The sequence below is a fragment of the Undibacterium sp. Tian12W genome (assembly GCF_049339405.1).
Taxonomy (GTDB): Bacteria; Pseudomonadota; Gammaproteobacteria; order Burkholderiales; family Burkholderiaceae_D; genus Undibacterium.
The window spans coordinates 57672-115342 of the sequence record NZ_JBMPPK010000018.1; the positions used below are offsets into that span (position 1 = coordinate 57672).

Annotated in this window: 47 protein-coding genes and 2 riboswitches (2 of these 49 cut by a window edge); of the genes, 18 read left to right on the forward strand and 29 right to left on the reverse strand. The window is 50.9% G+C overall.

The genetic code is table 11. The annotated features are described in order from the left end of the window. From ACO0LI_RS21825 to ACO0LI_RS21835, 3 genes are all read left to right on the forward strand, one after another. A protein-coding gene (locus ACO0LI_RS21825; RefSeq protein ID WP_423035209.1) for a TonB-dependent receptor crosses the window boundary here: on the forward strand, nucleotides 1-277 show its final stretch. The gene continues 2438 nt to the left of window position 1, outside the view; only the last 277 of its 2715 coding nucleotides appear in the window; its start codon lies beyond the left edge, outside the window; the stop codon is at nucleotides 275-277. Between the two features lie 137 nt (nucleotides 278-414). Next, nucleotides 415-1665 carry a cyanophycinase gene (locus ACO0LI_RS21830; RefSeq protein WP_423035211.1) on the forward strand — a complete coding sequence of 417 codons (1251 nt, stop codon included), beginning with the start codon at nucleotides 415-417 and terminating at the stop codon, nucleotides 1663-1665. Nucleotides 1666-1976: 311 nt separating this feature from the next. Further along, nucleotides 1977-3590, forward strand: coding sequence for a methyl-accepting chemotaxis protein (locus tag ACO0LI_RS21835; RefSeq protein ID WP_423035213.1), 1614 nt, complete (start codon nucleotides 1977-1979; stop codon nucleotides 3588-3590). An 11-nt stretch (nucleotides 3591-3601) separates the two neighbouring features. Here the strand turns inward: ACO0LI_RS21835 and ACO0LI_RS21840 are convergent, their stop codons facing one another. Together ACO0LI_RS21840 and ACO0LI_RS21845 are read right to left on the reverse strand one after the other, a co-directional pair. Next, a complete protein-coding gene (locus ACO0LI_RS21840; RefSeq protein WP_423035215.1) occupies nucleotides 3602-5188 on the reverse strand; it encodes a hypothetical protein in 1587 nt (528 codons plus the stop codon). 184 nt (nucleotides 5189-5372) lie between these two features. Further along, the gene (locus ACO0LI_RS21845) at nucleotides 5373-5708 is read right to left on the reverse strand and encodes an energy transducer TonB (RefSeq protein ID WP_422950557.1); all 336 of its coding nucleotides are present in this window, start codon (nucleotides 5706-5708) and stop codon (nucleotides 5373-5375) included. 309 nt (nucleotides 5709-6017) lie between these two features. On the opposite strand from ACO0LI_RS21845, the gene ACO0LI_RS21850 reads away from it, so the two are divergent. From ACO0LI_RS21850 to ACO0LI_RS21860, 3 genes are all read left to right on the forward strand, one after another. Continuing rightward, nucleotides 6018-6470 (forward strand): cache domain-containing protein, encoded by a 453-nt coding sequence (locus ACO0LI_RS21850; protein WP_423035217.1) that lies wholly within the window; start codon nucleotides 6018-6020, stop codon nucleotides 6468-6470. A gap of 305 nt (nucleotides 6471-6775) precedes the next feature. Continuing rightward, nucleotides 6776-8899, forward strand: a complete 2124-nt coding sequence (locus ACO0LI_RS21855; protein ID WP_423035219.1) for an EAL domain-containing protein — start codon at nucleotides 6776-6778, stop codon at nucleotides 8897-8899. A 62-nt stretch (nucleotides 8900-8961) separates the two neighbouring features. Further along, on the forward strand, nucleotides 8962-9207 hold the full coding sequence (locus ACO0LI_RS21860; protein ID WP_423035221.1) for an Imm32 family immunity protein: 246 nt from the start codon (nucleotides 8962-8964) through the stop codon (nucleotides 9205-9207). Between the two features lie 68 nt (nucleotides 9208-9275). Here the strand turns inward: ACO0LI_RS21860 and gcvP are convergent, their stop codons facing one another. From gcvP to gcvT, 3 genes are all read right to left on the reverse strand, one after another. After that, nucleotides 9276-12164 (reverse strand): aminomethyl-transferring glycine dehydrogenase, encoded by a 2889-nt coding sequence (gene gcvP / locus ACO0LI_RS21865; protein ID WP_423035223.1) that lies wholly within the window; start codon nucleotides 12162-12164, stop codon nucleotides 9276-9278. A 119-nt stretch (nucleotides 12165-12283) separates the two neighbouring features. Beyond that, entirely contained in the window at nucleotides 12284-12661 is a 378-nt protein-coding gene (gcvH, locus tag ACO0LI_RS21870) for a glycine cleavage system protein GcvH (RefSeq protein WP_211324161.1), read from the reverse strand. A gap of 93 nt (nucleotides 12662-12754) precedes the next feature. Beyond that, complete coding sequence (gene gcvT, locus ACO0LI_RS21875) at nucleotides 12755-13885, reverse strand: glycine cleavage system aminomethyltransferase GcvT (RefSeq protein WP_423035225.1); 1131 nt, start codon at nucleotides 13883-13885, stop codon at nucleotides 12755-12757. A 72-nt stretch (nucleotides 13886-13957) separates the two neighbouring features. Continuing rightward, nucleotides 13958-14096: riboswitch (glycine riboswitch) on the reverse strand. A 10-nt stretch (nucleotides 14097-14106) separates the two neighbouring features. Next, a riboswitch (glycine riboswitch) is annotated at nucleotides 14107-14195 on the reverse strand. A gap of 448 nt (nucleotides 14196-14643) precedes the next feature. Here gcvT and ACO0LI_RS21880 point away from each other — a divergent pair. Continuing rightward, the gene (locus tag ACO0LI_RS21880) at nucleotides 14644-16014 is read left to right on the forward strand and encodes a pectate lyase family protein (RefSeq protein ID WP_423035227.1); all 1371 of its coding nucleotides are present in this window, start codon (nucleotides 14644-14646) and stop codon (nucleotides 16012-16014) included. A 17-nt stretch (nucleotides 16015-16031) separates the two neighbouring features. Here the strand turns inward: ACO0LI_RS21880 and ACO0LI_RS21885 are convergent, their stop codons facing one another. After that, nucleotides 16032-16370, reverse strand: coding sequence for a hypothetical protein (locus ACO0LI_RS21885; RefSeq protein ID WP_423035229.1), 339 nt, complete (start codon nucleotides 16368-16370; stop codon nucleotides 16032-16034). A 63-nt stretch (nucleotides 16371-16433) separates the two neighbouring features. After that, nucleotides 16434-18839, reverse strand: coding sequence for a penicillin acylase family protein (locus ACO0LI_RS21890; protein ID WP_423035231.1), 2406 nt, complete (start codon nucleotides 18837-18839; stop codon nucleotides 16434-16436). Between the two features lie 201 nt (nucleotides 18840-19040). Here ACO0LI_RS21890 and ACO0LI_RS21895 point away from each other — a divergent pair, with 201 nt between their 5' ends. Continuing rightward, nucleotides 19041-20864, forward strand: a complete 1824-nt coding sequence (locus ACO0LI_RS21895; RefSeq protein WP_423035233.1) for an ABC transporter transmembrane domain-containing protein — start codon at nucleotides 19041-19043, stop codon at nucleotides 20862-20864. A gap of 58 nt (nucleotides 20865-20922) precedes the next feature. On the opposite strand, the gene ACO0LI_RS21900 is transcribed toward ACO0LI_RS21895, so the two are convergent. Then, complete coding sequence (locus ACO0LI_RS21900; RefSeq protein ID WP_423035235.1) at nucleotides 20923-21498, reverse strand: TetR/AcrR family transcriptional regulator; 576 nt, start codon at nucleotides 21496-21498, stop codon at nucleotides 20923-20925. Nucleotides 21499-21610: 112 nt separating this feature from the next. Between ACO0LI_RS21900 and ACO0LI_RS21905 the strand changes: the two genes are divergently transcribed. Beyond that, a complete protein-coding gene (locus ACO0LI_RS21905; protein WP_423035237.1) occupies nucleotides 21611-22831 on the forward strand; it encodes an MFS transporter in 1221 nt (406 codons plus the stop codon). A gap of 48 nt (nucleotides 22832-22879) precedes the next feature. Here ACO0LI_RS21905 and ACO0LI_RS21910 read toward each other — a convergent pair whose 3' ends face one another. Then, nucleotides 22880-24544, reverse strand: coding sequence for an amidohydrolase (locus ACO0LI_RS21910; RefSeq protein ID WP_423035239.1), 1665 nt, complete (start codon nucleotides 24542-24544; stop codon nucleotides 22880-22882). Between the two features lie 367 nt (nucleotides 24545-24911). Here ACO0LI_RS21910 and ACO0LI_RS21915 point away from each other — a divergent pair, with 367 nt between their 5' ends. Next, nucleotides 24912-26468: a transglycosylase SLT domain-containing protein gene (locus ACO0LI_RS21915; protein ID WP_423035241.1), complete on the forward strand. Its 1557-nt coding sequence runs from the start codon at nucleotides 24912-24914 to the stop codon at nucleotides 26466-26468. A gap of 222 nt (nucleotides 26469-26690) precedes the next feature. Here ACO0LI_RS21915 and ACO0LI_RS21920 read toward each other — a convergent pair whose 3' ends face one another. The 11 genes from ACO0LI_RS21920 to ACO0LI_RS21970 all read right to left on the reverse strand — a co-directional run bounded on the left by ACO0LI_RS21920 (nucleotide 26691) and on the right by ACO0LI_RS21970 (nucleotide 39287). Next, entirely contained in the window at nucleotides 26691-27692 is a 1002-nt protein-coding gene (locus tag ACO0LI_RS21920) for an NADP-dependent oxidoreductase (protein ID WP_423035329.1), read from the reverse strand. A gap of 120 nt (nucleotides 27693-27812) precedes the next feature. After that, a complete protein-coding gene (locus ACO0LI_RS21925; RefSeq protein WP_423035243.1) occupies nucleotides 27813-28622 on the reverse strand; it encodes an oxidoreductase in 810 nt (269 codons plus the stop codon). A 119-nt stretch (nucleotides 28623-28741) separates the two neighbouring features. Continuing rightward, the gene (locus ACO0LI_RS21930) at nucleotides 28742-29350 is read right to left on the reverse strand and encodes a TetR/AcrR family transcriptional regulator (RefSeq protein ID WP_423035245.1); all 609 of its coding nucleotides are present in this window, start codon (nucleotides 29348-29350) and stop codon (nucleotides 28742-28744) included. Between the two features lie 253 nt (nucleotides 29351-29603). Beyond that, nucleotides 29604-30278, reverse strand: a complete 675-nt coding sequence (locus tag ACO0LI_RS21935) for an OmpW/AlkL family protein (protein ID WP_422950573.1) — start codon at nucleotides 30276-30278, stop codon at nucleotides 29604-29606. 14 nt (nucleotides 30279-30292) lie between these two features. After that, the gene (locus ACO0LI_RS21940) at nucleotides 30293-31819 is read right to left on the reverse strand and encodes an alpha/beta hydrolase (protein ID WP_423035247.1); all 1527 of its coding nucleotides are present in this window, start codon (nucleotides 31817-31819) and stop codon (nucleotides 30293-30295) included. Nucleotides 31820-32132: 313 nt separating this feature from the next. Beyond that, nucleotides 32133-35285, reverse strand: a complete 3153-nt coding sequence (locus tag ACO0LI_RS21945; RefSeq protein ID WP_423035249.1) for an efflux RND transporter permease subunit — start codon at nucleotides 35283-35285, stop codon at nucleotides 32133-32135. Between the two features lie 3 nt (nucleotides 35286-35288). After that, on the reverse strand, nucleotides 35289-36470 hold the full coding sequence (locus ACO0LI_RS21950) for an efflux RND transporter periplasmic adaptor subunit (protein ID WP_423035251.1): 1182 nt from the start codon (nucleotides 36468-36470) through the stop codon (nucleotides 35289-35291). Between the two features lie 209 nt (nucleotides 36471-36679). Next, nucleotides 36680-37159, reverse strand: a complete 480-nt coding sequence (locus ACO0LI_RS21955) for a DoxX family protein (RefSeq protein WP_423035253.1) — start codon at nucleotides 37157-37159, stop codon at nucleotides 36680-36682. A gap of 52 nt (nucleotides 37160-37211) precedes the next feature. Further along, entirely contained in the window at nucleotides 37212-38033 is an 822-nt protein-coding gene (locus ACO0LI_RS21960) for a putative DNA-binding domain-containing protein (protein WP_423035255.1), read from the reverse strand. Beyond that, nucleotides 38033-38956: a DUF692 domain-containing protein gene (locus ACO0LI_RS21965; protein WP_422950579.1), complete on the reverse strand. Its 924-nt coding sequence runs from the start codon at nucleotides 38954-38956 to the stop codon at nucleotides 38033-38035. Before ACO0LI_RS21965 ends, ACO0LI_RS21960 begins: the two co-directional genes overlap by 1 nt. Nucleotides 38957-39032: 76 nt before the next feature. Continuing rightward, the gene (locus ACO0LI_RS21970) at nucleotides 39033-39287 is read right to left on the reverse strand and encodes a DUF2282 domain-containing protein (protein WP_422950580.1); all 255 of its coding nucleotides are present in this window, start codon (nucleotides 39285-39287) and stop codon (nucleotides 39033-39035) included. Between the two features lie 234 nt (nucleotides 39288-39521). On the opposite strand from ACO0LI_RS21970, the gene ACO0LI_RS21975 reads away from it, so the two are divergent. Beyond that, entirely contained in the window at nucleotides 39522-39803 is a 282-nt protein-coding gene (locus tag ACO0LI_RS21975) for a hypothetical protein (protein ID WP_422950581.1), read from the forward strand. A gap of 36 nt (nucleotides 39804-39839) precedes the next feature. Next, complete coding sequence (locus ACO0LI_RS21980) at nucleotides 39840-40058, forward strand: RNA-binding S4 domain-containing protein (RefSeq protein ID WP_422950582.1); 219 nt, start codon at nucleotides 39840-39842, stop codon at nucleotides 40056-40058. Here the strand turns inward: ACO0LI_RS21980 and ACO0LI_RS21985 are convergent. The 3 genes from ACO0LI_RS21985 to mobB all read right to left on the reverse strand — a co-directional run bounded on the left by ACO0LI_RS21985 (nucleotide 40046) and on the right by mobB (nucleotide 41559). Further along, nucleotides 40046-40492: a hemerythrin domain-containing protein gene (locus tag ACO0LI_RS21985; protein ID WP_422950583.1), complete on the reverse strand. Its 447-nt coding sequence runs from the start codon at nucleotides 40490-40492 to the stop codon at nucleotides 40046-40048. The genes ACO0LI_RS21980 and ACO0LI_RS21985 overlap by 13 nt on opposite strands. A gap of 209 nt (nucleotides 40493-40701) precedes the next feature. Next, nucleotides 40702-40902: a YjfB family protein gene (locus tag ACO0LI_RS21990; RefSeq protein WP_422950584.1), complete on the reverse strand. Its 201-nt coding sequence runs from the start codon at nucleotides 40900-40902 to the stop codon at nucleotides 40702-40704. Nucleotides 40903-40965: 63 nt separating this feature from the next. Next, entirely contained in the window at nucleotides 40966-41559 is a 594-nt protein-coding gene (mobB, locus tag ACO0LI_RS21995; RefSeq protein ID WP_423035257.1) for a molybdopterin-guanine dinucleotide biosynthesis protein B, read from the reverse strand. Nucleotides 41560-41693: 134 nt separating this feature from the next. On the opposite strand from mobB, the gene ACO0LI_RS22000 reads away from it, so the two are divergent. Next, the gene (locus ACO0LI_RS22000; RefSeq protein WP_423035259.1) at nucleotides 41694-42818 is read left to right on the forward strand and encodes an ABC transporter substrate-binding protein; all 1125 of its coding nucleotides are present in this window, start codon (nucleotides 41694-41696) and stop codon (nucleotides 42816-42818) included. 193 nt (nucleotides 42819-43011) lie between these two features. After that, complete coding sequence (locus ACO0LI_RS22005; protein WP_422950587.1) at nucleotides 43012-43572, forward strand: porin family protein; 561 nt, start codon at nucleotides 43012-43014, stop codon at nucleotides 43570-43572. 130 nt (nucleotides 43573-43702) lie between these two features. Here ACO0LI_RS22005 and ppc read toward each other — a convergent pair whose 3' ends face one another. From ppc to edd, 4 genes are all read right to left on the reverse strand, one after another. Continuing rightward, nucleotides 43703-46459, reverse strand: coding sequence for a phosphoenolpyruvate carboxylase (gene ppc / locus ACO0LI_RS22010; protein WP_423035261.1), 2757 nt, complete (start codon nucleotides 46457-46459; stop codon nucleotides 43703-43705). Between the two features lie 251 nt (nucleotides 46460-46710). Further along, nucleotides 46711-48345, reverse strand: a complete 1635-nt coding sequence (pgi, locus tag ACO0LI_RS22015) for a glucose-6-phosphate isomerase (RefSeq protein ID WP_422950589.1) — start codon at nucleotides 48343-48345, stop codon at nucleotides 46711-46713. A 61-nt stretch (nucleotides 48346-48406) separates the two neighbouring features. Next, the gene (eda, locus tag ACO0LI_RS22020; protein WP_423035263.1) at nucleotides 48407-49048 is read right to left on the reverse strand and encodes a bifunctional 4-hydroxy-2-oxoglutarate aldolase/2-dehydro-3-deoxy-phosphogluconate aldolase; all 642 of its coding nucleotides are present in this window, start codon (nucleotides 49046-49048) and stop codon (nucleotides 48407-48409) included. Between the two features lie 22 nt (nucleotides 49049-49070). After that, a complete protein-coding gene (edd, locus tag ACO0LI_RS22025; RefSeq protein ID WP_423035265.1) occupies nucleotides 49071-50912 on the reverse strand; it encodes a phosphogluconate dehydratase in 1842 nt (613 codons plus the stop codon). Nucleotides 50913-51274: 362 nt separating this feature from the next. Here edd and zwf point away from each other — a divergent pair, with 362 nt between their 5' ends. Genes zwf through ACO0LI_RS22040 form a run of 3 tightly spaced genes read left to right on the forward strand, consistent with a single transcriptional unit; the run spans nucleotide 51275 to nucleotide 54326 of the window. Then, nucleotides 51275-52735 carry a glucose-6-phosphate dehydrogenase gene (zwf, locus tag ACO0LI_RS22030; protein ID WP_423035267.1) on the forward strand — a complete coding sequence of 487 codons (1461 nt, stop codon included), beginning with the start codon at nucleotides 51275-51277 and terminating at the stop codon, nucleotides 52733-52735. Nucleotides 52736-52749: 14 nt separating this feature from the next. Next, a complete protein-coding gene (gene pgl / locus ACO0LI_RS22035; RefSeq protein ID WP_423035269.1) occupies nucleotides 52750-53418 on the forward strand; it encodes a 6-phosphogluconolactonase in 669 nt (222 codons plus the stop codon). A gap of 5 nt (nucleotides 53419-53423) precedes the next feature. Next, on the forward strand, nucleotides 53424-54326 hold the full coding sequence (locus ACO0LI_RS22040) for an SIS domain-containing protein (RefSeq protein WP_423035271.1): 903 nt from the start codon (nucleotides 53424-53426) through the stop codon (nucleotides 54324-54326). Between the two features lie 17 nt (nucleotides 54327-54343). Here the strand turns inward: ACO0LI_RS22040 and ACO0LI_RS22045 are convergent, their stop codons facing one another. Together ACO0LI_RS22045 and ACO0LI_RS22050 are read right to left on the reverse strand one after the other, a co-directional pair. Next, nucleotides 54344-55564 carry a PepSY-associated TM helix domain-containing protein gene (locus ACO0LI_RS22045; RefSeq protein WP_423035331.1) on the reverse strand — a complete coding sequence of 407 codons (1221 nt, stop codon included), beginning with the start codon at nucleotides 55562-55564 and terminating at the stop codon, nucleotides 54344-54346. A 21-nt stretch (nucleotides 55565-55585) separates the two neighbouring features. After that, the gene (locus ACO0LI_RS22050; protein ID WP_423035272.1) at nucleotides 55586-57499 is read right to left on the reverse strand and encodes a TonB-dependent siderophore receptor; all 1914 of its coding nucleotides are present in this window, start codon (nucleotides 57497-57499) and stop codon (nucleotides 55586-55588) included. Here ACO0LI_RS22050 and ACO0LI_RS22055 point away from each other — a divergent pair. Next, nucleotides 57477-57671, forward strand: the 5' portion of a protein-coding gene (locus ACO0LI_RS22055) for a hypothetical protein (RefSeq protein ID WP_423035273.1). Its footprint extends 156 nt past the window's final position; only the first 195 of its 351 coding nucleotides appear in the window; it begins with the start codon at nucleotides 57477-57479; the stop codon falls past the right edge of the window. The two genes, ACO0LI_RS22050 and ACO0LI_RS22055, sit on opposite strands and share 23 nt — an antisense overlap.

Genomic DNA, 57671 nt, shown 5'->3' on the forward strand with positions numbered 1-57671 from the left:
CGCGACACTGCAACAGACTTACTACCAGGGCTATCACGACCAGAATGCCCTGGCTGATGGCAGTACCCGTGACGTGCCCGCCTATGTCTTGTGGGATTTGAGTGGCAGCTATAAATTCAGCAAGGCATTCAGCTTGCGTGCAGGCATCAAAAACCTGCTGGATACCAACCCACCACGTTCCAACCAGGTATATAGCTTCATCGCTGGTTATGACCCCAGCTATACCGACCCACGTGGCCGCTTCATCTACATATCTGGCAACTACTCTTTTAAATAAGCTGTATCAATCATCAATTCCAAAGCAGCGCGTTCGGGGATATTAGGGACAACACTTGGTGTTGTCCCTTTTTTTAAACGCATACGCATAGCGATGAATTGAATCACTTACAATATCAAAAAATCAGGATGAAAATAATGACAATTTCTCTGAAAAACTCCAGTTGGCTATTGCGTAGCTTGCTAAGCTGGCTAACTCTTTTAATCTGGCAATTGCCCATGAATGCTCACGCAGAAGACAACACCCAGCAACAATCAAAAGGCTCACTCGTCATCATAGGGGGTGCCTTGCGGATTGATAATTCTGTAGTCTGGCAGCGTATCGTGCAACAGGCTGGTGGCAAGGGTGCCAGGATTGCCGTCATCCCAGCGGCGGCAGGCAGCCCGGAAAAGTCCGGGGGCTTTGCGGTTGAATCCCTGAACCAGCATGGCGCCCAGGCTTTTTTGGTTCCACTGTCGGTCAAGCACGCGCAATTCAAGCCGCAAGACATCGTCAACGACCCGGCCTGGCTGGGCAAGCTCAACAATGCCAGTGGCGTATTTTTCACCGGCGGCGACCAGGGTCGCATTGTGCAGGCGCTGGTCAAGCCAGATGGCGACAAGACAGCGATGCTGGAAGCAATCTGGGCACTATATCAACGCGGCGGTGTCATCGCTGGCAGCAGTGCTGGTGCCGCCATCATGAGTACCACGATGTTTTATGATGCCAAGCCTGTGCTGCCTACGCTCAAGCTTGGTGTCGCTGATGGCAAGGAGATTGCGGCTGGCCTGGGCTTCATCGGCCCTGATGTATTCATAGACCAGCACCTGATCATCCGTGGCCGCTTTGCCCGCATGCTGCCTGTCATGCTGAAAAAGAATTACAAGCTGGGCCTGGGTGTAGATGAAAATACGGCGATGGTGGTCAGCAATCAGGGTGAAGTTGAGGTCATAGGCTATAAAGGCGCGATCCTGTTTGACCTTAGCCAGGCGACGACCGATGGCGCCCAAAAGAATTTTAATGTCAGCAATGCCCGCATCAGTTATCTGGACCGGGGCGACCGCTTTAATTTGCACACCAGGACACTGACGCCTTCAGTTGACAAGCTGCAAAACAAGCTCAATCCCGCACAGGCCTACAATACCGACCAGCGTTTTTATCCTGATATCCTGGCCAATACCGTAGTCACCGACCTCATGTTTCATTTGATTGACAGCAAGCAGGAACGCGCGATTGGCCTGGCTTTTGGCATGGATACACAGCCTGAGCTGGGTTTTGAATTCAGCTTCAGCAAAGTGGCGGACAGTCAGGGCTATTATTCCAATGCCTCTGGTGCGGAAAGTTATACCTTGCACAATTTGCGTCTGGACATAAGACCAGTCAGCATGAACCTGCCACTTTACAAATAAACAAGCCTGACAGCAGGCTCCAGCAAGCAGGGTGGGTGGCTTTGACGCCCCCCCTGTTTCCCTCCCATAGCACAAGATCCATGCTCTGATTTGTCGTTTGTTTGCAAATTCTTCCTCTCAGGCATCTTGGCTTCACTTACAATCCAGATAACGCTTACCCTGCACCTTGCGGGCCACATTGCGTGATCGCCAATTAATAAACTATGCAGACCTGCCTCAGATGCAGGCGGGAGCCCGAGGTGATATCCGTTTTTCTCTCTTGCTTCCGTCCGGCATCGCGGCATACTGCAGCAAACCAGTGAGACCACACCATGAAACTCAGCACCCGCATCATCTTGCTGTGCGCCATCACCCTGTTTGGCATCTCCGTTATTTCTGCCATTTCGCTATATTCCCTGCGCCAGACCATGACCAAGGAGCGCACTGAACAGATTTCCAACATGGTGGAAATGGCCCATGCTGCCATAGCAAAGGCCTATGCACTGGAACAATCAGGCAAGCTCTCACGTGAAGATGCGCAAAAGCAGGCCAAGCTGGCGATTTCCAGTTTTCATAAAGATGAAATGTATTTCTTCGTACGCGGCTACAACGATGATTTGTTGCTCGTGCACCCCAAGGCAGACCGCATAGGCGTGCCGCAAAAGGATATGAAGGAATCCGGAGACCGCTATCGTGCCGCCCTTGAAAAAAATAAAATAGGGGTAGTGCAGGCCCTGGGCACTCGACCTGGCGTACAAGGCCAGGTTGAAAAAATCTATGCCGTCATGCGCTTTGCCCCTTGGGAATGGCTGGTGGGTACCGGTACTTATCTGGACGATATTAACGAAGCCTTCTGGCAGCAGGCTGGCATCCTGCTCGGCCTGGGCTCTCTCATGATGGCCATGGTCGGTGCCCTTGCCTGGCACATGACACGCACGATTCTCGGTCAACTGGGCGGCGAACCCGCTTATGCGGCCGAGGTAGTGGGCCATATAGCCGAAGGTGACCTGACTGCGGATATACAAGTCAAGGATAATGACCAGTCCAGCCTGCTGTTTGCGATCAAGAGCATGCGCGACAAGCTGGCTTCTGTCGTCAGTGAAGTGCGTACAGGCTCAGAATCCATCGCCACGGCATCTGGTGAAATTGCCTCAGGCAACCTGGATTTGTCTAACCGTACCGAGCAACAGGCAGGTGCACTGGAAGAAACTTCATCCACCATGGAAGAACTGACTTCCACCGTCAAGCAAAATGCCGACAATGCCAGACAGGCAAATCAATTGGCGATCTCGGCATCTGAAGTAGCAACCCAGGGCGGCAGCGTCGTAGGCAAAGTGGTGGCTACCATGGGTTCTATCAATGAGTCATCGAAAAAAATCGTCGATATCATCAGCGTGATTGACGGCATTGCCTTCCAGACCAATATTCTCGCCTTGAATGCTGCTGTAGAAGCTGCGCGTGCCGGTGAACAGGGTCGTGGTTTTGCCGTGGTTGCCAGCGAAGTGCGTAACCTGGCCCAGCGTTCAGCCTCTGCCGCCAAAGAGATCAAGACCTTGATAGACAGCTCAGCAGAAAAAGTCGAGGAAGGCGGCAAGCTGGTTGCTATCGCCGGCTCCACCATGGATGAGGTGGTGGCCAGCGTCAGGCGCGTGACCGACATCGTCGCCGAGATTGCATCAGCCAGCCAGGAGCAAAGCTCAGGCATCGAACAGGTCAATCATGCGATTGTGGATATGGATAATATGACGCAGCAAAATGCCGCACTGGTAGAACAGGCATCTGCGGCTGCCCAGGCGATGAATGAACAGGCTGCAGCACTGGCCCAGGTGGTCAATATTTTCAAGGTGCAGCAACAAGCTGGTGCTGCGCCTCAGCCTCAAATCAACCGTGCCAGCGTGCGTCCAGCGCCAACTAGCCAGGCGAATCAGCCACGCCGCTTGCGCTAGGGAACTATCACTTAGAGAAAGATTTTCCCGCTCAATCCGGTAATGATGCGCTGACGCTGCAAAGCCTGCTCAGTTGCCGTATTGTCGCGGGTCGCATTGGCTGAGAAATCAATCACGGTTGTCTGTTTATCCGGCACAGTTGTGCTATCAATGAGCTTACCGAATTCATAACTGGAGATGCTCAGATTGCGGTCATGGCTTTTTTCCAGCCGCGCACTATTCAATTGATTTTTTTCAAATCCTAATTCGAGCTTGCTGCTCTCATGATCATCTACTTTGAAGTAGCGATAATTCTGCGAGTTCTTGCTCTCGCCTAACTCCGGTTTTTTGCCAGACTTTAACTCAAGGTGGAAAGCTGCACTGAGGCTGGATTCCAGCTTCTGGCTGATTTTTCCACTCGATAACTGACCTTCCTGTGTCGTCTTCTGGCTGGTCTGGAAATTGAAATAATCGTTTTCCTGCAAACGCAAAGGATTTGGCGTCGTTGTCTCACCTGTAATCTTTGCGTCAAAATCTGCCAGTCCAGTGAGCAGGGAACCGGCGCCGGCATCCCAGAACGATGGAGCTTTGGCAGGTGTCAGCGCTGAAAGATTGTCAGCATCATCTGTGGTATTGATTTTTTGTACGGCAGAAAAAGCTTCCTTGTACTGCGCTATCAAGCCTTCATCTGCATGACCACGCTTGGCAGCACTATCGATTTGCCCCAGGAATTGCTGGATAGCCTGCTCCCTTTGAGTCGCATTTCCCCTGAGACCAGCATTGTCGTGCTTGACATCAATATCGATCACGCCACTGGGTGAGGTCAGTTTGAGCTGATGATGTGACTGATCTATCCTGAAATCGACTTGCCTGTCACCTGACTTGATATTCAATTCCAGCGAACTGACGACGGAAGTATCAAAGCCAGACAATGCATTGAGATTGATCTTCTGCTCGCCAAAATAACTTTGCGCTGCCGCCTCCAGACCAGCCGCAAGCTTCTCAAGCGCCTTGCTGTCAGTCTCGCTCAACTCTGTATCACTGCTGGCCTCTACACTGAGGCCACCGGCATTGCTCTTGATAGACAAGCTGACCTTCTGTCCTGAAGCGAGTTTGACACTCAGCCCCAGGCTTTGGTCGGGACGGTCACGCAGGTCACTCAAACTGACCTGCCCTGCTTCAACCACAGCCTTGCTGCCTGCATCGGCATCCACGGAGGTGGTGATATATGCCTGCTTGACGTTAGCACCTGTCACATGCAGGCGTTCTATAAGCCCGCTAGCAAGACCATTGAAACGCCCTGCTGTGGTCGTCGCCGACACGGCATTTTGTTCAAGCAGATAACTGAAATGATCATCGCCCTTGTTTTCCCACCATGCCGTAGGAGCCACGGTTGCGGATGCAGATACAACACCCGCCTGATTATAAGTCTGCCCTACCGTGCCACTAGCAGAGGAGCGTAGATTGACTTGATAAGAACTTGCAGGCGGGATCACCGACGTTGATGCAAGGGTTGATGTGGCAGGCGCAAGCTGAGGGTTCACATTCTGCGTCTGAATCTGTGCCTGACCAACGCCGGGGCTTACCACTGTATTCAAACTGGTAGAGATAGTTGACATGGCTTGCTTACGTCCTTGAAATAAATCCTTGCTTAATCTTCAATTGATTATCGACAATGTTCATTATTTCTTTAGCAAACAAGTATGAAAAAATCAGAAAAATTCATATTGCTTTGCACATAAAAAAAGAGATGCCAGGACATCTCTCTTGTTTTGCCAACTGATCAGCAAGCAGCATACCTGATCAGGAAAGGCTCCAGACATATTCCAGCTTGGTCCAGGCTTGTTGTGGCTTGCCATCTTTAGCACCTGGTTTGAATTTGCAGGAAGTGTAAATTTTCTGTGTTGCCTTATCCAAAGCCTTGGAGCCACTGGATTTCTCTACTTTGGAATCAACTACTGCGCCGTCAGGGCCAATCAACACGGACAGTACGACGGTGCCGGTTTCTTCATTCATCAGAGCCGATTTTGGATAAACAGGTTTTTCGCAAGTTTGCTTATCGAGAGCAGGAGCAACTTCACTGGCAAATGCGGAGAAAGAAGAAACGAGGATAGCGGTAGCGAGAAGTAATTTTTTCATAGGAGTAAAAATAGGGACAGAATTCAGGGAAAAGTTTGATATTGCCACATGGAAACAGGTACGTATTTTACTGCAAATTTTTTCCGCAGCGCAATATTTTCCTTGGGAAATTCACAGCTGGAATGTTAAAGATTGTGCCCGCTTGTTATCTGGAATCAATCCCTTTGCGCGATGACAATACTCGTTAAGAATTGTTGCTTCCATGTATAGCGGCTTTGCTTTTATGCCCTATCTCCACTAGTCTTAAATCAGACATCTTGCTGCTAAAGAAGCTGATGATAAAAATAGAATGTTTTAGGGAGAGAAAGCATGAAAATCCTCAAATTAATGCTGGCATTGCTACTGGCAGCCCAATGGCAATTTGTCATGGCCGACGACAATCCCGCCGATGCCATCGCCATGGTTGAAAAGGGCCTGGCCTATATGCAAAAGAATGGCAAGGATGCACTGGTACAGGAAATCAATAATAAAAATCCCGACTTTATCAATGGCTCGATTTACCTGTATGTACGCGGTCTTGATGGCATCGTCATTGCTCACCCTATCAATCCCAAATTGATAGGCAAGAACATGCTGGATTTGCCAGATGCTGATGGCAAATACTATCGCAAAGAGATTATTGCTCTGGCCAAGAGCAAGGGCAAAGGCTGGGTAGATTATCGCTACAATAATCCGGTCAGCAAGCAGATAGAAAACAAGACTACCTATATTTTCCGCAGTAATGACGTGATACTTGAAGCTGGTATCTATAAAGGAAAATAACTCAGCGCATCCTTGCACCTTTACACCCTTACACTCTATTGCTCACGCCGGCAAGTAGCAGGATGGCTCCACGCTGTATTTCTTGTCCTTGCCCCACAACTCCCCGGCATACATGACCATCGCCCCCTCCCCTGGCATTTTGTACGGTATCGTACAGACGCACCGCTCTCCCGCAGGTTAGCCTCAGCTTAGATGGCAAAAAGAAAGTTTTTGCCCTTGCAAGAGTTGATGGCGGATGGTGCACGGCCTGGCTGGCAATTGCCGCTGCTTGCCCCACTTCGCGAATGTTGATAAGGAAGCTATTCATGGTCAAGCGAATTCTCGTTGTTACCCCTGTCATTGCCGATGCCCTGGCGCTGCAGGAGGCGCTTCTCAAAGCCCGTGACGGTTATTACGAAACCGTGTTCGCAGACAGCATGTTCGCTGCAGTCGAACATTTACAAGACAAGAGCAAGCCTATCGACATCATCTTGCTCGACTGCACTTTGCCCGATAGCAAAGGCATAGCCAGCTTCCAGCATTTATTTGCCATTGTACCCAAAATCCCGATACTGACTATCTGCGACACTGATCATACGCTGGCGATAGAAGCAGTGGAACTGGGTGCACAGGGTTTCCTGACACGTGGTCATTTTTCCAGTTACCTGGTGCCGCAATCACTGCGCAATATTATTCAGCGCAAAGCTGTGGAAGATGCAGCCTACCTAGAAAAAGCGCGGGCAGAAATCACACTTAACTCTATTGGCGATGCCGTCGTAGGTACGGACATGGATGGCAACATTGATTATCTCAATGTCGCCGCAGAACACATCACTTTGTGGAAACGGGAAGAAGCCCAGGGACAGCCCATCAGCGCCGTCATGCCACTGATACAAAGTGAAAACCGGCAGGTCAAAACCAATCCTGTCATGCAGGTATTGCAGCAAGATACCGCCACCACACTAACGCCCGGCACCATACTACTCAGACGTGATGGCAGCGAGGTAGCCATAGAAGATTCTACTGCGCCCATTCATGATGCCTATGGCAAGCTGTCTGGCGCAGTCATGGTGTTTCGTGACATCACAGCCACCCAGGCCATGGCAGTAAAAATGGCGCATCTGGCACAACATGATTTTCTGACCAACCTGCCCAACCGTGCGCTCCTGAATGACCGTATTGCCCAAGCCATAGGCCTCGCTAAAAGACGAGAGACTCATCTTGCGGTGCTGTTCCTGGACCTGGATAACTTCAAACATATCAACGACTCCCTCGGTCACGCCCTTGGCGATCTGCTGTTGAAATCGGTAACCGAACGCTTGTGTGCCTGCGTGCGTAGTTCTGATACGGTCAGCCGTCAGGGTGGCGATGAATTCGTGATACTCGTGACAGATGACAAGTCTGCCGAAAATGCCGCCTTCACTGCTGAAAAATTATTGAAGTCGCTGGCGACACCACACAGTATCAATGGCCATGAGTTGTATGTCACCACCAGCATAGGTATCAGTTCCTATCCGGCCGACGGTGCAGATGCAGATACCCTGATTAAAAATGCTGATACGGCGATGTACCAGGCCAAGGAAAAAGGCCGTAACAACTTCCAGTTCTTCAAGCCAGAAATGAATGTGCGTGCCGTTGAGCGACAAGTCATAGAAGCCAACTTGCGGCTGGCAATGATACGTAATGAATTTTCTCTGCATTACCAACCCAAGATCAACCTCAAAAGCGGTGCAATTACCGGCGCCGAAGCCTTGTTGCGCTGGTCACATCCACAATGGGGCATGGTGCCACCGATACGTTTTATCGGCATTGCAGAAGACTGCGGCGTCATCATCCCGCTAGGCCGCTGGGTCTTGCGTGAGGCCTGCATACAGACCAAGAAATGGCAGGATGCAGGATTAACGATCGCTGAAATTGCCGTCAATATTTCTGCCGTCGAATTTCGTCGCCAGGATTTTGTTGGAACTGTGCGCGCCATCTTGCAGGAAACCGGGCTTTCACCCAATTGCCTGCAACTGGAAATTACCGAGAGTGTATTGATGCGAGATGCAGAAACCAGCATCGCCATACTCCAGCAATTGAAGGACATGGGCATACAACTGGCTGTTGATGATTTTGGTACTGGCTATTCCAGCCTGAGTTACCTGAATCAATTCCCGATTGATGTTTTGAAAATCGACCAGTCATTTGTCAGTGAAATCGGTGCCAGCAAAACCGATGGCGATGGCATTATCGTCAGCGCCGTCATCGCCATGGGTAATAGCCTGAAACAGAAAGTCATTGCAGAAGGCATAGAGAAACAGGGGCAATTATCCTTCTTGAAGGCACAGCATTGTGAAGAAGGACAAGGCTATATTTTTAGCCGGCCACTGGCGGCTGAGCAATTTGCAAAAATGCTGCGATTGGGGATTACTGCACATGCCCCTATTCCCGTGTTGATGCCGAATTGAAGCGTGCATAATTCTGATATATCGTTGATTATATAAATATCAGCAATTGTCAGGAGCACGCATTGAAAATTTATGGATATAAAAATACAGAACTGGCATCAGAAGACATAGTTCCTGATGAGCTCGCAGAAATCACGCTGGTAGCCTCGGTGCAAGAACTACGCAAGATAGCAAGGTTTATAAATTCTGCCGCTGATGATATGGAACGTGACAATTCAAATTGGGAGCACAGACATCTGTCAGATGCAGACAAGAGTTTTGAAGGTTCACCACAGTTCGTGGTGTACAGGTCAAATACGCAAAACTGAACTGCAATAAAGAAAAAAAAACGGACATGCAAGCATGTCCGTTTTCATTTTGAGCCAAACAGTAATACTTATTCGTAATCGCTGACTGGTATGCAAGAACAGAACAGATTACGATCACCATAGACATTGTCAGCACGGCCAACTGGCGCAAAGTATTTATTCTTGCGCAGGGAAGCTACAGGGTAAGCTGCCACTTCACGGCTGTATGCATGTGGCCACTCATTGGCGATCAGCACTTCTGCTGTGTGTGGTGCATGCTTCAGCGGATTGTCCTTGGCATCAAATTCACCACTGGCTACCTTGGCGATTTCTTCGCGTATGCTGATCATGGCATCGATGAAGCGGTCGAGTTCGGCCTGGGATTCGCTTTCAGTCGGTTCTATCATCAGCGTGCCAGGTACAGGGAAGCTCATGGTTGGTGCATGGAAACCAAAGTCGATGAGGCGTTTGGCCACGTCTTCATTGGAAATGCCAGTGGCATCGGTCAATGGACGCAGATCAAGGATGCACTCATGCGCAACCAGACCATCATGACCGCTATACAGTACAGGGTAATGCGGGGCCAGGCGTTTGGCGATGTAGTTCGCAGCCAGGATCGCGGTTTCTGTCGCTGCCTTCAAGCCTTCTGCACCCATCATGGCGATGTACATCCATGAGATAGGCAAGATGCTGGCAGAGCCAAATGGTGCGGCGCTGACGGCAGAGATACCATCTTCACCACGGACATAACCAGTCGATTTTTGGTTAGGCAAGAACTTCGCCAGATGCGCACCAACTGCAACCGGGCCTACGCCTGGGCCGCCACCACCGTGAGGGATACAGAAAGTCTTGTGCAGGTTCAAATGGCTGACATCGCCACCGAACTTGCCTGGTGCTGCTACACCGACCAGCGCATTCATGTTCGCGCCATCGACATAGACTTGGCCACCATGGCTATGCACGATTTCGCACAATTGCTGTATACCCTCTTCAAACACACCATGCGTGGATGGATAAGTCACCATCGCTGCTGCCAGGTTGGCACTGTGTTTTTCTGCCTTGGCTTGCAGGTCAGCGAGGTCAACGTTGCCCTTGTCATCGCAGGCCACCACGACCACGTCCATACCTACCATGCTGGCAGATGCTGGATTGGTGCCGTGAGCAGAAGATGGAATCAGGCAGATATTGCGGTGTGCTTCACCACGCGAAGCATGGTAAGCCTGGATCACCAGCAAGCCTGCGTATTCACCTTGTGAACCGGCATTTGGTTGCAGGGATACAGCGTCATAGCCAGTTGCAGCGCACAGCATGGCTTCCAGCTGGTCGATCATTTCGCGGTAACCGATGGTCTGGTCATTTGGCGCGAACGGATGGATGCTGGAGAATTCTGGCCATGTCACGGGTATCATTTCGCTGGTGGCGTTCAGTTTCATTGTGCATGAACCCAGGGGTATCATGGTGCGGTCCAGCGCCAGGTCCTTGTCAGCCAGGCTGCGCAGGTAACGCAGCATTTCATGTTCTGCGTGATAGCGATTGAAAGTTGGGTGTGTCAGGTAAGTCGTGCCACGTGTCAGCGCTGCCGGGTAAGCATCATTGACGCCAGCTTCTATCGCTGCAAAATCCGGTGCTGTTGTGATACCGCTGGCCTTGGCAAAAATCGCCCACAGCGCTTCAACATCAGCACGTGTGACTGTTTCATCCAGAGACACGCCAACTTGTGTTGCGCTAATCTGGCGCAGGTTATAGCCCGCAGCTTCAGCAGCCTGATGGTATGCCGCGGCATTGGCGACATTGACTGTCAGGGTGTCAAAGTAAGTGGTATTGGCGATAGCCAGGCCTTGTTGTTTCAGGCCGCCAGCCAGAACACCTGTCAGACGGTGTACGCGCAAGGCGATCTGGCGCAGGCCTGCAGGGCCGTGATAAACGGCATACATGGAGGCAATCACTGCCAGCAACACTTGTGCGGTACAGATATTCGATGTGGCTTTTTCACGGCGGATATGTTGTTCGCGTGTTTGCAGGGCCAGGCGATAAGCCTTGTTGCCTTGTGCATCAACCGTCACACCAACCAGACGGCCAGGCATGCTGCGTTTGAATGCATCGCGTGTGCCCATGTAACCTGCGTGCGGGCCACCAAAACCCAGCGGTACACCAAAGCGCTGGCTGTTACCAACAACAACGTCAGCGCCCCACTCGCCTGGTGACGCGATCAGTGTCAGTGCCAGCAAATCGGCTGCAGCAATAACCATCGCGCCCTTGGCATGCAAGGCGGCCGCGTATTCACGGTAATCAACGATGGAACCGTCAACGCCTGGGTATTGCAACAAGACGCCGAAGCAATCATTGTCCAGCGCTTCATTACCAGCGCAGGTACGCACTTCTATACCTAGCGGCTTGGCGCGGGTTTCGATGATTTCGCGGGTTTGTGGCAAAACATCAGCAGCGACATAAAACACATTGGATTTGGATTTGCCTACGCGCTGTATCAGCGTCATGGCTTCTGCCGCAGCAGTGCCTTCATCGAGCATGGAGGCATTGGCGATGTCCATGCCAGTCAGGTCAGTGATGACTTGCTGGAAGTTCAGAATTGCTTCCAGGCGGCCCTGGGAAATCTCTGGCTGGTACGGTGTATAAGCGGTATACCATGCAGGGTTTTCAAAGATATTGCGCAGGATCACGCCTGGCGTATGCGTGTTGTAATAACCCTGACCGATCAAAGACTTCAGTACACGGTTTTTCGACGCCAGTGCCTTCAATGTTGCCAGTGCTTCCTGTTCGGACTTGGCTTCTGTGAATTGCGCCAGTGGCAGCACATCGTGACGGCGGATATTGGCCGGGACGATGGCATCAATCAGGGCTGTGCGGTCAGCATAGCCCAGGGTTTTCAGCATGGCGGCTTGTTCTGCTTCAGAAGGGCCGATATGGCGAGCGATGAAAGCGTCATGCGCTTCCAGTTGGGTCAGTGAAGGACGGGTCATGGTATATGGGGTACAGAAGAGTAACGTGGAATATCAGGTGTAGCTATGCGGAGTAAACCGCAACAGGCAAATCCATATTAAAAGAGGCAGCCACAGGGCCACCTCTTTCAACTACATAATCAAGCGATGTTCTTGGCGTAAGCTTCAGCATTCATCAAGGCATCAACATCAGCAATATTGGCTGGTTTCAGTTTGAACAGCCATGCAGCAAATGCATCAGCATTGATGGATTCTGGCGCATCGGCCAGTTCTTCATTGATGGCCACAACTTCGCCAGTCACTGGTGCATAGATGTCGCCCGCTGCCTTGACGGATTCAACCACTGCGCAATCCTTGCCAGCTTCGAGTGCTGTGCCAACTTTAGGCAGATCAACGAAAACGATATCGCCCAATGCATCCTGAGCGAATTCAGTAATGCCGACAGTGATCGTGCCGTCTGCTTCTGTGCGTACCCATTCGTGGGATGTCGTGTATTTCAGGTCTGCTGGTACGTTCATGATGGGCTCCAGTTAAATAAATTGTTTTAAATAATAATGAGTGGCTAATCAATAGTAGTCAGTACTGTTACGCCGTACCGACTGCAGATCAAATTATACGGCCAGGATTTTGCCATTACGGACAAAAGGCAGTTTGACAACAGATGCTGCCAATTGCTTGTCACGGATAACAACATGCACAGTATCGCCTACAGACACGCCCATAGGCAAACGTGCCAGCGCAATTGCCTGTTCCATGGTCGGGCTGAAAGTACCACTGGTGATTTCGCCTTCGCCTTGTGCGCATACTACTTTTTGATGGGCGCGCAGGATGCCGCCTTTTTCACGCAGGATCAGCCCCAGGAACTGGGCATTCTGTCCTAGTGTTTGCAGCGCTTGCTTGCCAACGAAATCACGTTCGCTGACCAGGTCAATCGTCCACGCCAGACCGGCATCGAGCGGGTTGACGGTTTCATCCATGTCCTGACCATACAAATTCATGCCAGCTTCCAGACGCAGGGTGTCACGCGCACCGAGGCCAGCAGGTTTGACACCTACTGCGACCAGGGCATTCCAGAAATCAGTTACGCGGTCAGCAGACACGGCAATTTCAAAACCATCTTCGCCGGTATAACCAGTGCGTGCCACCATGACTTCACCAAAGGAAGTATCAGCGACGATGACTGCGTTAAAAGGTTTGATTTCTGCACTGGCTGCCTTGGCTTCTGGCAAGACTTCCCATGCCTTGGCACGGGCGTTAGGTCCCTGCACTGCCACCAGGGCAAAAGCGTTAGCACCATCACGGCGCTGGGTAATGGTCAGGCCGCTGTTGGTTTCTGCATTGCGGGCATTCATCCAGGCAATGTCTTTTTCTGCCGTGCCGGCATTGACGACCAGGCGGAACCAGTTTTCGCTGAAGAAATAAATGATGAGGTCGTCGATGATCGTGCCCTCAGGTTTCAGCATGCAGGAATACAGGGCCTTGCCCGCGACCTGCAATTTATCAACATTATTCGCCACCAGGCCACGCAGGAAACTGCGTACATTCTCGCCCTGCAGATCAACGACACACATATGGGATACATCAAACATGCCGCAATCAGTGCGCACTGCATGATGTTCTTCGATTTGGGAACCATAGTTGACGGGCATGTCCCAGCCGCCAAAATCAACCATTTTTGCACCAGCCGCACGATGGGCTGCATTGAGGGGAGTTGCCTTGAGTGATGTCGCTGCTTGCGTCATGAGTGCCTCGTTACCAGATTGAAGGGACGAACAAACGCACGCCGACGAATAAACGCCGCATGCGCTGAAATCGCATACCCCTCTGTCCTGGTACCTGAGAGATTACGGGAGCCATGTATGTTTGCTGCCCGCGCGCACCTTCGGTGGGTAGTCCGGCGAATATTCATGAAAATAAACGTATCTGCCGCTACCGCTCTCCAGAGTTGGGGCAACTTTTAATACCCCGTTGATCGGTCCTTTGTGCCTGAGAGTTTTTTGGGTATTAGCCCCTTCGGCGGTAACTTTCGTCACGCTCTCCCGATCAAGTAGCGCGATTATATAAGGCTTGCAAGGGCTTGGATAGTTGAGCGTGGAAATATTTACATAAAAGCCTATGGAATAGTTAAAAAATGATTAAAACGACAAGTGGCGACAAATATAGCAAGTTTGCGAGCCATAAAACCACTTATAAAAATTACGTAAAACTTACACGAAACTTACTATGAAAGTCTGACAAACAAAACCGCATTCAACCAGACCACTATCCGTTTTGACGTTCATCTCTGTATTAATTTGTAACTATTGTTTGGAGAGGAAACAATCACGAGAATGATCAGCATCCCTTGTTACTCTAGCCTCGCATTTTATTTCTATAGTGCAAATATTCGCTTCACCAAATTGAAAGCCAACCCAGATTTCTTGGTTCAAAAGAGATCAGTTGCGCAGATGTTTTGGTAAGCGATTTTTTTTAACCAGCGAAACAAAAACCCGGAGGGAAAATGAATAACAAGAAATTGAAATTGATCGCCTTTGCCATCATTGCGGCATCTGGCAGTGAAGGGAATGTTTTTGCAGCAGACTGGCCCTCGGGCTTTTCTAAATGCGCCGATGAAGGCGGCACCTGCAAAGTAGGCGACAAAGCACTGCAGGTATCATTTGGATTGAAAGATAAATGGGTCATCAAATCCCTGTCGGGCAATGTCAGTTGTACAGCTGCCACCTTTGGCGTGGCAGCAACTGCCGACACCAAAGAAAAATGTGCCGTTGGCCCAGCTGGCACGCCAGATACTGGCGGCGGCAGTGGCTCAAATGATGGCTCAGGTTCAGGCACGGGCTCAGGAACCGCGCCAGCCGGACACAGCGGCGGCTTTGCCGGGCTGGTCACTGGTGGTGGCACAGTTACAGCAGTAACAGTCACTACTGCGGCACAAATGCAGGCAACGCTGGATGCGTACAATGGCACTGGTGGCCTGGTGATACGCTATAACGGTACTTTTGATTTCCGTACTATTCCTGACGCCTGCACTCAATGGAAAAAAGCCAAAGGCGCGATAGTCGAAATCAAGAATAAAGGCAATGTCACGATAGAAGGCAGCAATGGCTCGGCAGCTAATTTTGGCATCGCCGTTAAGGGTGGCGCAAGCAATGTGATCATCCGCAATATGACCATAGGCCTGCTGCCTGGTTCTATCGATGCCATAGGCATTGAAGGCCAGAGCGGCAAATTCCCTGGCTATGTCTGGATAGACCACAACACCCTGTTCAGCTCACTTGCCGAATGCCCTGGCGCGGGTGACCTGGAGTTTGATGGCCTGGTGGATAACAAGGCAGGTGCGCATCACATCACCTACTCTTATAACTACATCCATGATCATCACAAAGTAGGCCTGATCGGTTCCAGCGACAGCGATGCAAGTGACCGCTACATCACCTTCCATCACAATTATTACAAAAACGTAGGCTCACGCCTGCCCCTGCAGCGCGGTGGTTATACCCATATCTATAATAATCTGTATAGCGATATCAAAACCTCGGGCATCAATGTGCGCATGCAGGGCTATTCCCTGATCGAAAGCAATTACTTCGAAAACTCACAAAACCCCGTCACCTCACGCGACAGTGATGTGCTTGGCTATTGGGAATTGCGCAACAATAATATCAAGACGCCTGCCGACTTCAACACTTATGGCATCAATTGGGTAGCGAGCGATTCCAAGCCCAGTCGCGATGCCACAGACTGGGTAACGACATCGCATTTACCAGTTGGCATACCGTATAGCTATACACCAGATGCACCTGCCTGCCTGAAGCAAAAACTGCCTGCGGTCGCGGGTGCTGGCACTTCTCTGGCAAAACTGAGTTGTAAATAAATCTGACTATATCTTGATTAAGTCAGATTAAGTTTGATTGAGTCGGCATCTACTGGGCGGCAATCATGCCGTCCAGTAGATGCATAATCATTACGACGATGCTCCTGATTGAGTAAAGGAAGATAAAGCCTAGCAGCACCTCGCCCAGTATAAAATTCTTTCAACTGCCTCAGTTCTGAAAGATAGCGACTCCAGAATGAATTCCATTTCTTAATTTTCCTGGGAGAAGGCACACGCAGTTTCCAGTGCACACGAATGCTCTCCTTGCCGCAATGCGGGCAAAAAAAGGCCGGGATATTCTGATCCTTACGCTGCAACTTCTTACAGTCAAGACAGGCAAAAGTACGATTACTCATTATTTTTAAAAACCGTCAAAAAAACATTTCAAATAGCATTGTTGAGACTTTTGATTTCCTTAATTATTTCGCTCTTAATGTCAGCGTACTAGTAGCGTGAGCAGCAACATCCTTCTCACTCAAATACTGCGGCACATAAGTCCCAGCCGCAAAGCCTTTGGCCTGATCATTGTAATGAGCATCAAACAACACCCCGCTCTGCCCTACCGGGTTGATACCTAAAGCTTTTGAGGCATCGGCAAAATCGATCAGGCGCCGTGTCGATGGGCCATATACCACGTCCCATGGTGCAGGGCCTATTGCTGCCGCCAGGTTATTCGGCACTTCACGCCCGCCAGCAACTTCAAACGGGCCGATGTTGAATATCTTGTCCAGCGGCTTTTGTTGAGAAAGCGGATGCTTGTGAGTCAGGGTGTGTGCCTTGGCCCAGGTCCATTGTTTGCTATCTGCGCCAAAAGTTTTTTGTAAATGTGCAATGCTGTCGCGCCAGGCCAGTGCCAGGATATCGTCGCGAGTTTCTACCGATGCTGTTGAACGATTATCCCACCAAGGAGAATTCGCGTCTGCAAGCAGGCGTGGCAAGGCATCATCGAGCGCGCGGGTACGCAAGAGATTTTTGAATTGCACTTCGCCCACTTCATCTGCCATAGCCGCATAAATGATCTGATACAGCAATTGGCTGAAGATAGTCGGTGCTATGCTATTTGCCTGGTAGCTGCCATCCCATTTCTCCAGTTGTTCCAGCAGCCGCTTGCCATCTGCATCGCTTACTTGCTTGCGCAAAATCGGCAATATGGATGGGAAAATCTGCGCGGCATAAGCTGTCTTGTTATCAAGCTGCAGCGCCTGACTGTTTTTGGTATCCCACTTGATGCCTGGTTGTGAAAGCAAGGCTTCCAGCCTGCGAGCACGCTCCTTCAGATTGTAATAACCGGGGATGGCAAAATCTGCAAATGGCAAAGGTTGCTGGTTGGCTGAGACGATAAAACCACGGGCCGGATTTACTTCATGCGGGTTGTCGGCAAAATCAGTAAAGCCAGGCTTGTCAGCTTCTGCAGTGCTGCCATCAAGGATGAAAGCCGGATTCACATCAGCTGGCCGCTTGACCAGTTTCGCCGCTGCCCACCAGGCGATATCGCCTTGCGCATTTGCCCACACCACATTCAAACCTGGTGCATGAATATTGCTGGCAGCATGTGCCGCAATATCTTTGGTGCCAGCGCGGTTCAATTCATAAAAGGCATCAAGTACAGGATTTTCAGTTTCCAAAAATGCCCACCACATGGCGATGGGTTTGGCAGTCATATCGTCACCCCATGCCTGACGAAAGGCGTCGCTGATGATGGGGCCATGAGGAGACGTGCGCAATTGCAGTTTAACTGTTGCAGCGCCTTTGACCTTGATGATTTCTTCACGGCTTTGCATATCCACCCATTGCCCTTTGATCCAGACTTGATTGGGATTTTGCGGGTTGATTTTTTCAGCGATAAAATCAACATCGTCATTCTGAAACATGGTCAGCGTCCAGCCAAAGTTCTGGTTATGGCCGAGTAAAGCAAAGGGATTGAGCGCCTGGTGATGACCATATAATTCAAAGCCCGGCATTTTGAGATGCGCTTCATACCAGACTGCGGGTGCCGAGTAAGCGATGTGCGGATCACCCGCCAGCAGGGGTTTGCCACTGGCAGTATTTTTGCCAGCGACTACCCAGGCATTACTGCCCTCGAACTGTGGCAAGCCAAATTCTTCCATGACTTGCTGGCCCGTCGTTGCGATGCGGTTCATCCTGTCCCAGTCCGTCGCGCTCAATTGCAAGGGTTTGATGACGCCTTCTGGATGCCAGGCCAAATCAAAAATGCGCAAATAATCTGCGCCCAGCTTGTCACGTATCTGTGTCAATACTGGTTCGGAACGGAAAGCCGCCGCAAAGCTATACGCCATGTAACCGGACACAGCAACTGTATCTTCTGCAGTGAATGGGCGCTTGGGTATGCCCAGCAATTCAAATTCCAGTGGCACTGCGTGGGTAGCCTGATACTGGTTGATACCATCGAGATAGGCATTCAGGGCTTTGACTGCGGGGGAATTTTTGTCGAGTCTGGCCGCATAATCAGCCGCATGCTTGCGCAAACCCAGGGTGCGGAACAGGCGGTCAGTATCCAGCAGTTTGGGGCCAAGAATTTCAGCGAGCTCCCCTTTGGCCAGGCGGCGCACCATTTCCATTTGAAACAGTCGGTCCTGCGCATGCACATAACCCAGGGCACGATATAAATCTGCTTCGTTTTTCGCTTCTATATGCGGCACACCGCGCTCGTCATATTGCACCGTCACTTCGGCTTGCAAACCCGTGATCACCTGATTGCCTGAACGCTGCACACGCTTGCCATACAGATGGACAGCGGCTGCGGTGATAGTGATCAACAGCAGGCCAAACAATACAAGCAGACTCCATTTCAGCAGGCGTTTCATTCGTTCGCTTTCCATGTGGCATAGTGATCAGATTCTACACTCAGTCGCAAGAATCACGCTGAGAGCGGGCTGCCATTAATATTATCAATAATTTATCATCAGAAAAAGAGCCTCATAGACTATTGATTTTGGCTCACCTATCATCATCTATACGTTTTGCTATTTGCTTAGCCCACGCTTGCCCACTATTCTGGACTGCGCATGACCACTTCCCCACCAACACCCACCTCCACTGCTGATATTTCCCAGCGTAGCAGTTTCCAGACGCTTAAAGGCTTGCTGCCCTTTCTCACACCATACAAGATGCAATTTGTCTTGGCAGGTATTGCCTTGCTTGTCGCTGCCGGTGCCACATTGGCAATACCTTATGCTTTTCGCCAGATGATAGACCTGGGTTTTGGTGCTGGCGACCGCAATATCAAACATGTAGATCTGACCTTCATTGCCTTGTTTGGCGTAGCCTGTGTGCTGGGCATCGCGACGGCAGCCAGGTTTTACATGGTGTCGTGGTTGGGTGAACGAGTGACGGCAGACATACGCAATGCGGTGTATTCGCATGTGGTGACACAAAGCCCGGAGTTTTTTGAAACTACGCAAACCGGTGAAGTGCTGTCGCGCCTGACTACCGATACCACGCTGATACAAACCGTCGTAGGGACCAGCATCTCCATGGCTTTGCGTAACTTTCTGCTTTTCCTGGGCGGCCTGGTGATGTTGTTTATCACCAGCCCTAAACTGTCATCCATCATCATTGTCATGCTGGCGGTGGTGGTCTTGCCCATCATCCTGTTTGGACGTCGTGTACGTACGTTGTCGCGCGATTCGCAAGACAGGATTGCTGATGCATCGGCAATCGCTGGTGAAATCTTGAATGCCATGCCGACTGTACAGGCATTCACCCATGAGCACATAGAAGCGAAACGTTTCTCTGGTACGGTGGAAGGCGCGTTCAGCACTGCCATGCGCCGCATACGTGCCCGCTCGCTACTGACTGTCATGGCCATCCTGTTGATCTTTGGAGCTATCGTGTTTGTATTGTGGCTGGGTGCGCATGCAGTCATGCAAGGCCGTATGAGTGGCGGTGAACTGGGTCAGTTTATTTTGTATGCGTCGATCGTGGCGGGTGCTGTTGGCGCCTTGTCGGAAGTCATGGGTGATGCCCAGCGTGCAGCAGGTGCAACCGAGCGCCTGCTGGAATTGATCGAAGTCAAATCGCCGATACAAAATCCAGTAAAAGCACTGAGCTTGCCTACCCGTGCCGAGCATGACCCCAGAGGCGCGGCACTGTCATTGCAGGGCCTGGAATTTCATTACCCTTCACGCCCGAAATCTGCAGCGTTGTTGAATCTGAACCTGGATATACAACCTGGCGAAACTGTCGCCATCGTTGGTTCTTCAGGTGCAGGCAAGACGACGCTATTCCAGATGCTGTTGCGTTTTTATGATCCGCAGCAAGGCAGGATCACTCTCGACGGCATCAATATACGCGAACTGAATTTGCATGAACTGCGTGGTGCAATAGGCGTGGTACCGCAAGATACCGTCATTTTCTCAGCCAATGCCATGGAAAACATACGCTATGGCCGCGCCGATGCCAGTGATGCAGAAGTGATAGCGGCAGCGAAAATGGCAGCCGCGCATGAGTTTATAGAAAGACTGCCTGAAGGCTATCAATCCTTCCTTGGCGAGCGTGGTGTGCGCCTTTCTGGTGGACAAAAACAAAGGATAGCCATTGCCCGCGCCCTGCTGAAAAACCCGCCATTGCTATTGCTGGATGAAGCCACCAGCGCACTCGATGCTGAATCAGAACGCCTGGTACAAGGTGCACTGGAAGTGGCGATGCAAGGCCGCACTACCCTAATCATTGCGCACAGGCTGGCAACAGTGCAGCGTGCCAACCGTATTATCGTCATGGAACATGGCCGCATTGTGGAAACCGGCACCCATTCTTCGCTGGTAGAGCAAGGTGGGGTTTATGCAAAACTGGCGGCATTGCAATTTGATCTACACAGAAACGAAGACTAAAACCCCAGGCAGGCTGTTGCATGGCTTTGCAACAGCCCTCCCCTGTAGATTATATAGATTAGACAGATGTGTGTTCCAGGCTAGTGGCAACCGCCTGCAAAATACGCTGGGAAAATCCCTCATCTTTTGCCACACGCGCCAGCACTACCGCGCCCACCATACTGGCTAAAGCCAGCATGGCCTTGTCCTCTCTTTTTTCTTTCGTGTCACCAGGCAGCAAATCCGTCAGCACCGCCATCAAGTCCTGCGCGCCTTTGTCTGCAACTTTGCGCACAGTGTCGTTTTGCCTGGCCATGTCTGACCCCAGAGCCGCCAAGGCACAGCCCCTGCCCGGCTTGTCCCTGTGCGCAGGAGACAAGTAATCATTGGCAATGCGTGACAAGGCAGTGTCCGGGGATTCTGTCTGCCACTTCTTCCAACGCTCTGCTGAGCGCCCCAGGCTCAATGCACAGGTTTGTGCAATCAGGTCTTCTTTGGAAGAAAAGTTTCCATAAAAACCACCATGGGTCAACCCTGCCCCCTTCATCAGATCAACCACACTGACACCGTCATAGCCACGCTCGCGGAATAGCTGCGAAGCTACATCAAGGATGCGCTGACGGTTTTCATTAGCCTGCTCTCTGCTGACTTTCATGGCACTACTCCATTAATAATTTCTCTTGACATCATAGATTATAAACGTAATATATACAATCATGATGATCATCATTTAAATTAAGTCCGCCCTTTCATTCACGAAAAACGATATGGATACCAGGAACAATCTATTGAACAGATACCCTGCCATCTGGCTGGTATTACTTGGCACTGCTGGCACCTTTGCCCTGACCATGGGCGCAAGACAAAGCATGGGGCTGTTTTTAAGCCCCATGAATACTGCCACTGGTCTGGGTGTAGGCAATATCAGCCTGGCTTTCGCCTTTGGGCAATTGTGGTGGGGCCTGACGCAGCCATTTGCGGGGGCCTTTGCTGACAAAATGGGTGCTGGCCGTGTCTTGTGCGTAGGTATCATTCTGGTGGCCGTGGGCACTTTCATCACGCCGCTGATGACAACAACGGCGGGCCTGATCTTTGCCATAGGCATGCTGGCGGCAGGTGGCGCAGGTATGGCCGGGCCAGCGGTGCTGATGGCGACTGCCACCCGCATGATCCCGGCAGAAAAGCGTGGTATTGCTACTGGCATCGTGAATGCTGGTGGCTCTTTTGGCCAGTTTTTGATGGCACCAATCGCGATCACGCTCATGGGTTTGTATGGCTGGAATAATGCCATGCAGATCATGGGCATTCTGGTTTTGCTGGCCTTGCCCGCTGCCTATCTGTTGCGCGGTAAACCTGTGCAAGCTGCCAGTACCGGGCAAGCGCCTGTCAGCACATCCCAAGCCATCTCCATCGCCCTGAAAAACCCCAGCTACCTGATGCTGGCGGCAGGCTTTTTTGTGTGCGGCTTCCATGTGGCTTTTCTTGCCACCCATTTGCCGGGCGTGATCAGCCTGTGTGGCTTACCTGCAGAGTTTGGTGGCTGGGCGCTGGCCATGCTGGGCCTGTTCAACATCATAGGCAGCATTTCCATGGGCTGGGCAGTTGGCAAGTGGCGCATGAAGTCACTGCTGTCATTGTTGTATGCAACACGCGCACTGGCCGTCATCCTGTTTTTGCTGGCACCTAAAACTGGTGCCGTTGTACTGGTGTTTGCTGCAGTGATGGGGCTGACTTTCTTGTCCACTGTGCCGCCGACTGCTGGCCTGGTTGCCAAGTTGTTTGGACCTGCCAATATGGCCAGCCTGTTTGGCATCGTCATGCTGACGCATCAGATCGGTGGATTCCTCGGTGTCTGGCTGGGCGGGAAAGTGCTGGAGGCAAATGGCAACTTCAATTTGCTATGGTATATCGATATCACGCTGGCAGTGGGCGCAGCCCTGATACATTTGCCCATACAGGAAAAACAATTGCGACTGCAGGCGGCTTGAACCGCACTGCAGCCATCATGAAAGCAGGCCTTATTTAGTTTACTTAGTTTATTTAGTAGCTGAATAAACCTGCTTGCCTGCCACCCAGGTTTGCAAGACCTTGATCTTGTAAATATCGGTGGCAGGCATGTTCAACATATCCTGATCGATAAGGATAAAGTCTGCCCACTTGCCTGCCTCCAGCGTGCCCAGCGTATTTTCCTGGTGCGCGGCGTAGGCAGCATCAACAGTAAAGCAGCGTAAGGCTTCCTGCACCGTCATTGCTTGGTTGGCGTACCAGCCTTGCGCAGGTTTGCCTGCCATGTCCTGACGCGTAACCGCTGCATGCACACCCCAGAATGGATTGGGCGATTCTATAGGGAAATCAGAACCACAGGCTATACGTGAACCCTGCTGCAAGAAGCTGCGCCAGGCATAAGCGCCCTTGATGCGCTCAGACCCTACCCTGTCCTCAGCCATATTCATATCAGATGTCGCATGGGTGGGTTGCATGGAAGGCAAGATACTCAGTTGCTTGAAGCGTGGAATATCATCCAAAGCGACGACCTGGGCATGCTCTATGCGGTGACGCAGGCTGGCAGATGCTGATGCTGGCAAGCGGGCAAAGCCATCCAGTATCTGGCGGTTACCGGCATCGCCTATCGCATGCACATTCACCTGATAACCTTTGCTAGCGGCTTTTTCTATCATCGCGTACATCTCGTCAGCAGTCTTGAACAGCAGACCATGGGTATGCGGTGCATCTGAATACGGCGCCATCAAGGCCGCGCCACGGCTGCCGAGTGCGCCATCAGCAAACAGTTTTACCGCACGCAGAGAGTAAAAGTCACGCCCATAGGTCAGCAAAGGACCTTGCTGCGAAACTTTGTCGAAAAAACCATCGGTGCCACGCACCATGCCATAGATGCGCGTCGTCAATTTGCCCTGATCTGCATATTCCCGGAATAATTTGTCGGCAGATTCTGAAACACCCGCATCATGCACACTGGTAACACCGACCTTGGCCAGCTCCTGCAAAGCCAGGTCCAGGGCCGCTCTTTGCTCGGCATTCGATGCTGCCGGCACTACCTTGTCGACCAGACGCATCGCGGCATCAACGAGGATGCCACTAGGCTTGCCCTGGGCATCTTTTTCTATCTTGCCACCAGCAGGGTCAGGGGTATTTTCTGTAATACCTGCCAGTTGCAAGGCTTTGCTATTGGCCCAACCGGCATGACCATCTACCCGTGACAACCATACCGGGCGGTCTTTGACGACTGCATCTATCTCTTGCGCGGTGGGAAAGCGGCCCAGCTTCCAGTTCGCCTGATTCCACTCGCCACCCATGATCCACTGGTTCAAAGGAAAGCGGCTTGCATAATCAGCAATCGCCTTTTGCGCTTCTGCCAGATTGGCAGTAGCACGCAAACTGAGTTGCATCTGGCTTGCCCCCAGACTCAATACATGACCATGTGCATCTATCATACCTGGCAACAAGGTTTTACCACCGCCATCGATATGCCTGGCCTTGGGTAATCTAGTGACCAGCTCTTTAGCCTTACCAATTCCAATTACTTTGCCCGCATCATCAAAAGCCAGCGACTCAAAGTGCTGCAGCTTTCCCTCTTGATTCAGAGTGTAGCCCCGGACGTTATCGATAATCGTGTCGGCCGCTGCCAGACCTGCGCTCATGCTGGCGATTGCCAATATCAAGGGTTTCAATGTGCTTTGCATAGACCACGTCCAGATTGAATAGATACGTCGATGAGGATGTGTATTGTATTTCAATATTCTTTGGCAAAAAGGGTTTTAACGTCCTCCCTATATTTCCTTGTCATATAAAGTAAAACTGGAAATCAGCGCCAGTAAAATTGCGATAAAAAACGGAATTAAAGATATATAGATGCATGTAAAGCGACATTAGATGGGAATTACAGATTTTTCACTGAGGAAAAAGTAAAATCTGAAGGAGCCCCCATGTAACAGATGTAAAACATGTCATTCAGCTGACATTTTTCTTGACGCTGCAAACCGCACTTGCGTACACTCACACGATTCTGCAATCCACGTCGACTATGGTCGATTAGACAATTCATTGCCTATGAAACGATTCCGACTACACTCTCCAAGCATATTGACCGCCGCTCTGTTAGCTGGCCTGGCTCCACAAATATGTCTTGCAGATGCAATCCCCCCGGTTTTCTCGCTGGTATCAGCACCAGAAACCACCAACGCAGTACAAGCCGCCACCAATCCAGTCATTCCGCAGGAATTGCCTCCTGAAGCAGCCGTCATTCCCATAGATGACAAAGCCGCAGATTTATGGGAACGGGTACGTGCCGGTTACGCCATCCCTGATCTTGAAAACCAGTTGGTCACCAATCAACTGGCCTGGTATGGCACCCGTACTGAATATATCTTGCGTACTGTACAGCGTGGTTCACGCTATCTGTATCATGTGGTCGAAGAGCTGGAAAAACGCGGCATGCCCACTGAGCTGGCCCTGCTGCCCTTCATAGAATCCGCTTTTAATCCTCAAGCCATTTCCACTGCCAAAGCAACCGGCATGTGGCAGTTCATGGCAGCGACAGGCCGTGACTTCAACCTAAAGCAAACCATGTTCAAGGATGACAGGCGCGGCGTCGTCGACTCTACCGATGCCGCCCTGAATTACCTGGAAAAACTGTATGGCATGTTCGGCGACTGGCAACTAGCGCTGGCAGCCTATAACTGGGGCGAAGGCTCGGTGCAACGTGCCATCAAGAAACAGCAGGCGCAAGGCTTGCCGATAGACTTCCAGAGCCTGTCGGTGCATATGCCAAATGAGACTAAAAATTACCTGCCAAAACTGCAGGCAGTTAAAAACATCATTGGCCATCCTGAGCAATTCAATCTGGCGCTGCCCAAGCTTGATAATCAGCCCTACTTTGTCTCGGTTGAAAAAACCCGCGATATCGACGTGCGCGTTGCTGCCCAACTGGCAGAGCTGCCACTCGATGAATTTACCGCACTGAACCCGCAATTCAGCCGCCCTGTTATTACAGGTGGTACAGGCACAAAAATTTTGCTGCCTACGGATAATGCTGCCCTGTTCAAAGAAAATCTGAACAAATGGCAAGGTCCATTGTCGAGTTGGTCTGCTCACACCGTACAAAAAACCGAACGTGTAGAAGCGCTGGCAAGCAAACTCGGGCTCAAGCCGGAAGTAGTGCGCGAAGTGAATTTCATTCCCGCAAAAATGATGGTCAGGGCGGGCTCGACCTTGTTGGTACCAAAGTCAACCAAGGCGCCAGACAATGATATCTCGCTGGAAATTGCAGAAAAAGCGCAACTGGTCATAGAAAAAACTTCTACCCGTCAAGTCAGTTACAAGGTCAGCAAGCACGACAATCTGGCCGCAATCGCCAAACGCTTCCGCGTCAGCGTTGCAGAATTGAAGACCTGGAATCACCTGAAACGTGAAAATGTCGCCCACGGCCAGACTCTGCACATACAGACTCCTATCGTCACTCAAGTCAACCAGACCAATTTGCTGGCAGCAGCAGGTAGCCGCCGCACTGCACCAACACCTAAAGTCACCCATCACACAGCAGCACCTGCACGTCATGGCAAGACTTTGCTTGCCAACCTGAAACTGGGCAAGAAAAAACATAGTTAATCAGGTCCCCTGGATAGGGTCGCCCGAACAGGCTCACCCAAATCGGGTGAGCAGTTCAAGCTGATATTTCCAACGTAAAATGAGCAGCCCTCACATGTGAATGTGGGGGCTGCTCATTTCTACAGACTTCCATACAATATCGCAGGCAAGTAGATCTGGCTGCAAGTGCCAGTAATAGCCAGCACCATACTTTGCACCACCTGCAATCAGCTCTTGCACAACCTATAGAATCTTGATGACAACCTTGCCTTTTGCCCGTCCACTTTCGACATAAGCCACCGCTTCATTACTGGCTTCAAATGGAAAAACCTTGTCTATGACTGGACGTATTGCCCCGGCATCGATGAGAGTAGTAATTTCACGCAATTGCCTGCCATGCGCTCTCATGAACAGGAAAGAGTAACTTATATCGCGCCATCCAGATTTTCTCCGCACACCAAAGCTTAGCAGGCGCATGATTAATTTCACGAACCAGGGAGCACCAATTTCTTCTGCAAACGCTACATCTGGCGGCCCGGAAATTGAAATGAGTTTCCCACCAGGTTTTAGTATCTGCAATGATTTTTCCAGCGTCTTTGCATCCTGGCTATTCAATACCACATCGTAATCGTGCAAGATTTTTTCGAAATCGTCTTTCCTGTAATCGATCACGACATCTGCGCCCAAGCTTTTCACCAGATCAATATTCGCAGCACTGGTTGTGGTGGCGACGAATGCTCCAAGGTGTTTCGCCAATTGAATTGCAAATGTCCCTACGCCACCTGAACCAGCCTGGATGAATACCTTTTGCCCTGGTTTCACATTGGCTTTTTCAACCAGCGCCTGCCATGCCGTCAAACCTACCAGCGGGATGGATGCAGCTTCTTCCATGCTCAGTGATGCCGGCTTCATCGCCAGCGAATCTTCCTTGATAGCGATAAATTCTGCAAAGGCGCCGATCCTGAAGTCATCTGGCCTGGCGTAAACCTCATCACCCAGCTTGAACTGCCGCACTTTGGAACCCACTTTAACGACGACTCCGGCAACATCATGACCCAGGATGAGTGGCAAGCGATAAGGCAGGATGAGCTTAAATTCACCATCCCGTATCTTCGCATCCAGCAGGTTGACTGCTGCTGCATGAACCTGCACCAGGACTTCATTTTCCCCTGTCTCAGGAACTGGCATCTGGCCAATTCGCAGCGCACTCTTTTTTTGGTAGCGATCGACAATGACAGCCTTCATCATGATTGTGCCTCCAATTTGTTTACAATAATTATCGGGAAAAATCTGCTTGCTAACTGTTGATGTGATCTGGCAGCTTCATGCAATTCCTGCGCAAGAAACAAGACATAAAAACCGCAACTATGCTTCTAGCCTCAGATCTTTCCGTATCCCTGCATCCATCATGCCGTCCGGTGCAAATGTGCGCAGCAAGCGCAAGCGTTTCGCCAGATTGCCTGCGGTGTAACGCAATTTGGGATGCTGCACACTGGCAGCCCTCAATACAGCCTCCGCCACGACCCCGGGTCCCTCAGCTGTTTCCATTACTTCTTTAATTCTCTTATTCACTGTAGCGCGAATTTCACGATACTCCTCCATCTTGGTGTCGGGCTCCAGCATGTTCGCGTCGAATGCGGTCCTGGTGTATGCAGGCTCTATCACTGTGACGCGAATACCTCTGGTGCGCAGTTCATGGTCCAGGGATTCGGAGTAAGCTTCGACCGCATGCTTGGTCGCAGCGTACAAAGCTCCATAAGGCATGGGCAAAAAACCCAGTACCGAGCCTATGTTAATAATGCGACCCACCCCCTGGCGTCGCATGTGCGGCACGACTGCCTGCGTTACCCGCAGTAGCCCGAAAAAATTGGTATCGAAAATTGCCTGTGCCTGCGCGATCGAGACCTCTTCTGCCCCGGCAGGAGCTATGCCTATTCCGGCATTATTGACAAGCAAGTCTATACGTCCGCTCAAACGCACGACTTCACTGACAGCTGTCGCCACAGACTCATCGCTGGTCACATCCAGTGACAGCATCTCAAAGGATCGCTCACCTTTTGCTGCCCCGCGCCTGCTGGTACCGTAAACCTTGTAACCAGCTTTAACCAGTCTCTCGGCAGTAGCTGCACCTATACCCTGCGAAGCGCCTGTCACGAGTGCTATTTTGATACTCATCATATTCTCCAATCTATATGGGGCAAGCATTTAATGAATGGTAATGCTTAGATTTAACATTAAAATATGATAATCATCATATTTTATAAAAACAAAAAACCCGTGGACATCGACGGGAATTAATTTCCAGAGGGGATGAGTTTTTCCCGTGCGGCCGCAAGAAAGCTTTCAGACAACCTGGGGTCATCAACAGCCCGCGCCATCAGCATGGTGCCGACCATGGTAGCAATCATCATCAGCGCCTTTTCGTGTGCACCTGGCTGCCCCCAGTCTGGCAACTGGCGTGCAACTACGTCTATCATTTCCTTGATGCGACGGGTAGCCGCACGCCGCACCTCCGGTGCCTGCCTGGGCATCTCGGAACCCAGAGCGCTCACAGGGCAGCCGGTCTCTATACTATCGAAATGCTCTTGCGACAAATAAGCCTGTACCAGAGCCTGCAATGCCTGCTCCGGTGGCACGGCAGCAGCGATCCGGGCAGAAACTGCCACCGCTTCTGCTCCCGCCCTGTCAGCAGCCTCTGCCAGCAATGCTTCGCGTGAGGCAAAGTGACTATAAAAACCGCCGTGCGTCAAACCGGCTTCTTTCATGAGGTCAGCGACACCAGTGCCATCATAACCACTACGCCGTATTGCACGCGCAGCAACTTCAACGATGCGCTCGTGCGTCATTTCTTTGCGACTCGCGCCTTTTAGTTTTGATGAATTATTTCCCATGATGGTCATCATATACCATTTTGGAACAAGATGCTGAACTGCTCTCAAAAAGGCCTGAGCATCAACTCGCAGAAGGTGGGTAGCCTGCACAACTTGCCTGGTGAAGAGCAACCTCAAGCAATCAGATTGACAAGGCCAGATGCATCACGCTTGAAGAATTGCTAATAACTGCTTATAACTGCTTATCAATGACATACAAAAAAAGGGCTCCAGCTTTCGCTGGAACCCTCTGTCAAACCAAGCAAATTAAGTTATCAGTATCTGATCAGAAACTGTAACCCAGAGCAACACCGAATACAACGGGGCGGAAATCGATCGAGGTTTTGCGCTCGATACTGCCTGTCGTTGCTGTCATATCGGATTTGACTTTGGCAGCTGCAATAGAAGCACTGACAAACCAGCGGTCATTGAAATGGTAATTGACACCTACCTGCCCCGCCAAACCAACGGAATCTTTCAATTCAATTTTTGTTGGCCCGCCAGTAGCGATATTACCTACAGCAGTTGATTTGGCATCAAAGAACTGCGTGTAATTCAAACCAAGACCAACGAACGGACGGAATGCATCAGTCGGTGCGCCAAAATTGTAATTGAGGAAGAAAGTAGGTGCGCGTTGTTTGACCTTGGAAATCACACCATAAGGTGCCAACGTGCCACGACCTGTCACTTCATGCTCAGGCGGGATACCAGCAACGAAATCAAAATCCAGATGATCATTGATACGGCGGGTGTAACCAAATACGACCGTAGTTGCATTCTGGACGACCAGGCCTGCTGGCTGTGGTGTCAGAAATGCCGGGCCATTGCTGGTAAAGTCCGGTGATTCAGAATGCACCTGAACATTGAGAACACCTGCACGCACAGAATTTTCATAGGCATGAGCAGAAGAAACGCAAGCCAGACCAAACAGTGCGCTGACGGCGAAATGAATTTTTTTCATGGAGTCGTCCTTTCTTATTTAGCCAAAACTTGTTGGAAGAACGCGCGGGATACAGCGTTACAGAACGGTGGCACCAGAGTACCGTGGTACTGGCTGGCAACTGCTGTCGTTGGATCTACTTTGGCAGCAATCGCAGCATTGATTGCTGCCTGCTTGCTTTGTGCAAAGCCAACTTTAGCTGCAGCAAATGGATCAGCTGCGCTGGTTGGGGAAGAATCGACGTCCAATACTGTCAGCGCTGCTGCTGGCAAGCCTTTAGCCTGGAAGAAGCCTGCTGTTGCCTGTGTGCTTGCGAAGAACACGGTAGGATCGCCGTTACCACCGCACAGGAACACTGGTACGTTAGGTACATAGTTACGCAAGTCGTTTTTTACGCCAGCCTTACGGAAAGGATTGGCAGGAGTACAGTTCAAAGGATCCGCAGGATTGACGTTGCAAGGATTTTTCTGTGCATCAGCCAGATAGGTATTGCGATAGCTGGTTTTCACCAGGTTACCGTCACCAAAGAAGGCTGCAAATGCAGGAGATGATGGACCTGGCAAAGAGTCTTTGGCAAACATCGCATACGCTGGCAATTTACCAGTCGTGAACAGGTCATTGAAAGTCAATGCGCCTGGCAACAGTGTTTCTATGCCGGTAGCGTATTTGTCTTCATAGATTTCGTTCGGGCTGGAATACAAACCACCGTAGGATTTTTGCCAGCTAGTGGTGATCAGCGGGATAAATACCGTGCCACCTGCATTCGGGCTACCAGCAAAAGTGGCATCACCCAGCAAGGACATAGCATACGGACCGGACATACCAGCCAATGCGCTTACCTTGAATTCGGATGCGTAAGTTGTCTGCATCGCGCGTTGCGTTGCCATGGCAACGTGACCACCTTGAGAATAGCCACTGATGACCAGCTTGCCAGAATCCTGCGCGCCGATAGTCGCGAAAGCCTTGCGTGCAGCACGCAGGGAATCAACCATGTCATTGGCTTGCTGTTCAGCATTCAGGTAAGGATGATAAGTCAGTGCAGAAGTGTCGTAGCCAGCATAGTTAGGTGCAACCACGATAAAACCTTGTGCGGCATACATGGCTGCCATCAAAATGGCTTCCGAGTTGTCACGCAGGTTGGCCATGTTGAAGGATTTTTCTACTGTCGTGCCGTGGGCATACAGAATAACTGGGCGTGGGCCTGTACATGCAGGATCGCTGCCAGATGGAACCATGATGGCGCCAGTTGCGTCAGTCGCTTCATTAGCGCCACCGACTGTGGTGTATTTCATGTAGTAAGTGCTGATTTCGCACTTGGGAGCACCAGTGATTTGTGTCAAACCTGGTTTGGCAGCATCCAGAGAAGCTTTGAAAACGACCGGATCAAGCTTGGTCAATGCCGGGCCACTTGCCTGAGGAATAGGCACCAGTACAGGTGGGTTAGCGACCAGAGTGCCGCGGGCAGGTGTGTTATCGATGACTGGACCAGCACTACCGCCGCCACCGCAAGCCGTTAAAACGGCAGCAGAAAGCAGACCCAGTGCTATGTGAGTTTGACGCATTGTTGTCTCCTGTTAAGTATTTTTTTGCAAGTCAGTAGATTTAACCAGTACCACATAAAATGGAACGAGCGTTCTAAAACTTAGCAAACAGTATGTCATTTACGCAATTTGGTGAATAGCGAAAATTTCACATCTAGAGTAAACACTCTTAAAAATTTAGCCTGAACTTGCCCCAAAGATTTTCCATGCGGGGCAAATACAACACTCTTAAAAAATCAGTGAAAAAGAGATCTCGCAGGCTTCTCTTTTTCCGGGCGGCAAGTATACCTTTTTCGATACGCAAATGCCTGCTTCAAGATAGAATTTTTTTGCTTTAATCCTGCACCACGGGCACAGCTGCGGTCACTGGTGCTGGTTCACGTGCTGGTTCACGTGCTGGTTCAAGCGCTGGTTCACGATAAGCAAAATAAGCTTTCGCCTTTTTGCCGAGATTATCCAGATAAGTATAGGCGATAGGCACTACCAGCAAAGTCAGCAGCGTCGATGTAATGATGCCGCCTATCACTGCCCGGCCCATTGGCGCCTGGGTTTCTGCACCATCGCTAATCCCCATGGCCATGGGCAGCATACCAAATATCATCGCCAGCGTTGTCATCATGATGGGGCGCAAGCGCACCTGCCCGGCAGCCAACACGGCATCAAACTGGCTCATGCCTTGCTTTTGCGCCTGGTTGATAAAATCAACCAGCAAGATCGCATTCTTGGTCACCAGGCCCATGAGCATGATGAAGCCGATGATGGAGAAAATATTCAGGGTGCTGCCAGTAATCAGCAAAGCCAGCAACACACCGATCAATGAAAACGGCAAGGCCGTCATGATCGCCAGTGGTTGCAGGAAGCTGCCGAATTGCGAAGCCAGAATCAGGTAAATAAAGATCACCGCGATACCCAGCGCTGCCACGGCAGCCTGGAAAGACTCTTGCATTTCCCTGGTCTGCCCACCGATATCAAAGCGGTAGCCTGGCGGCAGCTCTATGGTCTTCACCAGTTTTTGCACTTCAGCACCTACGTCACCGGCTGGACGGCCTTCGACGTTGGCATAGATCGCTGCCCGGCGTTGCAAGTCCTGACGCTTGATGACGCGCGGGCTGGTACTGGGAATAAATTGCACCACCTGACGCAAAGGCACCATCATGGGTTTGCCGTTTGCATCGATCTTGCTACTCGCGAGCGACAGGTCACCCAGGTCAGAAATTTTTTGCCTGCCTGATTTGGGCAATTGCACATTGATTTCATAATTCTGGCCATCCGGCGCCAGCCATTGGCCCAGCGTGTCGCCCGCAACAAAGGGGCGTAGTGCGGCGCCTATCTGCTGCACTGACAAGCCCAGGTCGTTTGCCAGCTCATTATTGACCTTCACCAGGACAGTAGGGTTAGCGCCTGTCAGGCTGCTCTCCAGATCGGCAATACCTTTGATGCCCGCCATTTTTTTCATGACACTATCGATAACGTCCTGCAACTTGTCCGCATCGGGGCCGAGTATCGCAACATAGATAGGCTTGTCGAAACCTACTGCCATTTCTATGCCGGGTATGCTTTTCAGACGCTCACGTATTTGCATCTCCATCTGCTTTTGTGATTTGCGATGGCTGATGCGCTTTTCACTGAGCTTCATATTGATTTGTGCAGTATTTCTTTCATTCTCAATACCGACTGAGGTGTTGATAGTCTGGATGTCCTTCATTTCCTTCAAAACAGCCTCAACCTGGTGAGTTTTATCGTCGGTATATTGCAGACTGGAGCCGACCGGAGTTTTCAGATTGATCGTGATCTGGCCTTCATCTGCCTCAGGTACAAATTCAGTACCTATCATGGGCACCAGAAAAAAACTGCCTGCAAATAAAGAAGTCGCCAGCAGCAAGGTGGTTTTACGTTTGCGCAAAACCAGTTGCAGCAACTTGCCATAAATGACGTGCAGTTTTTCTATGCCATGTTCTATGGCATTCATGAATTTGGCCAGCCATGGCAGACGTTTGAAACGGTCTTGCTCAGGATCACGCCATACTGATGACAACATGGGGTCTAGCGTAAAACTGACAAACAGCGATACCAGCACGGCCACGGTCACGGTAATGCCGAACTGGAAAAAGAACTTGCCTATCATGCCCTGCATGAAAGCCACGGGCACGAACACGGCGACGATGGCAAAGGTAGTCGCCATGACCGCCAGGCCAATTTCATTGGTGCCATCTTCTGCCGCCTGCTTGTGCCCCTTACCCATGCCCAGGTGTCGGACTATGTTTTCCCGCACGACTATCGCATCATCAATCAGCAAACCTATGCAGAGTGACAGCGCCATCATGGTCAAAAAATTCAGGGTAAAGCCAAAGGCCTTGAGTGCAATAAAAGTCGCAATCACCGAGATAGGCAGGGTCAGGCCAGTGATGATGGTACTGCGCCAGGAATGCAGGAACAGGAAAACAATCAACACCGTCAGACCCGCACCTTCGAGTATGGTTTCTTTGACGCCGTCGAGGGAATGCCTGACAAAGTCAGCATTGTTTTCGCTGATGGTCATTTGCACGTCTTTGGGCAGGCGCGTCTTGAGATCGGCAATCGCCTCCATAATGCCATCGCCTACCTCAACAATATTGGCATCCTGTATGCGGCTGATCGCGACCGCAACGGACCTTTGTCCATTCACGCGTGAGATGGAATATTCTTCCTTCTCACCATCCTGCACTTCTGCAATCTGCTCCAGATAGACAGGTGCGCCAGCACGGCGGGCGACGATGACTTTATTGAAGCCACGGGTGTCCGCTATCTTGGCTTCCAGCCTGACCAGTTGATCTTGCGAACCACGCGTGATCAAACCTGCCGGCATGTTTTGATTGGTGCTTTGTATCGCAGCCAATACTTCATTGACGCCTATATGGTTTGCTGCCATGCGGTCAGGCAAAAGCTTGACCTGCACCTGGCGCACGACAGCACCACGCACATCGACCCTGCCCACACCTGGCACGCTTTGCAATTTCTTGACGATGATCTGGTCAGTTATATTCGACAAATCACGCAAGCTGCGCTCACCAGAACTGATCGCCATTTGCACGACCGGGCGGCCATTACCATCACCGCCCTTGACGATGAAAGGGTCTTTCACATCACGCGGGAAGCCAGGGCGTATCTGGGCCACTTTGTCGCGCACTTCCTGCAAGACCTTGTCGCCATTGACCGACAACTGGAACTCTATCCAGATGCCAGCCCTGCCCTCATACGAACTGGCCATGATGCGCTTGACGCCACTGATGGTATTGACGACATTTTCTACCGGTTTGGTAATGTCATTCTCAACAATTTCTGGCGAAGCGCCCGGGTAAAGCACTTCCATCCAGACACCGGGCGACTCAACATTGGGCATGTTTTCCAGGCCCAGACCCCTGTATGAAAAGATACCGAGCACCATCAGGCCTATCATGACCATGGTGGCAAACACCGGGTTTTGTATACTGACTTTGGTCATCCACATGGCTCAGACCTTCGATGCTGGAACGGGCTTGGGCATCTTCACCTTGCTACCGGATTTGACACCATCAAGACGGGAAGAAATCAGCACGGCACCGGCATCCAGCCCCTGCACTATTTGCACTTTGCCTTCGTCTTCACTGCGCAAACCCAGTTTGACGGTTTGCATTTTCACCTGATCATTAATGATTTGATAGACCACATCAGCACCATTAACCTGGCGCACGGCTGTCAGCGGCACGGTCGTGGCTGGTGCTGATTTTTCCAGCACAAGATTGCCCTTGGCGAACATGCCACCCCGCAATGCTGCGTCTGCATTATCGACGGCGATGTATACCATCATGGAACGTGAGCCTGTTTCTGTCGCTGGGTTGATGCGCGCTACTTTGCCGACGAATTCGCGCTTGCCAAAACCATCGACCTGGAACGCGACTTTTTGCCCTGTCCTGACCCGGGGGATTTCACTTGCGGGTACTTGCGCTTCCAGCGTCATGTGGCTGAGATTGACGATGCTGTACAGGGCAGTATCTGGTGATACTTTTTCACCTGCCTGCACATGGCGCTTGCTGATGTAACCATCCAGCGGCGAACGGACTTGCGTGTCTGCCAGCGCCAGTTGTGCCACCTGCTTTTGCGACAATGCCGACTTCAGGCTGGCCTGTGCCAGCTCCAGCCCATTGTGGGTAGTGTCGTAGGCATTTTGTGAAATATAGTTTTGTTTCAACAAGGTTTCGTTGGACAGCCGGTTCTTTTGCGCCAGCGCCAGCCTGGCTTGGGCTTCATCCACTGCAGCTTCTTGCGTTGTCAGGCGCGCATGCAAGTCGGCAGCGGTAAAGCGGGCAATGATCTGGCCTTTTTGTACTGCCATGCCCTCTTGTAGGGAAGCATCGGCAACTTCAGCAATCACCTTGGCACGCACGGTGACCTGGCTGTCAGGCACCAGCGAACCAGAAATGGGCAATTGCGTTGTCAATTCTTTGAGTTCTGCGCTGGCGATATCTGCAGCCGCCAATTCATACACCACTTCCTTGTCGGCCTGTTTTTTTTCATTGGTACTGGCTTGCGCAGTCATTTTGCTGGAATAGAACATCCAGAGACCACTGCAAATTGCCAGTGCAACAACGGTCATGACGGGAGTACGCCATTGAATCTGACCCTGGGCATTACGAAAGCGAAATTTGTTTTGCATGATGAAGATATTCCAGTGTATTTGCGCTATATCCGCTCTGCCGCCAGGCAGGCCAGACTTTGTTTAGCGATTTGACTAATACATAGAGGATAAGTTCATCCAATAATAGTACAAAAAATAGTGCAAAATTGACCAAAAAAAAGAGCCCGGCTTAGTGGGCTCTGATTTGGTTTTGATTTGGCTTTGATTTCGTGGCGTGATTTGCAAACTTAACTTGCAGTATTCGCAGACTTGCCTTTATCCAGCCAGGCATCCAAAGACAACTTGCCGGGTCCAAAGCTGACCAGTACCAATAACAAGATTCCCCAATAAAAGTGAGAATTGATTGCCGCTGGACATTCCAGTTCAAACAACTGCGGGTAGGAAATCACTGCCATTAGATTAACGGCAAACAAAGCCAGTGCTGCCGGGCGGGAAAATATACCCAGTACCAGCAAGACAGGCAAAACCAACTCCCCACCCGCCCCCATCCAGGCTGCCAGTTCAGGCGGTATGATGGGAACCATGTATTCTTCACGGAACAAGGACAGGGTAGATTGCCAGTCCGCTATTTTCACCTGACCTGCCTTGAAAAACTGCCAGCCCACATATAGCCGGAGTGCCAGACAGAGGGCTGAGCCGCCCCAGACATTGAGCTTGTCATCAAAACGGGTGCTCAGGCGATGAAAGTATTGCAGGGTGTTATACATAGAAATTCTCCAATTAGTCTCCTGCAACTTAGTCTGTCTGCTGATGGATTCCTTACAGCTGATCTTCAGGGAATTTGAAATTGGCAAATAATCCGTTGGCAAACCAGGATTGTAATTGGGCATTGATATCAAATTCACTGTCTGTATCAAGTGCAATTTCCAGCGCAGTACCCAGGTTGCTGCCCTGCTGCAAAGCAGTCAACGCTAAAAAGCTGGCCTTGCTGATTCCCTGTAATTCAACCGACCATTGCAGCCTGCTGACAAGTCCATGACAAGTCTGCCTGATATTTTCCGGGAAACTGGCCTCAGTATCTGTCTGATGTGCAAGCCAGATAGCGACACTATCCAGTTCAGCAGCATATAGACTGGCTGCAGGATGAAACAACAGCCGCACAGTCTGTACATCTTGCCCCGATGCAGCCACTGCCTGTAGCAGGTCTGTCAGGCTGAGAGCTTCTGCATCAGCAGCATAATAGGCACAATGTATCTGCCACTCCAGCGCGGCGACATCAGAAAAATAAGGGTAATCTGCGGCATCAGGTATGGTTTTCAGGAATGCAGCAAGCTTTGCGCCAAACTGATTCAGGTCACCCGATTCTGACGGAAAGGCACGGCCAAACACGCGCACCAGTTGTTCAAAGTAATCTTCACCCACCAATTGATACAGAACGGGAAAAGCGTTTTTCAATGCCGATGTCCAGATCGCAGTCAGGTTGCCGCGGTATAAGGCCAGCCTGTCATCCTGATGGGGATGAGCATTAAACAAGGTAGCGGTCTGTGCTGCAGAGGATGGCTGCAATAATGCCTGGGCAAATTGTGACTGAATCTCCGAGAGCGAAAGCGCATCCATAGCGGCATCAATCTGCGTACTCATCAGGCTGCCGCTATCTCTTGCGATGGCGCCGGTATTGGCGTTGGCCTTGGCGTTGTTGCCAGAATTTGCCTGGCTTTATGTGCCTCACCCAACAACACGGAAAAATCCGGGATTGCCGTATCCCACTCTATTAATACGGGTATGCCGGCAGGCAGCATCTGCGTTGCCTGCGTAAACAATGCCCACACCGGATCTGCAACCTGGCTGCCATGATCGTCGACCAGACAAATATCGGTTTGCAAGTGCCCTGCCAGATGGATTTCACCTATCGCACCAACTGGCAAACCCGCCATGACGCGCAAAGCCTGCTGCGCATCTTCACCGTGATTGTGTTGGTTCACATACAGATTATTAATGTCGAGCAAAATGCCACAGCCGGTACGGCTGACCAGCGCAGCAAGGAATTCTGCTTCCGACATATCGTCCTGGGCAAAGCGCAAATACGTCGAGACATTTTCTATCAAGACCTGTCTTTGCAAACGCGACTGCAGTTCATCGACGCGCTGGCATACCAGATCGAGGGCGCTTTGCATCAGTGGCAAAGGCAAAAGATCATTCAAATGCCTGCCAGCGATGGCTCCCCAGCAAAGGTGCTCAGAAACCAGTGCAGGTTCCGTGCGTTCTATCAAACGCTGCAAGCGTGAGATATGCAGATCAGAATAGCCTTGGGCTGACCCCAGCCCCATGCCCACACCGTGCAGACTTAAAGGGTAATCCTGGCGCAAAGTTTGCAGTACATGCAAATCATAGCCGCCATCACCAAAATAATTTTCTGAATGCACCTCCAGCCAGTCGGCGGGTGCAGGTACCAACGCTGTTGCAGGTGTATTCAGAAAATCACGGTAGTGCTGAGTGCGCAAACCCACACCTACCCCTTGCAGGGCAGGCGTGGGTTCATTGTTTTTGCGAGCCGTATCAGTCAAAAGAAATCAGCCACGATAAAACGGCCCATCAACATAACAAATTTTTAAATTAAAACTTAAGGCTTAAGACTAAGAGTTAAGACTTAGGGGCTTCCAGCTTGCCGCCCATTTTTTCGCAAGAACCTGCTGGTACTTTTTTCCATTCAGATGCGTCATTGTCTTTTTTGGATTGACCGGCGCAAGAATGAGAGCCTGATTTGGTGGCGCAATCATTTTGACCTGCCTTGGCAATGCCAAAGCATTTTTCTGTTTTGGCTGGCTCTGCTGCCATTGCCATGCTGGAACCCAACAAACCTGCCAGTGCGACTGCAACCATTGTTTTATTACTCATGTTCATCTCCTGTAAATTGATTCAAGAACTTAATTAAGCACAACATCCCACATGGGAAAATTTAAAACTACAGCTTATAGTCGGCGCAGATAAAGCAAACTTACACAATTTCGTAAAATATTTTCGGTCGCGCTATCTACACTATCTTCTACGCAGCACATTTTCATTTGGATTCAGGCAGCGATGAGATTATCCTACTAGCTTATGACTTTTTTTCAAGCTAAAAGTTTCTATATGCCTAACTTCATCCAAGAATTGCGACAAAGTATCGACAATTTATCTCGTGGCGAGATCAATATCAGTGGTTTTTGCAAAATCTGGCGTAGCCAGACTGATTTATTAGCCGCCCTGCCACCACAATTTGCCGAAGTCATGGAAAACCTGTTGAGCAGACTGGAGTCTGGCAGCCTGTTTACAGAAGAAAGCTGTTCTTTCAGCCAGGCAGACCTGATTGCCCAACTGGGAATGTGGCTGGAGAAAGCAGATGCACGCCTTGCCTCTGGCAAAATAGTGTAAGCTGCGTCCCTTTTATTGCAGGATAGAGGAATTTATATGCAAAGCCTGAGTTTTAGCCTGGAAGGCGAATATGTAGAACTGAACCAGTTATTGAAACTGGTTGGTCTGTGCGAAAGCGGTGGCGCTGGCAAGGCTATCGTTGCCAGCGGTGACGTCAGCGTAGATGGTGAGCAGGAATTGCGCAAGACCGCCAAAATCCGTGCGGGCCAGCTTGTCAGCCTTGGCGATATAGAAATACGGGTTCAGGCAGGCTGAACCTGGGCAGCAGTAGTATCGATGCTCGCATCGGCAATCTTTTCAGGATTGCTTGCCATGAAACGCGCCAGCATATTGTCCATGGTATCGACATGATGCTCAAACCATAACGGCAATTCTTCTGCCAGGCGCGTTGCCAGATCGGTCTCACCCAGCTCTACCCTGCGCCTGACTTCTTGCATCACTTCCAGCACTGCATCATGTTCTTGCCTATGGCAACCTGCAGGCGGGAATGCAGTTTCGGCCATCCACTGATTCTCTTGCTCAAAATGCGCAATGGAATGCACGATCAGGGCATCCAGCCTGGCGACGAAAGTGGCCGGATTATCTTCAGACAAGGCCGCACAGAGTTCGACAAACTCCTTATGGGTATCATCCATAGGTTCATAACTGAGACTCAGGCGGTCGGACCAGCCCCAAGAATTTTGTTCCATACCAGATCCAGATAGAAAGAGATGGCGAGATTATCGCTGATCAAAAGATAATGTGCTTGCGTCAGATCAGACCAGAGGTGACCAAGGGCGGCCAAGGGTGACCACTAAGACGACCACCGGGAAACATTATCAGGAGTCACAAACAAAAAAGCGCGCTATCAGCGCGCTTTTCGGACATCTGTTTGAATATCTATTAACAAAAACAGCATTCAAGCTGTCGTATTGATATTCCTGCCCAGATTAGGTGGCAGATTGGCGACAGATTTATTATCTGGAATAGCCTCTATAAGCGCGGTTGCGCTTTCAGCAGTAATATCCTGTGCCTTTTTCAAAACAGCAATACTTACCGCCTGGCTAGTACCTACATCTGCCAGTGTTGTTGCCACCTTGGCAATACCGGTTACATCCATGACAATTCTCCTTATCTGTCTACTGTAGATAACGGCCGCTTGAGCAAAGTCTTTAGGGGTACTTCAGGTTTTTTTTAAAATATTGTTTTGCATCGCAGCAAGAACCCAGTCCAGCACCAGTTGCGGCTGGTTTAAATCCAGCCATTGCACGCCAGGACGCAAGTCTGCCGGTGCGGCAACATCGGATGCTACCAGAACCACATGTACATCCTCGGGATAAATAGCCGGCTTGCCCAGGAATGGGCGGTAAACCTCAATCTTGGGCATGGTCTCCCATTTATAACCCTCGACCAGTGTCAAATCTGCCGGCGACAGGCGGCTCAACAACTCGTTCAGCGATGGCTCGGCTTCCTGCCTTAGCTCATGTGCAATCACATAACGGTAAGGGGATGCCAGCAAGACATCCTGCGCGCCCGCCATGCGCAAGCGCGAGCTATCCTTGTGCGGCGGTTCTATCGTGACATCATGATGACTATGCTTCACGATATTGATCTTATGCCCTGTGGCGGTCAACTCCCTGACCAGATGTTCGAGTAAGCTGGTTTTCCCACTGCCTGACCACCCTATTACGCCAAGTATTTGACCTGCTTCAGTCGCACCAACCACACCAGTCACACCAGCCTCATCAATCACATCATTCTTTTCACTGCCAGCCACACTGCCTCCAGACTTTTTTCAAATTCATTATATGCATATAACTTAGGAGTATGAGCTGTATACCTGCCTCGTCATTCCATAGTCATATTTGAATGTAACAATTGTTACATTGCAATATTTGACAGGTTATCAGTATGCGTTTTCCCTTCAGACTATGGTCCTTTTGCTTCACCCTGCTATGCTTGCTGTTCGCCATGAATGTACAGGCGCAAGGCAATGTCATTGTCGTTGGTCAGGCAATAGACTTGTCCGGACCGAATGGTAGCATTGGCCGCGACTATGTGGCAGGAATCACGACTTACTTTGACAGTATCAATGTCGGTGGTGGCATAGGTGGCAAGCGCATCAAATACCTGGTACGTGACGATCAGGGCAATCCTGCAGTGTCGGCACAGGCAGTTAGCGATTTGCTGGAAAAAGACAAGGCTGATTATCTGCTGGGTGGCATAGGGGCTGCAGTCACCGATGCCGTGTTGGCAAACGCCAGGTTTTCCCAAAGTGGCCAGACCCTGTTTGCTCCGCTGGTGGCATCAGTCAAGACTTACAACTCCCGCGTCCTGTTCTGGAGGCCCAGCCCTGAGCAAGAGATGCAATATATCTTCTCTTACTTCGATAAGCTGGGTATCAAAAGTGTAGGTATCGCCTATCAGGAAAACGCCCTGAACCAGGACATGTACCAATATGTCGTTACCGAGTTGCGCAAGCGCAATATGCTCATGAGCGGCCTGGTACGAATAGGTGCGTCGGCTGCGGATATGGAAAGAGAATCTGCTGTATTGGCACGCAGCAACCCCGGCATCGTCATCGCCATTGCCGACACCTTGGGCACAGGCATCTTCCTCAAAGAATTCAGAAAACAGGCTCCCCGCACCTTTGTTGCCGGCATGTCACTCATCAATCTTGATACCCTGGCAGAAGTGGCAGGCCCCAAAGCGCTGGAATGGACAGTATTTTCCCAGGTGGTACCCAATCCTCTGAGCAAAAAATCACTGATACAGATAGATCACAGCAATATGATGAAAAAATTCAGGGATGAAGATCTGTCTGCCCTGACATTTGAGGGCTTCATGGTCGCCAAGACCCTGGCGAAAGCGATACAGGCAGGAAAAGGCGGGCGTGATGGCCTGCAAGCGCTGGCAACACAAAAAAGCGTCATCGACCTCGGTGGCGTCACCCTGACCCCATCAGAGAGTACGCACCGCATGTCCAATTATGTTGATATGGCACTTTTCAGAAAAGGCGGAGGCTTGTTGTTCTGATCAAGATCACATAAATATCAATAAGACATTCATACAAAAAACGACATGCATAGACAAGAATAAATAACGTTTTTTGACATTCTGATGATTTTAGAATAAAGTGCTGCACCGCAACATGAGAATTTAAAATTTACTTATCCGGTAAATGCATGAATCAAGTTTGCGCTATTCAAAAAAATCAATCAGGTACATCATGTTTAATAAAAAAATTATCGCTGCCGCTCTGGCAATTTCCGGTTTGTTTATCGGTACAACTGCCAATGCGCAGTTTTATGCTGGCGCTACTGTTGGCCAGGCTCGCTGGAATATGGATTGCGCTGGCACATCCAGCTGCAAAACCAATGACACATCCTTCAATATCCTGGGTGGTTACAACATCACTCCCAACTGGGGTGTAGAAGGCAGCTATTACAATCTGGGCACAGTTAAAGCGAATGTCTATGGTATCGCTGCAGAAATGAAAGCAACTGGCATCGACCTGGCAGGCACATACCGTGCGCAAGTTGGCAATAACTGGGGCCTGTTCACAAAACTGGGTCTGGCTTATTCCAAAGGCGAAGCAACTGCTGCGTTCAACAACCTGCGTGGTTCTACCAGCAAAAATTCTACACAAGTAGTGGTAGGCATTGGTGCAACTTATGCATTCACGCCTAACATCGCTGCACGCGCTGAAATCGCCAGCCGTAAAGTTGATTTTGTTGGCGGCGACGGCAACATCACCAACTTCAACATTGGTGTTCAGGCAGCGTTCTAATATTGCGATCAAGAGCCTGACCTGAGCGGTCTGCTCGAATCTCAATAAAAAAAACCTCTGTGACATTGCCACAGAGGTTTTTTTGTATCTGGATGAGGCTAAATCAGACAGCCGCTAATCCTCCACAATATCAACCACTATTGCGCAAACCGGCAGCAATACCATTGATAGACAGATGTATGCCGCGGTGAACGCGTTCATCATCGTCGCCATTACGGTAACGCTCCAGCAATTCCACCTGTACGTGATTCAAAGGCGACAGATAAGGGAAGCGGTTGCGTATCGAACGCGCAAGCAAGGGGTTCGCTGCCAGCAATTCATCCTGACCAGATATGGATTTCAATATGTCTATCGTTGCTTCATGCTCAGCCTGTATGCGCGGGAAGATGCGGTTACGCAAAGACTCATCCTTGACCAGTTGCGCATAACGGCTGGCAATGCCTATGTCGCTCTTGGCCAGCACCATTTCCATGTTCGATAACACGGTACTGAAGAAAGACCATTCCTTAAACATCGCCTGCAAGGTCTGCAAGCCATTATCAGGATGTGCCTTCAGATAAGCTTGCACTGCCGAGCCAAAACCAAACCAGCCCGGCAACATCAAGCGGCATTGTGACCAGCTGAATACCCAAGGGATGGCGCGCAAGTCTTCGATTGCTGTCGATTTTTTACGTGATGCCGGGCGGCTGCCTATGTTCAAGCCGGCTATCTCGGAAATAACAGTCGACTCCCAGAAATATTTCTCGAACCCTTCGGTTTCATAAACCAGATTGCGGTAAGCCTTGAAGGCATGGTCAGACAATTCTTCCATGACGGTCAAGAATTCTGGCCTTGGTGCTGGTTCTGCGTCGGCCAGCAAAGTCGCTTCCATGGTAGCTGCTGCCAGCACTTCGAGGTTACGCCGCCCTACTTCAGGATTACCATATTTGGCAGTAATCACTTCTCCCTGTTCAGTCAGACGGATTTGCCCCTGCACGGCACCAGCAGGTTGCGCCAGGATGGCCTGGTAGCTGGGGCCACCGCCACGACCAACAGAACCACCACGGCCATGGAACAGGCGCAAGCGTATCTGATGTTTGGAAAAAATTTCTATCAGGTCGAGTTCAGCTTTATACAGCTCCCAGCCAGAAGTCAAAAAGCCGCCATCCTTGTTACTGTCTGAATAACCGAGCATGACTTCTTGCGCATTATTGCGGCTGGCCAGCAGGCGTGCATAAGCCGGTATGCCAAACAACCTGTCCATGACAGGTGCGCTGTTTTGCAAATCGCCTATGGTTTCAAACAATGGAATGATATTCACATCCACACGGCCTTCTGCCGGATGCAGCAGGCCAGATTCTTTCAACAGCAGGGCCAGTTCCAGCATGTCTGACACGCCGTCAGTCTTGGAGATGATGCAATTCGGTACTGCGCCTTTGCCATAGCGTTGTTGCGCGGTGAAAGCAGCACGATAAATTGCCAGCTCGGACTGGGTCTCTTCTGAATAGATCAGGTAAGGTGAGGCCAGCGGGCGGGCTGAACTGATCTCTTTGATCAAGACTTCTATGCGCTGGTCTTCATTCAATTCCAGGTATTTCAATTCAGGGTTGGCTGCTTGCAATAACTCATGGACTACACGTTCATGGACATCAGAATTCTGGCGCAGGTCGAGTGGCGCAAGATAGAAACCAAAGACTTTGACAGCGCGACGCAAATGACGCAGGCGGCCACGTGTGATGGCAGCAGAACCGTTCGCATGTAGCGAATAATGAACGATATCAAGATCAGCAGCCAGGTCTTCTGCCGTGGCATAAGGTTCAGCATCGCCACTGGCATGGATGGTTGGTTCCAGCCCCAGCAATTGTTTGTAACTTGCGGCAAGTCGCGCATAGATGCCACTGATGGCCAGACGGTATGGCTCATCAGAGCGATGCGGTGAATGATCGGGTGAACGCTGCGCCAGCGCCAGCAAATCGTCGGATACTTTCACCAGCAAATTCGCCATCGACAATTGCGAACCCAGGGTATGCAATTCATCGAGATAGAATTTAAAGGCGCGCGTGGCCTGCATGGCCAGGGTTTTTTCCAGTACCGTCGCAGTGACAAATGGATTGCCATCACGGTCACCACCTATCCAGCTCCCCATTTTCATGAAGCTGGGTAATTCATGCTGAGCCAGAGCCACATCCTTGCTTGCCAATAAATCTTCCAGACCCGCATACAGATGCGGCAACTCGCGCAAGAAAGTATAGTCGTAAAAACTCAGACCATTTTCGACTTCATCGAGCACTGATAATTTGGAAGTGCGCAGCATGCGTGTTTGCCACAGAGTCAAAATGGCGCGCCCCAAAGCTTCTTCATTGGCGTCTGATTCTTCTGGTGTTAACTGCATGCGGTCACGCTCGTCGAGCAGGCGGGTGATCACCATCTGGCAATTCAGTATACTCTTGCGCTGCACTTCAGTTGGATGCGCAGTCAATACCGGGAATACATGTGCAGTCTCAAAGAAATCCAGTAACTGCTGGCTGCTGTGGCCAGTGTTGTACAAGGCTTCTATGGTGTGTGCCAGACTGCCCTGGCGCGGCGCCGAACCTGCAATCAAATGGGCGCGCGTGCGGCGTATGTGATGTTGGTCTTCTGCCAGGTTCACCAGATGTGAAAAATAACTGAAGGCGCGTATGACTTGCGTGGTCTGGTCATTGGTCAGTGTATCGAGTGTGGTTTCCAGCTCTGCGCGTGCAGCTTCATCCGCATCACGGCGAAAGCGTATGGAATTCTGGCGTACCTGTTCGATGAGGTCGAATACTTCGTCACCATGCTGGTTTCTTACCGTGTCGCCTAATATGCGGCCTAGCCTGCGTATGTCTTCACGCAGGCTCTGGTCTTTGTCGTCGCTGATATCGTTCATTTTTATTTGAGGTTGTAAGTGAGTATTCATGCTGACAAATTTTAAAATAGGGATGAAACAGTAATGATGAAAATTCTTGCGCCTCTCGCTGCGGCAATATATTTACAGCGCCAGCAACATCGCTCTACAGAGTGAACATGCACTTTGACAGCACACTTACATCAAAAAATAAAACCTGATATATCAAAAACTGGGCAAACAAATTGAGGCTTGCTTACAACAAAACAAAGGATTCGACTTGGTCAAGTGAACTAAGCAGCCTTCTTCAATTTATGACTACGACCAACTGCCATCAACAAACCCTTGGTTGAACTATCGTAATCTTCTTTGACTGCGCTTGGATCAAGACTGATCAATTGCTGCGCCAGCGATTTACCGAGCTCTACACCCCATTGATCAAAGGCATTGATATCCCAGATCACGGATTGTACAAACACCTTGTGTTCATATAGTGCAATCAGTGCGCCCAAAGAACGTGGCGTCAGAGAATCCAGCAAGACAGTTGAAGTCGGGCGATTGCCTTCAAAAACGCGCGGTGCCAATACCTTGTCAGGCAGGTCACCAAGTTCAGCGCGCACTTCCGCCATACTCTTACCCCAGGCCATGGCCTTGGATTGCGCAAAGCAATTTGCCAGCAGTGCCTGGTTATGACCGGGCAAACCTGCATCATCATCAGCCACTACGATAAAGTCGGTAGGGATAATCGTTGCACCCTGATGCAATAACTGGAAGTAGGCATGCTGGCCATTGGTGCCCGCTTCGCCAAACAGGATAGGCGAAGTTGTGTAATCAACCCGTTGGCCTTCACGCGTAACGGACTTGCCATTGCTTTCCATTTCCAGTTGCTGCAAGTAAGCAGGCAAGCGTGTCATGCGCTGGTGGTAAGGTGCTATCGACAGTGCTTGCAGGCCAAGGAAATTAATATTCCATACACCTATCAAGGCCATCAATACTGGCAGATTTTGTTCCAGCGGTGCCTGGGCGAAATGCAGATCCATTTCATGCGCGCCTGCCAGCATTTCTTCAAAGCGGTCGGCGCCTACATACAAGGCAATCGACAGACCTATCGCACTCCACATCGAGTACCGGCCACCGGCCCAGTTCCAGAATGGGAAGACATTTTCGGGCGCAATGCCAAAATCAGCAGCGGCCTTGACATTAGTACTCAGTGCCACGAAATGCTGGCGTATCTGATCAACCGGACAACCGTGCGACAGCATCCATTCACGCGCAGTGCGGGCATTGGTCAGGGTCTCCATAGTCGAGAAGGTCTTGGATGCGACCACGAACAAAGTCGTCTCAGGATCAGCATTGGCCAGCGCATCAGCCACATGACGACCATCGACGTTAGACACAAAATGCAGGGACAGGTTTTTTTGCGACCACGGTGCCAAAGCAATGCAAGCCATTTGCGGGCCAAGGTCAGAACCACCGATACCAATATTGACGATAGTGCGTATGGCCTTGCCGGTATACCCCTGCCAGCGCCCTTCCCTGACCGCATCGCTGAATGTCCGCATTTGGGCCAGTACCTGGTGCACGTCGGCAGCAATGTTTTCACCATTCAAATCAAAGGACTCGCCTTTGGGCAAGCGTAATACCGTATGCAGTACTGCCCGGTTTTCCGTCTGGTTGATCGCTTCACCGCGCAGCATCGCATCGCGACGAGACTCCACATCCTGTTGCCTGGCCAGCGCCAGCAAATTCAGCTTTGCTGTCGTGTCTATGCGTTGCTTGGAATAATCAAGCATGATGCCGCAGGCAGAAGCTGAAAAATGCGCAAAGCGCTGAGGATCAGCACGAAACAGATCTTTCAGATTGGGCATGTTGGTGGCACGTTGCTGCAACAAACCCCAGATAGGAGTACGCGATACGGAAGTGACCATAATCTTGCTTATAGACGAAAAGTGAGAAGTGAAATGATGAAAGAATTTGCTTAAACCTGTATTACTTCTTGCCTGCTGCGGCTGCAGCGGCAGCCAGTGCACCAATCGCCGTCCAGTCACCAGCATTAATCAAAGATGCCGGGCACATCCACGAACCGCCCACGCACAGGATGTTTGATTGCTGCAATAGCGTTGGCGTTGCCTCCACTGTGACACCACCGGTCAGGCAGAATTTAACATCTGGGAAAGGGCCACCCAGCGCCTTCGCCATCTTGGTGGCACCGACGATGTCGGAAGGAAAAAGTTTGACGACATTGAAGCCATGTTCTAGCGCCAGCATCAAGTCACTCGCACCACCAACACCGGGGAAATAAGGCAGGCCAGAATCAGCAGCGGCTTTGGCAAGTACAGGTGTAATGCCAGGGCTGATACCAAAGGCAGCACCCGTCTCCCTGACCGCCTCCAGTTGCGCCTGCGTCAAGATAGTACCTGCACCCACAGTCACAGTCGGGCAAGCCTTGACGACTTCGCGCAAGACTGTCATCGCATTTGGCGTGCGCAAGGTAATTTCCACGGCTGGCAAACCATTCTCTGCCAAAGTAGTTACGCAACGTATCGCCTGATCGACATCATCAGTAACGAGGATAGGCAATACGCGGATTTGTTCCAGTTGGGCGATGATATTTGTTTTACTCAAGCTCATGATGGGTTTCGCTTTTAGAAAATTAATCTATAAAAAGAGTGGATGCGCCATGCTCAGGCGCTGTCACGACACGACGCTGTGCGGCAAATAAGTCGCGGCCATAACCGAAAGTGACTTCCTTGCTGAGTTCGCGTACGCCGCGTTGTGCCCAGACATCGGCATCCACCAGGGCACGCAATTCGCCAGTGTGGACATTGAGTTCAACCACATCACCATCACGCACTTTACCGAGCGGGCCGCCTTGTGCTACTTCGGGGCTCACATGCAGGGCCGCAGGTACTTTGCCGGATGCACCGGACATACGGCCATCCGTCACCAGCGCAACCTTATAACCAGCCGACATCAGGCTGCCCAGCACGGGAGTGAACTGATGCAACTCAGGCATGCCATTCGCCTGTGGACCCTGGAAGATAACGACGGCGACGAAATCCATATTCAGCTCGCCAGCTTTATAGGCTTTGACCAGGGCATCCTGTGATTCAAATACTTTTGCCGGTGCCTTGATGATCCATGCATCTTCAGGCACAGCAGATGCCTTGACGATGGCGCGGCCCAGATTGCCGTGCAATAAACGCAGGCCACCGGTAGGTGCGAAAGGATCAGTCACATTGCGAACGACTGTAGTGTCAGTCGATTCTGCTGGCAAGGCTTCCCATTTGACTTTGCCATCTTCAGTCAATACCGGGCGAGTCGTGTGTGAGTTCAAACCATCATCACCATAGACTGTCATGACATCTGCATGCATGAGTCCCGCAGACAAGAGTTCACGTATCACGAAGACCGGGCCACCGGCATCCTCAAAGGCATTTACGTCTGCCGTGCCATTAGGATAAACACGTGTCAGCAGAGGAATGACGGATGACAGCTCATCAAAATCCTGCCAGTCGATGATGATGCCAGCCGCGCGGGCCACAGCAATCCAGTGGATAGTGTGGTTGGTGGAACCACCTGTCGCCAGCAAGGCGATGACGGCATTGACGATGGTTTTTTCATTGACCAGTTGGCCTATGGGTTTGTAATTGCCACTTTGCTCTGTCAATTGCAATACCCGTTCCACTGCGGCATCTGTCAGCACGCTGCGCAATGGATCACCAGGATGGACAAAGGCAGCACCCGGCAGATGCAGGCCCATGGCTTCAAGCAACATCTGGTTGCTATTGGCTGTGCCATAGAAAGTACAAGTGCCTGCGCTATGGTAGGCAGCGCTTTCTGCGGCGAGTAATTCTTCTTTGGTCGCTTTGCCTTGAGCATAGCGTTCACGCACTGCGGCTTTTTCTTTGTTCGACAAACCAGAACCCATGGGGCCTGCTGGTATGAAGATGGTAGGCAAATGACCAAAGGCCAGCGCTCCTATCAGCAAACCGGGAACGATCTTGTCGCAGATGCCGAGGCACAGCGTCGCATCAAAGGCATCGTGGGTCAGCGCCACTGCAGTCGCCTGGGCAATCACATCGCGTGAAAACAGCGAGAGCTCCATGCCAGGACGGCCCTGCGTCACGCCATCACACATGGCAGGCACGGCACCGGCCACTTGCGCTGTGCCGCCAAAGCGCAGGGCTGTCTGGCGTATCTGCGCCGGGTAATGTTCATAGGGCTGGTGCGCCGACAACATATCGTTGTAGGCAGTAACGATGCCGATATTTGGTTTTTGTGCCTGGTTGAGCCAGATTTTGGTGCCGCTGTCCATGGCCGCATTGGCATGCGCCTGATTAGCGCAAGACAGGCTGGCACGACGCGGGCCACGGCCACGCATTTGCTCCAACTGGGAAAGATAAGTACTGCGCAAGGTTTTGCTGCGCTCGGTAATGCGCTGTGTGACCTTGTCGATAACAGGATGCAACGCAGTGGATGGGGATGTCGTCATATAACACCTGTGACCCGTTCGGGCGAAAAATAAGAAAGCTGTCGTAATACTGAATCAATGCCAACAAAGATAGCATAAATCCCCTCATTTCTGTAACAAACTTTCAGTATTTTGATATTTAGCTTCTTTTTTTAGCAAAAACTTCAAATTTATCGTAATGAAACTACATTTTTGAATATTTTCTGGCATAATCAGGATAAATCACTATCATCAATGTAGTACATCTTTTGCAATGCATGCAAAAAGCAGCGCAAAGAAACAGCAAGCCCAATTAGCACCCAGCAACAAACGGAACATACGGCAACATATACCTGCCGTCTGTGTTGCACCCAACATAACAACCGACACAACACGGAGTCAGCATGACCACATTTGTCTTATTTGGCGGCACTGGCGATCTTGCCAAGCGCAAGATCATCCCGGCTTTGTATAGCGCATTTGTGAATGGCAGGCTGGATCAGGATTTCAAATTCATCGGTGCAGCACGCGAAAAACTGACGGATGAAGAATTCCGTGTGCGTGTTGCTACCGCCATAGAATCTTATGCGTCTGATGTAGATGGTGCGACCGAGGAAAAACGCGCTGCCTTTCTGGCGACCACGCATTATTCAAAAATCGATGCGCGCATCCCTGAAGATTTTGCTGCACTGAAGGGCAGCCTGCAAACCAGTGAAACCAATGCCACCTTGTTTTATTTGGCGACTGGCCCGGATATTTTTATTCCCGTCGTCGAACAATTGTCCAAGCATGGCCTGGTTGAAGGCAATGCCCGTGTCGTGGTCGAAAAACCGCTGGGCCGTGATGCCCAGTCTGCCAAGGAAATCAATCAATCCCTGCGTTCTTACCTGAACGAAAACCAGATTTACCGTATCGATCATTACCTTGGTAAAGAGATGGTGCAAAATCTGCTGGCGCTGCGTTTTGCCAATTCCTTCCTCGAACCTTTGTGGAACCGCAAATGGATACAGGATGTGCAAATTTCCATTTCCGAACAAGTAGGTGTTGAGTCACGCGGTGATTTCTACGACCACACTGGTGCCCTGCGCGACATGGTGCAAAACCATTTGCTGCAACTGGTCTCCATCGTCGCCATGGAACCACCGGTGAATGCCAACCCGGACGCGATACGTGACGAGAAAGTCAAAGTCTTGCGCGCCCTGCACAAGTTCACGCCGGATGAAGTCAGCAAGAAAACCGTGCGCGGCCAATATCGTGCCGGTGCTGTCGATGGCAAACCGGTTATCGCTTACCAGAATGAGCCTGGCGTGCCACCGTCTTCACGCACAGAAACCTTTGTTGCCATCCGCGCAGAGATTGATAACTGGCGCTGGGCTGGTGTGCCTTTCTACCTGCGTACAGGCAAGCGCATGGCCAGCCGCAGCGCAGAAATCACGATCAATTTCAAACCTATTCCCTACTCCATTTTCGGTAAATCACAAGGCCCTTTGCGCTCCAACCGCCTGGTAATTTCTTTGCAGCCAGAAGAAAGTGTGCAACTGTATATGAAGGCCAAGGAACCTGGCGAAGGCATACGTTTGTCTGATGTTGCCCTTGACCTGGACTTTGCTGAAGTATCCAATTCACGCCGCGTTGAATCTTATGAGCGCCTGCTGCTTGATGCTATGCATGGCGACCTGACCCTGTTCGTGCGCGATGATGAACTGAGTGCAGCATGGGCCTGGATAGACCCTATCATGAGCGCCTGGCAAAACGATAGTGAAGGCCTCAAGTCATATATCGCCGGTAGCTGGGGACCATCTGCTGCCAGTTATTTGCTGGCACAGCATGGGGCAGCCTGGGGTGAAGAATTCGTTGAAAGCTAAGCGATAAAATGACCATGAAATACCATACTTTTGAAAACTTCTCGGCACTAACCGAAGCCCTGAGCCAGCAATGGCTGGATGTGATCCAGACCACACCTGACGGCAGCAGCTTTGCCCTGGCTGGCGGCTCCACACCTGCGCCTGTATATCAGCGCCTGGATCAATTGCTGTCGAATATCGATGCGCACAATCCCATCAAGCTGGTGGCTACCGATGAACGCTGGGTGCCGGACCAGGACACGCAAAGCAATGAGGGCCTGTTCCGTCGCTGCCTGTCTGGTTCTGCTGCTGGCAAGCGCTGGCAACTGGTGTCCCTGAAAAATGCCTCCAGTACACCGGAAGTGGCGACAGAAGCCATCAGCGTGCGCTTGAATGAGCAATTGCCGCAAGCCTTCAGCGCAGTCTTGCTGGGCATGGGTGCTGATGGGCATATTGCCTCCCTCTTCCCTGGCGCACCTACCCAGCATGATGACCTGGCATGCCTGGCTGCTGTACATCCGCAAACCCGCCAAAGCCGCATGTCACTGTCTTTGCCGCGCCTGCTCAATACCAAGCGCATCTGGCTGGTCATCACTGGTGCAGAAAAACGCCAGGTGCTGGAACAGGCGATAGAAAATAATCTGCCGGTTGCGTCCTTGCTGCGTGAAGCAGGATGTACCATAGATGTTTTCTGGTGTCCGTAAAACACATGTATATGGCCAATCCGTTCTCTGACAATAAGCCCAACACGCCTCCTGAAAAAGGTTTGCTGGCACGCATACGCACTGCCAGCACAGCCTTGAGCCGTGCCGAGCGCCAGGTGGCAGAATTTTTGCTGCAAAAGCCGCATGATGCGTTGGAGATGTCGATACGGGTATTGGCTCAGGCTTGTGATGTCAGCGAACCCACGGTGGCCCGCTTTGCCCAGAGCCTAGGATTTGATGGCTTCAAGACATTTAAGCTGGCGTTTGCCAAGAGCCTGGCAACTGGCATCCCTTTCCTGCATCTGGATGTGAACCAGGCTGATCACGTACGCGATGTCTTGCCCAAGGTCTTTGACCGCACCATCGCCGCATTGATGGAAGCCCGCAATAATGCCAATACTGCGACCTTTGAAGCAGCAGTCAGCCTGCTGGCGCGGGCCCGCCGCATAGAATGTTATGGCCTCGGTTATTCCGGCGCGCTGGCGATTGATGCACAATTGAAGTTTTTCCGCTTTGGCATACCGACTACCGTATTTTGCGATGCCCACTTACAGGCCCAATCTGCCACCTTGTTGAATAGCGATTGCGTCGTCGTGGCATTTTCACGCACAGGCCGTACCCGCGACCTGATCGACAGTGTGCAACTGGCAAAACAGGCAGGTGCCAAGATACTGGTATTGTGCGCCAGTGGTGGCCCGCTGGCAGAACTGGCTGACGTGCATATCGGTGTAGACGTGGAAGAAGACCCCGACATCTACACACCGATGACTTCACGTCTCGCCCATCTGACTTATATTGATGCACTGGCAGTGGCTGTCACCTTGCTGCGTGGCCCTGCGGCCATCGATATGCTGGAAAGAGCCAAGGCCAGTATCAGTGAAAAACGACTTGTACCCAAGATAGCTTAAGGTCAATTAGGCCAACATCAGACAGTTTGCATAGCGGCGTTGGCTACTACCCTGGCACGCCGCTTTCTCATCCAGATAATCACACCGGTGACGCTCAGCATGGCGACCACCAAACCCAGCAATGAAATCAGGATGCGCCCGGTCAGGCCCAGGATGCGGCCTGAATGCAAGGGAAATTGCGCCTGCAGGAAAATATCACCAGCAGAACCTGTTCCAGGAATTTTCCCTCCCAGGGCACTACCATCCCTGCCATCAAAATACAGCCATGCATTACCCAGGCCGACGTCGCCATGATCATTGCCAGGCTCAAAAAATCCCACTCCGTATACACCAAAGGCCGGTGAATAGAATATGCCGCCAGTTGGTAAAGTCCAGCCGCGTTTTTGCGCCTCCTGTTTCGCCAGCTCAATGACGTTCTCACGGCTAATGACGGGGATGAGAGGCTTGTCCGGTGCTTGCGGCACGCGACTGGAAAATACATCTGCGCTCAAAGGTGAAATTAATGACACCACAGGACGCACCACTTGTGAATTCAGGTTCATGGATACCGAGGTAATCGCCAGCAAAAGCATGAACAGCCACAGCCAGACACCGCTGGAACGGTGCAAGTCAAAATTGAGTTTATGCCCGCCCTGACGCCAGCGAAAAGCAAATGACTTGCGCCAGCTACGCCAGTTAGGGAAAGACAGCCATAGTGCGATAAAACAATCGAGCGTCCACACTATGCCTATGATGCCCATGAACAAAATGCCCAGTTCTATACCCGACACCTCAGGTATATGCATGGTGTAATGCAGCTTGTATAAAAATGGCAGCAGGTTTTCACGGTTCAGGGATATTTCACCCCATTGCCGCTTGCCCTGCACATCTCCAGTGACAGGATCGACTGCAATCTGGTTAAAGCCCAATGGATAAGCCTTACCGGTTGCCGGATCGATCCTGCCCTCTACCGACATCTGGCTGGTATGCCCTGGCTCTGCCTCATTCAATACATAGGTCACCCAGATGCGGGGATCGCGTGCCTCTACCCTGTTCGCCAGTTCCAGCCCAGACATGGGTTTATCGGGTTTGCCAGACTTACCTTGTGACTGACTATGTGCCTGAAACAAATGCGGATTGAGCAAGGCATCCAGCTCATGATCCCAGGAAATGAACGCTCCCGTCAGACCAGAGATGAACAGAAACACAGCCACCGCCAGCCCAAACCAGCGGTGCAGCAAAACGAAGACAGGACGCATCAACATGGGACTATTTGTTTATCAGTACTTCCAGTTTACCGTAACACTGCCATTTCTTGGCGCAGCATAATAACCCTGGCTCCAGTACAGACTGGTGACATATTTCTGGTCACTGACGTTATTGAGGTTGGCCGATACGCTGAAGTTCTGGTTCACGTCATAACGCGCCATCAGATTCATCGTTGCATAACTGCCCTGGCGTATGATGTTACCTGAACCCTCATCACGGAAAGTATCTGATTGCCAGTTCAGGCTGCCACCGACTTTAGCCTGTGGCATGAAAGGCAGTTGATAAGTACTGGACAGACGGAACAATTTGCGTGGCACATAGGTTTTGACATCAAGATCATTACTGCCCTTGAGGCTCAACTGTGTATAGCCTGCGCTGAGGTTCCAGCCTTTTGCCAGTTCACCGCTGGCATCCAGTTCAAAGCCTTGTGATTGCGCATCGATGCCACGGTAATAACTCTTGGTGCCGATATAGCCAGCCTGCTCAGCCGCATTGTTTTGCTGTATCTTGAAAACAGCCGCAGACAAATTGAGTTTGCGCTCAAACAATTCGAGCTTGATACCCAGCTCATCCCCCTTGCCTTTGACCGGGTCCAGGGTTTTACCAGATACATCCACTTCACTTTGCGGATTGAAAATTTCTGTATGGCTGGCATACACAGAAGCATACGGCGTCAGATCATAGATCACACCCAGATAAGGTGTAGTCTTGCTGGCATTTTTCTGGCTGCTGACACCGTACGCAAAACCTGTGCTTTCTGCCTTGGTATGGTTTGCACCAAGGATCAGTTTGAATTGATCCGCCAGGTTGAAACGGGATGCAATAAATGCCGTCTTGCGGGTATCTTCATAAGCACTGCCATCGGTATAGGCATTGAATGCAGGTTGCGGATAATTGCCAGTCCAGTTGCTGATATCAGGCAATGCAGTGCCTATACCGACGCCGTAATGGGAAATATCATCCATCTTCGATTTCGACCAGTTGATACCAAAACTGAGGTCGTGCTTACGTCCTGCCAAGGTGAACTTGCCACTGGCTGACAAGTCAAACAGAGTCTGGGTATTCACATCGTTGTACAAGGACGGGTAGCCATATAAACCCAGGCCAGTCTTGCGGTCTGGCGTGCCATAGGCATAAAACAGTTTGGAGTCGGCGGTAGATCTGTTGCGGCTCAATGTCGTCCTGATTTGCCAGTCGTTGTTGAGCTGATGGCTCAATTCGACAAAGCTGCGGTCATCCTGGGTCAGCCAGCGTGACCAGTCTGCAGCGGTGCTGGTGGATGTCCTGTAATTGGTCGGGCTGCCGTCAGTGTAATACAGTGGCAAAGCACCCCACATGCCACCTTTGGCATCACTCTTTTGATGTGAATGACCGACACTCAATACAGTAGCATCACCGAGATTGGCTTCAATCACGCCGTACACGACGGTTTTTTCAGGTGAATAGCGGTCGAGATAAGAATCACCGGCCTGCTTTGCCACCACAATACGACCAGCAACCGTGCCAGCGCTGTTCAGTGCACCAGATACATCAGCATCCAGCCTGCGTGTGTTCCATGAGCCCAGCGTCAATCCTGCAGAAGCCTGGAATTGATAGACCGGACGCTTGCGCATGAAGTTGACGGTGGCAGACGGGTTGCCAGTAGAAGACATCAAACCGTTTGCACCGCGCACGATATCTACCCTGTCGTAAATAGCAGTATCAATATCACCTGCGACGTTACCACCAGTGAATGGAATGCCTACGCCATCGTACTGGAAATTCACGATATCAAAGCCACGGGCCATGTAGTAAGTGCGGTCAGTTTCCACTTTTTCTACTGACACGCCTGTCGTATTGGCCAGCACATCATTGGCATTGACCTGTTTGAAGTCATCCATTTTTGCACGGGTAACTACCGAGATGGATTGGGGCGTTTCCCGCAAGGACAAATCAAGCCTGGTGGCGGAATTACTTTTTCTCGCTGTATATGCACCTGTTTTCTCTGTACTGGGCTTATTGCCAGAAACACCTGTTACCACCACTTCAGGCAGTTCTCCCTTGGCACCTTTGGCTGCTGCAGTGTCATCTGCAAAAGCTGGGGCTGCCAGCATCATT

What these genes read in the sequence shown, in the direction of transcription:
- ACO0LI_RS21830 (WP_423035211.1), top strand. Translation starts at nt 415, where the DNA reads ATGACAATTTCTCTGAAAAACTCCAGTTGGCTATTGCGTAGCTTGCTA.
- ACO0LI_RS21835 (WP_423035213.1), top strand. Translation starts at nt 1,977, where the DNA reads ATGAAACTCAGCACCCGCATCATCTTGCTGTGCGCCATCACCCTGTTT.
- ACO0LI_RS21840 (WP_423035215.1), bottom strand. Translation starts at nt 5,188, where the DNA reads ATGTCAACTATCTCTACCAGTTTGAATACAGTGGTAAGCCCCGGCGTT.
- ACO0LI_RS21845 (WP_422950557.1), bottom strand. Translation starts at nt 5,708, where the DNA reads ATGAAAAAATTACTTCTCGCTACCGCTATCCTCGTTTCTTCTTTCTCC.
- ACO0LI_RS21850 (WP_423035217.1), top strand. Translation starts at nt 6,018, where the DNA reads ATGAAAATCCTCAAATTAATGCTGGCATTGCTACTGGCAGCCCAATGG.
- ACO0LI_RS21855 (WP_423035219.1), top strand. Translation starts at nt 6,776, where the DNA reads ATGGTCAAGCGAATTCTCGTTGTTACCCCTGTCATTGCCGATGCCCTG.
- gcvP (WP_423035223.1), bottom strand. Translation starts at nt 12,164, where the DNA reads ATGACCCGTCCTTCACTGACCCAACTGGAAGCGCATGACGCTTTCATC.
- gcvH (WP_211324161.1), bottom strand. Translation starts at nt 12,661, where the DNA reads ATGAACGTACCAGCAGACCTGAAATACACGACATCCCACGAATGGGTA.
- gcvT (WP_423035225.1), bottom strand. Translation starts at nt 13,885, where the DNA reads ATGACGCAAGCAGCGACATCACTCAAGGCAACTCCCCTCAATGCAGCC.
- ACO0LI_RS21880 (WP_423035227.1), top strand. Translation starts at nt 14,644, where the DNA reads ATGAATAACAAGAAATTGAAATTGATCGCCTTTGCCATCATTGCGGCA.
- ACO0LI_RS21885 (WP_423035229.1), bottom strand. Translation starts at nt 16,370, where the DNA reads ATGAGTAATCGTACTTTTGCCTGTCTTGACTGTAAGAAGTTGCAGCGT.
- ACO0LI_RS21890 (WP_423035231.1), bottom strand. Translation starts at nt 18,839, where the DNA reads ATGAAACGCCTGCTGAAATGGAGTCTGCTTGTATTGTTTGGCCTGCTG.
- ACO0LI_RS21895 (WP_423035233.1), top strand. Translation starts at nt 19,041, where the DNA reads ATGACCACTTCCCCACCAACACCCACCTCCACTGCTGATATTTCCCAG.
- ACO0LI_RS21900 (WP_423035235.1), bottom strand. Translation starts at nt 21,498, where the DNA reads ATGAAAGTCAGCAGAGAGCAGGCTAATGAAAACCGTCAGCGCATCCTT.
- ACO0LI_RS21905 (WP_423035237.1), top strand. Translation starts at nt 21,611, where the DNA reads ATGGATACCAGGAACAATCTATTGAACAGATACCCTGCCATCTGGCTG.
- ACO0LI_RS21910 (WP_423035239.1), bottom strand. Translation starts at nt 24,544, where the DNA reads ATGCAAAGCACATTGAAACCCTTGATATTGGCAATCGCCAGCATGAGC.
- ACO0LI_RS21915 (WP_423035241.1), top strand. Translation starts at nt 24,912, where the DNA reads ATGAAACGATTCCGACTACACTCTCCAAGCATATTGACCGCCGCTCTG.
- ACO0LI_RS21920 (WP_423035329.1), bottom strand. Translation starts at nt 27,692, where the DNA reads ATGAAGGCTGTCATTGTCGATCGCTACCAAAAAAAGAGTGCGCTGCGA.
- ACO0LI_RS21925 (WP_423035243.1), bottom strand. Translation starts at nt 28,622, where the DNA reads ATGAGTATCAAAATAGCACTCGTGACAGGCGCTTCGCAGGGTATAGGT.
- ACO0LI_RS21930 (WP_423035245.1), bottom strand. Translation starts at nt 29,350, where the DNA reads ATGATGACCATCATGGGAAATAATTCATCAAAACTAAAAGGCGCGAGT.
- ACO0LI_RS21935 (WP_422950573.1), bottom strand. Translation starts at nt 30,278, where the DNA reads ATGAAAAAAATTCATTTCGCCGTCAGCGCACTGTTTGGTCTGGCTTGC.
- ACO0LI_RS21940 (WP_423035247.1), bottom strand. Translation starts at nt 31,819, where the DNA reads ATGCGTCAAACTCACATAGCACTGGGTCTGCTTTCTGCTGCCGTTTTA.
- ACO0LI_RS21945 (WP_423035249.1), bottom strand. Translation starts at nt 35,285, where the DNA reads ATGTGGATGACCAAAGTCAGTATACAAAACCCGGTGTTTGCCACCATG.
- ACO0LI_RS21950 (WP_423035251.1), bottom strand. Translation starts at nt 36,470, where the DNA reads ATGCAAAACAAATTTCGCTTTCGTAATGCCCAGGGTCAGATTCAATGG.
- ACO0LI_RS21955 (WP_423035253.1), bottom strand. Translation starts at nt 37,159, where the DNA reads ATGTATAACACCCTGCAATACTTTCATCGCCTGAGCACCCGTTTTGAT.
- ACO0LI_RS21960 (WP_423035255.1), bottom strand. Translation starts at nt 38,033, where the DNA reads ATGAGTACGCAGATTGATGCCGCTATGGATGCGCTTTCGCTCTCGGAG.
- ACO0LI_RS21970 (WP_422950580.1), bottom strand. Translation starts at nt 39,287, where the DNA reads ATGAGTAATAAAACAATGGTTGCAGTCGCACTGGCAGGTTTGTTGGGT.
- ACO0LI_RS21975 (WP_422950581.1), top strand. Translation starts at nt 39,522, where the DNA reads ATGCCTAACTTCATCCAAGAATTGCGACAAAGTATCGACAATTTATCT.
- ACO0LI_RS21980 (WP_422950582.1), top strand. Translation starts at nt 39,840, where the DNA reads ATGCAAAGCCTGAGTTTTAGCCTGGAAGGCGAATATGTAGAACTGAAC.
- ACO0LI_RS21985 (WP_422950583.1), bottom strand. Translation starts at nt 40,492, where the DNA reads ATGGAACAAAATTCTTGGGGCTGGTCCGACCGCCTGAGTCTCAGTTAT.
- ACO0LI_RS21990 (WP_422950584.1), bottom strand. Translation starts at nt 40,902, where the DNA reads ATGGATGTAACCGGTATTGCCAAGGTGGCAACAACACTGGCAGATGTA.
- ACO0LI_RS22000 (WP_423035259.1), top strand. Translation starts at nt 41,694, where the DNA reads ATGCGTTTTCCCTTCAGACTATGGTCCTTTTGCTTCACCCTGCTATGC.
- ACO0LI_RS22005 (WP_422950587.1), top strand. Translation starts at nt 43,012, where the DNA reads ATGTTTAATAAAAAAATTATCGCTGCCGCTCTGGCAATTTCCGGTTTG.
- ppc (WP_423035261.1), bottom strand. Translation starts at nt 46,459, where the DNA reads ATGAACGATATCAGCGACGACAAAGACCAGAGCCTGCGTGAAGACATA.
- pgi (WP_422950589.1), bottom strand. Translation starts at nt 48,345, where the DNA reads ATGGTCACTTCCGTATCGCGTACTCCTATCTGGGGTTTGTTGCAGCAA.
- eda (WP_423035263.1), bottom strand. Translation starts at nt 49,048, where the DNA reads ATGAGCTTGAGTAAAACAAATATCATCGCCCAACTGGAACAAATCCGC.
- edd (WP_423035265.1), bottom strand. Translation starts at nt 50,912, where the DNA reads ATGACGACATCCCCATCCACTGCGTTGCATCCTGTTATCGACAAGGTC.
- zwf (WP_423035267.1), top strand. Translation starts at nt 51,275, where the DNA reads ATGACCACATTTGTCTTATTTGGCGGCACTGGCGATCTTGCCAAGCGC.
- pgl (WP_423035269.1), top strand. Translation starts at nt 52,750, where the DNA reads ATGAAATACCATACTTTTGAAAACTTCTCGGCACTAACCGAAGCCCTG.
- ACO0LI_RS22040 (WP_423035271.1), top strand. Translation starts at nt 53,424, where the DNA reads ATGTATATGGCCAATCCGTTCTCTGACAATAAGCCCAACACGCCTCCT.
- ACO0LI_RS22045 (WP_423035331.1), bottom strand. Translation starts at nt 55,564, where the DNA reads ATGCGTCCTGTCTTCGTTTTGCTGCACCGCTGGTTTGGGCTGGCGGTG.